This is a genomic window from Archangium sp. (assembly GCF_036277355.1).
Lineage (GTDB): Bacteria > Myxococcota > Myxococcia > Myxococcales > Myxococcaceae > Archangium.
Genome location: NZ_DASUNC010000199.1, coordinates 1 through 57,671, shown reverse-complemented (window position 1 = coordinate 57,671; position 57,671 = coordinate 1). Strand labels below are relative to the sequence as shown.

The 57,671-nt window shown below is 68.6% G+C and carries 43 protein-coding genes (1 of these 43 running past the window's edge); 12 read left to right on the top strand and 31 right to left on the bottom strand.

Features of this window, described 5'->3' with window-relative positions; all coding sequences use genetic code 11:
• Positions 1-2,315, top strand: the 3' end of a protein-coding gene (locus tag VFZ09_RS49095) for a hypothetical protein (protein ID WP_329734781.1). Its footprint begins 2,575 nt before the window's first position; the window shows 2,315 of its 4,890 coding nt (coding positions 2,576-4,890); the start codon falls outside the window, past its left edge; its stop codon occupies positions 2,313-2,315.
• Positions 2,316-2,325: 10 nt separating this feature from the next.
• Positions 2,326-3,480 carry an oxygenase MpaB family protein gene (locus VFZ09_RS49090; RefSeq protein ID WP_329734812.1) on the top strand — a complete coding sequence of 385 codons (1,155 nt, stop codon included), beginning with the start codon at positions 2,326-2,328 and terminating at the stop codon, positions 3,478-3,480.
• Here the strand turns inward: VFZ09_RS49090 and VFZ09_RS49085 are convergent.
• From VFZ09_RS49085 to VFZ09_RS49035, 11 genes are all read right to left on the bottom strand, one after another.
• Complete coding sequence (locus VFZ09_RS49085; RefSeq protein WP_047856301.1) at positions 3,469-3,921, bottom strand: hypothetical protein; 453 nt, start codon at positions 3,919-3,921, stop codon at positions 3,469-3,471. The two genes, VFZ09_RS49090 and VFZ09_RS49085, sit on opposite strands and share 12 nt — an antisense overlap.
• 99 nt (positions 3,922-4,020) lie before the next feature.
• Positions 4,021-6,969, bottom strand: a complete 2,949-nt coding sequence (locus VFZ09_RS49080) for a DEAD/DEAH box helicase (protein ID WP_329734780.1) — start codon at positions 6,967-6,969, stop codon at positions 4,021-4,023.
• Positions 6,970-7,130: 161 nt separating this feature from the next.
• Complete coding sequence (locus tag VFZ09_RS49075) at positions 7,131-8,594, bottom strand: LamG-like jellyroll fold domain-containing protein (RefSeq protein ID WP_329734779.1); 1,464 nt, start codon at positions 8,592-8,594, stop codon at positions 7,131-7,133.
• Between the two features lie 126 nt (positions 8,595-8,720).
• Entirely contained in the window at positions 8,721-9,101 is a 381-nt protein-coding gene (locus tag VFZ09_RS49070; protein ID WP_329734778.1) for a response regulator, read from the bottom strand.
• A complete protein-coding gene (locus tag VFZ09_RS49065; RefSeq protein ID WP_329734777.1) occupies positions 9,098-9,277 on the bottom strand; it encodes a hypothetical protein in 180 nt (59 codons plus the stop codon). Before VFZ09_RS49065 ends, VFZ09_RS49070 begins: the two co-directional genes overlap by 4 nt.
• Before the next feature lie 2 nt (positions 9,278-9,279).
• The gene (gene hemN / locus VFZ09_RS49060; RefSeq protein WP_329734776.1) at positions 9,280-10,650 is read right to left on the bottom strand and encodes an oxygen-independent coproporphyrinogen III oxidase; all 1,371 of its coding nucleotides are present in this window, start codon (positions 10,648-10,650) and stop codon (positions 9,280-9,282) included.
• 229 nt (positions 10,651-10,879) lie between these two features.
• Complete coding sequence (locus tag VFZ09_RS49055; protein ID WP_329734775.1) at positions 10,880-13,192, bottom strand: PAS domain S-box protein; 2,313 nt, start codon at positions 13,190-13,192, stop codon at positions 10,880-10,882.
• Positions 13,189-14,610, bottom strand: coding sequence for an RAD55 family ATPase (locus VFZ09_RS49050; protein WP_329734774.1), 1,422 nt, complete (start codon positions 14,608-14,610; stop codon positions 13,189-13,191). The genes VFZ09_RS49055 and VFZ09_RS49050 overlap by 4 nt, the downstream gene beginning before the upstream one ends.
• A gap of 3 nt (positions 14,611-14,613) precedes the next feature.
• The gene (locus VFZ09_RS49045) at positions 14,614-15,021 is read right to left on the bottom strand and encodes a response regulator (RefSeq protein ID WP_329734773.1); all 408 of its coding nucleotides are present in this window, start codon (positions 15,019-15,021) and stop codon (positions 14,614-14,616) included.
• A 277-nt stretch (positions 15,022-15,298) separates the two neighbouring features.
• Entirely contained in the window at positions 15,299-16,570 is a 1,272-nt protein-coding gene (locus VFZ09_RS49040) for a PQQ-dependent sugar dehydrogenase (protein WP_329734772.1), read from the bottom strand.
• Positions 16,571-16,718: 148 nt separating this feature from the next.
• On the bottom strand, positions 16,719-17,333 hold the full coding sequence (locus tag VFZ09_RS49035) for a hypothetical protein (RefSeq protein WP_329734771.1): 615 nt from the start codon (positions 17,331-17,333) through the stop codon (positions 16,719-16,721).
• Between the two features lie 125 nt (positions 17,334-17,458).
• Between VFZ09_RS49035 and VFZ09_RS49030 the strand changes: the two genes are divergently transcribed.
• A complete protein-coding gene (locus tag VFZ09_RS49030; RefSeq protein ID WP_329734770.1) occupies positions 17,459-18,190 on the top strand; it encodes a hypothetical protein in 732 nt (243 codons plus the stop codon).
• Between the two features lie 41 nt (positions 18,191-18,231).
• Here VFZ09_RS49030 and VFZ09_RS49025 read toward each other — a convergent pair whose 3' ends face one another.
• The 9 genes from VFZ09_RS49025 to VFZ09_RS48985 all read right to left on the bottom strand — a co-directional run bounded on the left by VFZ09_RS49025 (position 18,232) and on the right by VFZ09_RS48985 (position 31,337).
• Positions 18,232-19,287 (bottom strand): hypothetical protein, encoded by a 1,056-nt coding sequence (locus VFZ09_RS49025; protein WP_329734769.1) that lies wholly within the window; start codon positions 19,285-19,287, stop codon positions 18,232-18,234.
• A 50-nt stretch (positions 19,288-19,337) separates the two neighbouring features.
• Positions 19,338-19,997 carry an SRPBCC family protein gene (locus tag VFZ09_RS49020; RefSeq protein WP_329734768.1) on the bottom strand — a complete coding sequence of 220 codons (660 nt, stop codon included), beginning with the start codon at positions 19,995-19,997 and terminating at the stop codon, positions 19,338-19,340.
• A gap of 152 nt (positions 19,998-20,149) precedes the next feature.
• Positions 20,150-24,070, bottom strand: a complete 3,921-nt coding sequence (locus VFZ09_RS49015; RefSeq protein WP_329734767.1) for a G8 domain-containing protein — start codon at positions 24,068-24,070, stop codon at positions 20,150-20,152.
• Between the two features lie 132 nt (positions 24,071-24,202).
• Complete coding sequence (gene ccoG / locus VFZ09_RS49010) at positions 24,203-25,618, bottom strand: cytochrome c oxidase accessory protein CcoG (protein WP_329734766.1); 1,416 nt, start codon at positions 25,616-25,618, stop codon at positions 24,203-24,205.
• 14 nt (positions 25,619-25,632) lie between these two features.
• On the bottom strand, positions 25,633-26,181 hold the full coding sequence (locus VFZ09_RS49005; RefSeq protein ID WP_329734765.1) for a cbb3-type cytochrome c oxidase N-terminal domain-containing protein: 549 nt from the start codon (positions 26,179-26,181) through the stop codon (positions 25,633-25,635).
• Positions 26,168-26,380: a cbb3-type cytochrome c oxidase subunit 3 gene (locus tag VFZ09_RS49000; RefSeq protein ID WP_329734764.1), complete on the bottom strand. Its 213-nt coding sequence runs from the start codon at positions 26,378-26,380 to the stop codon at positions 26,168-26,170. The genes VFZ09_RS49005 and VFZ09_RS49000 overlap by 14 nt, the downstream gene beginning before the upstream one ends.
• Positions 26,380-28,728 (bottom strand): cytochrome-c oxidase, cbb3-type subunit I, encoded by a 2,349-nt coding sequence (gene ccoN / locus VFZ09_RS48995; protein WP_329734763.1) that lies wholly within the window; start codon positions 28,726-28,728, stop codon positions 26,380-26,382. Before ccoN ends, VFZ09_RS49000 begins: the two co-directional genes overlap by 1 nt.
• Before the next feature lie 18 nt (positions 28,729-28,746).
• A complete protein-coding gene (locus VFZ09_RS48990) occupies positions 28,747-28,926 on the bottom strand; it encodes a cytochrome oxidase (RefSeq protein WP_329734762.1) in 180 nt (59 codons plus the stop codon).
• On the bottom strand, positions 28,923-31,337 hold the full coding sequence (locus VFZ09_RS48985) for a heavy metal translocating P-type ATPase (RefSeq protein WP_329734761.1): 2,415 nt from the start codon (positions 31,335-31,337) through the stop codon (positions 28,923-28,925). The genes VFZ09_RS48990 and VFZ09_RS48985 overlap by 4 nt, the downstream gene beginning before the upstream one ends.
• 48 nt (positions 31,338-31,385) lie before the next feature.
• On the opposite strand from VFZ09_RS48985, the gene VFZ09_RS48980 reads away from it, so the two are divergent.
• From VFZ09_RS48980 to VFZ09_RS48965, 4 genes are all read left to right on the top strand, one after another.
• Positions 31,386-32,075, top strand: coding sequence for a sulfite exporter TauE/SafE family protein (locus tag VFZ09_RS48980; protein ID WP_329734760.1), 690 nt, complete (start codon positions 31,386-31,388; stop codon positions 32,073-32,075).
• Positions 32,076-32,226: 151 nt separating this feature from the next.
• The gene (locus VFZ09_RS48975) at positions 32,227-34,848 is read left to right on the top strand and encodes a DEAD/DEAH box helicase family protein (RefSeq protein ID WP_329734759.1); all 2,622 of its coding nucleotides are present in this window, start codon (positions 32,227-32,229) and stop codon (positions 34,846-34,848) included.
• A 91-nt stretch (positions 34,849-34,939) separates the two neighbouring features.
• Positions 34,940-35,596, top strand: coding sequence for a hypothetical protein (locus VFZ09_RS48970; RefSeq protein WP_329734758.1), 657 nt, complete (start codon positions 34,940-34,942; stop codon positions 35,594-35,596).
• Positions 35,597-35,612: 16 nt separating this feature from the next.
• Entirely contained in the window at positions 35,613-36,089 is a 477-nt protein-coding gene (locus VFZ09_RS48965; RefSeq protein ID WP_329734757.1) for an SMI1/KNR4 family protein, read from the top strand.
• 56 nt (positions 36,090-36,145) lie between these two features.
• Here the strand turns inward: VFZ09_RS48965 and VFZ09_RS48960 are convergent, their stop codons facing one another.
• Positions 36,146-36,721, bottom strand: a complete 576-nt coding sequence (locus VFZ09_RS48960) for a hypothetical protein (protein ID WP_329734756.1) — start codon at positions 36,719-36,721, stop codon at positions 36,146-36,148.
• A gap of 182 nt (positions 36,722-36,903) precedes the next feature.
• Between VFZ09_RS48960 and VFZ09_RS48955 the strand changes: the two genes are divergently transcribed.
• A complete protein-coding gene (locus VFZ09_RS48955) occupies positions 36,904-38,562 on the top strand; it encodes a serine/threonine-protein kinase (protein WP_329734755.1) in 1,659 nt (552 codons plus the stop codon).
• A 30-nt stretch (positions 38,563-38,592) separates the two neighbouring features.
• Here the strand turns inward: VFZ09_RS48955 and VFZ09_RS48950 are convergent, their stop codons facing one another.
• Entirely contained in the window at positions 38,593-40,902 is a 2,310-nt protein-coding gene (locus tag VFZ09_RS48950; protein WP_329734754.1) for a hypothetical protein, read from the bottom strand.
• Positions 40,903-41,070: 168 nt separating this feature from the next.
• The gene (locus tag VFZ09_RS48945) at positions 41,071-43,734 is read right to left on the bottom strand and encodes a kelch repeat-containing protein (protein ID WP_329734753.1); all 2,664 of its coding nucleotides are present in this window, start codon (positions 43,732-43,734) and stop codon (positions 41,071-41,073) included.
• A gap of 317 nt (positions 43,735-44,051) precedes the next feature.
• Here VFZ09_RS48945 and VFZ09_RS48940 point away from each other — a divergent pair, with 317 nt between their 5' ends.
• Together VFZ09_RS48940 and VFZ09_RS48935 are read left to right on the top strand one after the other, a co-directional pair.
• On the top strand, positions 44,052-44,669 hold the full coding sequence (locus VFZ09_RS48940) for a TIGR02265 family protein (RefSeq protein ID WP_329734752.1): 618 nt from the start codon (positions 44,052-44,054) through the stop codon (positions 44,667-44,669).
• 92 nt (positions 44,670-44,761) lie between these two features.
• Positions 44,762-45,862 carry a sterol desaturase family protein gene (locus VFZ09_RS48935; RefSeq protein WP_329734751.1) on the top strand — a complete coding sequence of 367 codons (1,101 nt, stop codon included), beginning with the start codon at positions 44,762-44,764 and terminating at the stop codon, positions 45,860-45,862.
• 42 nt (positions 45,863-45,904) lie between these two features.
• On the opposite strand, the gene VFZ09_RS48930 is transcribed toward VFZ09_RS48935, so the two are convergent.
• The 8 genes from VFZ09_RS48930 to VFZ09_RS48895 are packed head-to-tail and all read right to left on the bottom strand — an operon-like array spanning position 45,905 to position 54,758.
• On the bottom strand, positions 45,905-47,071 hold the full coding sequence (locus VFZ09_RS48930) for a hypothetical protein (RefSeq protein ID WP_329734750.1): 1,167 nt from the start codon (positions 47,069-47,071) through the stop codon (positions 45,905-45,907).
• Positions 47,068-47,640: a cytochrome c gene (locus tag VFZ09_RS48925; RefSeq protein WP_329734749.1), complete on the bottom strand. Its 573-nt coding sequence runs from the start codon at positions 47,638-47,640 to the stop codon at positions 47,068-47,070. The genes VFZ09_RS48930 and VFZ09_RS48925 overlap by 4 nt, the downstream gene beginning before the upstream one ends.
• On the bottom strand, positions 47,637-48,155 hold the full coding sequence (locus VFZ09_RS48920) for a DUF3341 domain-containing protein (RefSeq protein WP_329734748.1): 519 nt from the start codon (positions 48,153-48,155) through the stop codon (positions 47,637-47,639). Before VFZ09_RS48920 ends, VFZ09_RS48925 begins: the two co-directional genes overlap by 4 nt.
• Positions 48,152-49,642 (bottom strand): NrfD/PsrC family molybdoenzyme membrane anchor subunit, encoded by a 1,491-nt coding sequence (gene nrfD / locus VFZ09_RS48915; RefSeq protein WP_329734747.1) that lies wholly within the window; start codon positions 49,640-49,642, stop codon positions 48,152-48,154. The genes VFZ09_RS48920 and nrfD overlap by 4 nt, the downstream gene beginning before the upstream one ends.
• Positions 49,639-52,617 carry a TAT-variant-translocated molybdopterin oxidoreductase gene (locus tag VFZ09_RS48910; RefSeq protein WP_329734746.1) on the bottom strand — a complete coding sequence of 993 codons (2,979 nt, stop codon included), beginning with the start codon at positions 52,615-52,617 and terminating at the stop codon, positions 49,639-49,641. Before VFZ09_RS48910 ends, nrfD begins: the two co-directional genes overlap by 4 nt.
• 12 nt (positions 52,618-52,629) lie before the next feature.
• Positions 52,630-53,256 carry a cytochrome c3 family protein gene (locus VFZ09_RS48905; RefSeq protein ID WP_329734745.1) on the bottom strand — a complete coding sequence of 209 codons (627 nt, stop codon included), beginning with the start codon at positions 53,254-53,256 and terminating at the stop codon, positions 52,630-52,632.
• Positions 53,257-53,269: 13 nt separating this feature from the next.
• Positions 53,270-53,908, bottom strand: coding sequence for a respiratory nitrate reductase subunit gamma (locus VFZ09_RS48900; protein WP_329734744.1), 639 nt, complete (start codon positions 53,906-53,908; stop codon positions 53,270-53,272).
• A gap of 16 nt (positions 53,909-53,924) precedes the next feature.
• On the bottom strand, positions 53,925-54,758 hold the full coding sequence (locus VFZ09_RS48895) for a cytochrome c (protein ID WP_329734743.1): 834 nt from the start codon (positions 54,756-54,758) through the stop codon (positions 53,925-53,927).
• A 304-nt stretch (positions 54,759-55,062) separates the two neighbouring features.
• Between VFZ09_RS48895 and VFZ09_RS48890 the strand changes: the two genes are divergently transcribed.
• Together VFZ09_RS48890 and VFZ09_RS48885 are read left to right on the top strand one after the other, a co-directional pair.
• Entirely contained in the window at positions 55,063-56,961 is a 1,899-nt protein-coding gene (locus VFZ09_RS48890) for a pyridoxal phosphate-dependent decarboxylase family protein (RefSeq protein WP_329734742.1), read from the top strand.
• A 121-nt stretch (positions 56,962-57,082) separates the two neighbouring features.
• On the top strand, positions 57,083-57,671 hold a 589-nt coding region (locus VFZ09_RS48885), incomplete at its 3' end, for a hypothetical protein (protein ID WP_329734741.1).

Here is a 57,671-nt window from a genome sequence, read left to right as displayed (position 1 = left end):
CGCTCGCCACGCGGCGTTTCGGGCCGTGGCTCGGGCGCCTCCTGGAGAACGAGCGCCACGGCCGCGTCTACCACCTCGTCCCGCACGCCGGAGTGGCCGCGCTGGCCGTGGTGCTCTCGGTGGGTGCGTGGAGCGCCGGTGGGCCCCTGCTCTCCCGCGCGTTGACGGTGGTGCCTCCGCTCATGCCGCTGGGCGCCGGACTCCTGGCGATGCTGCTCGCCTTCTCCTTCCGGGCTCCGGCGCTCGCCAACCTGGGACTGCTCCTGGCACTGCCGGGGGCCGCGCTGTGGGCCGTCCATCGCGCCGTGCTCGGACATGAACTGGTGGCCACGTTGCCTCCGGGGAGTCAGTGGGTTCGCGCCGAGTACCTGGAGGCCGCCCGGAGCACGCACTGGCTCGCATCCGAGGCATGGCTGGCCTCCGGCGAGACGGTGGAGCAGCTCTGGTACCGGGCCTTCCTGGGCCTCGCCGCCGCGGGGCTCGCGTATGCCGGCGCGGGGCTGGCGCTCACCCTGTTGGGAGTCCGCGTCCGCCTCGTGCAGCACCTCCTGTTCGGGGAGTCCGGCTCCGACTCCTTCGGCCCTCGGCTCATGCGGGCGCTGCACGGCTGGTCGGGCACCGCCGCGGGGCTCGTCTTCGCGGCGGCGTTCTTCCAGCCCGGGCTGGAGGCGGCCGTGCTCATCCTCGGCGCCGGGCTGCTGCTGCTCGCGAGCCGGGCGCGGCCCCAGGGACGGCTGGTGCCAGGGCTGGGCCTGCTCCTGGTCATCCACGCCGTGGCGCATCTCGAGCCCACCGTGGGCGCATGGCCGGGCCCCGTGCTCGCCCTGGTGGGGCTGGGCGTGGTGGCGCTGAGCCCGTGGGTGGCCCGAAGGCTGGGGCGTGACGAGGGCCAGGCGCGTGCGCGGGCCCAACTGGGTGCCCTCTTCTATGCGCTCAACGCGACGGTGTACGCGCTGGCCAGTGGAGGCAGGACGGATCCGCTGATGGCCGTTCCCCGGCTCCTGCTCTCGGACGTGTACGGCCTGGGTGGAGACTGGATGCGGTCCGTGTCCCTCCCCCTCACCCTGGCGATCCTGGCCACCACGCTGTACATCGGCGCGGCCCAGTGGAAGGGCGCGCTGGCGCGGCTGGGCGCGGGCTGGGCCACGGCGCTGGCGGGGCTCGCCGCGCTGACGGGCCTCTCGGTGGCGCTCGACACACGCAGCCTCGCGCCGCACCTTCCGGCCCTGGCGCTCTGCGTGGCGGCGGTGGCGGCGCTCGCGCACATGGCCAACCGGCGGCTGCGTGAAGGACGCGAGGACCTGGCCCGGGGGCTCGCCTGGGGCCGGGACCTGTGGCTCATCGCCATGGGTGGGCTGCTCGCGCTGGTGGCAGCGCAGGGGAGCACACCGGACGAGCGGGTGCTCCCGCTGGCGGGCTCGGCCATCGCGCTGGCGGTGGGGGTGTCGCTGCACGCCGCGTGGCGCGAGCGGACGGGCCGGCACGTGTACTTCGTGCAGGTGGCGGTGGTGGGCGTGTACGCGCTCGTGAGGGCGCTCCATGCCCGGGACCTGCGCCCCGAGCACGATGCGCTCTTCGCCCTGGCGCTGGGCTTCGTGCTGGTGGGGGTGACGGTGCTGGCGCGGCGGGCGGGGGTGGCACCGGTGGAGCGGGCGACCCGCCGGTTCGCGGCGCTGCTGCCGGTGGGCATGGCGCTGGTGCTCCCCAGCGAGGCCACGCGGGAGGCCGCGCTGCTGGCGGGTGGCTCGGGCCTCCTGTACGCGGCGCTGGGAGCGGTGGAGCGCAGCCGGCTGTTCGGCTCGCTGGCGGCCACGGCCTGCAACGCGGCGCTGCTCATCGCCGCGCTCTCCCTGGACATGGAGGGCATCGAAATCTACCTGGCGCCGCTCGGCCTGCTGCTGTTGATGCTGGGCCAGCTCTTCACGGGCAGCCTGCCGCGCGCGGCGAGGAACGCGGTGCGCATCCTGGGCGGCATGCTGCTGTACGTGCCCGCGGCGGCGAAGGTGGCGCTGCAGATCGGCCAGGCGGCGGACGGCACCTATGCCTTCGTGTTCGGCGCGGCCTGCCTGCTGGGCGTGGCGGCCGGCATGGCGCTGCACATCCGCGCCTACCTGGCCCTGGGGACGCTGTTCCTCACGCTGGACGTGGCGGCCACGCTGGTGCACGCCGGGTTGAGGGACCATCGCATCGGCTTCGTGGTGATGACGCTCACCGGCCTCTCCATCGTGGGCGGCCGGGTCTTCGCCACGCTGCGCCGTCAGGAACTCGACCGGTGGCTCCGGGGAATGCGCGTCGCGCTCCGGGGTTGGGACTAAGGTGAAGCGGATGTTTCCCGAGCGCTACGTCCACCTGGAGCAGGCCCGCCGTCAGTTCGGAAACCGCGTGGAGCGCCTCGGCGCCATGCTCGGCGAGGGAGATCCCCTGGCCGACGAGGCCGCCGCGGTCCTCTCCACGCTCCCGCCCCCTCGGCGCCAGGAGATGCTGCGCCAGCTGACGGCGGGGGTCCTTCCCTCTTCCGCACCGGAGCCGCTGCTCCGTCTCTCCGAGCACATCCACCATGTCCCCTTCTGGGTGGACGAGGCGCGCTGTGACCGGGGCGGCACGGCCTTCCTGCGCACGGGCATCTTCGGCGGCTTCGTGCTCGCGTTCCGCTCGCTCGTGATGGGCTACTGCTCGCCCGCGGGCAACAAGCCGCTCGCCTTCTCGGGCCGGCTCAAGACGGCGGCCCCGCGCCGGCTCTCCGAGACGAGCCACTTCGTGGAGGCGGTGTGCCTGCCAGGAGGAATGCGGCCGGGCGCGCAGGGCTTCGCGGCGGCGGTGCGGGTGCGGCTGATGCACGCCCAGGTGCGGCGCCTGCTCGAGGGCTCGCCCCGGTGGAACGCGCGGGCCTGGGGCACGCCCATCAACCAGCTCGACATGGCGGGCACGGTGATGCTCTTCAGCCTCGAGGTGGTGGATGGGCTGCGGCGCCTCGGGGTGGAGCTGACGCCAGACGAGGTGGAGGAGCTGCTGCACCTGTGGCGCTACACCGGCTACGTGCTCGGCGTGCGCGAGGAGCTGCTCCCCGCCACTGAGGCCGAGGCCCGTACGCTCTGGGGGTTGATCACCCGCACGCAGGAGCTCCCGGACGAGGACGCGAGGGCCCTGGCCGACGCGCTCCTGCAGAGCCCCCTGCTGCAAGCGCACACCCCGGAGGAGCGCTCGCGAGCGGAGCGGGCCGTGGAGATCGGCTACGCCATCTCACGCCGCCTCATCGGAGACACGTACGCGGACGCGCTCGGCTACCCGCGAAATGCCTGGGGCCTGGTGGTGCCGCTGCTGCGGGTGGTGGTGTCGAACACCCACTCGGTGCTGCGGCGGGTGCCGGGGGTGGACATGCTGGCGCTGAACGCCGGGATGGCCTACTGGCGCAACGCCGTGTCCATGGGGCTGGCCGGGACCGACGCCACCTACGACATGCCCGAGCACCTACCGGGGTGAGAAGTCCCCGAGGACGACGCGGGAGCGGCCCTCCATGGGGAGCTCCTGCTCCTCCACGTGGGGGAAGCCGAGCTCGCGCGCCAGGTCCGCCAGGTACCGCCGCCACGGGTTGTACGGCATGCTGTTGTCCGAGCAGCACGGCACCACGGCGAAGGGCAGCCGGTGCTTCGCCGCGTACTCGATGATGATGCGCGTGGCGCCGTCCGGGTGCATGCCCACGAGCAGGTCGCACTCGCAGGGCTCCTCCAGGGTGAACATGCGCTGCTCGTAGCGGACGGGCAGGTGCTTGTGGCGCAGGTCGAAGGTGGTGACCGTGCGGCCCAATCTGGACAGGGCCTCGTTGAGCCGGCCCTGCCCGCCCGCGATGTCATAGATGCGCGGAGCGGGGAAGCGCTCGGTGAGGAACTGGGCGAAGAGGTCGAAGCGACGCTTGTCGGCCATGACCCCTCTCTACACCAGGTTCGGCGTCCTTGATTCCCGCAGGAGGGCCTCCCCCCGGGTGGAGGCCACTCGGGCAGCGTGCAACCGGGCCCGGCCCGCTCAGGAGAACAGCTCGAGCAGGTCCTCGCGGGTGATGGCCGTGGCGCCCGCGGCCTCGCTCAGGGCCGCCTCGAAGAGGGCGCGCTTCTTCTCCTGGAGCCCCAGGATGCGCTCCTCCACCGTGCCCTGCGACACCAGCCGGTACACCATCACCGGACGCTCCTGGCCGATGCGGTGGGCCCGGTCCGCCGCCTGCGCCTCGGCCGCCGGGTTCCACCACGGGTCCATGAGGAACACGTGGTCCGCCGCGGTGAGGTTCAAGCCCGTACCACCGGCCTTGAGCGACATGAGCAGCACCGGCGCGCCCTCGGGCGTCTGGAAGCGCGCGGTGATGTCCCCGCGGTTCGTCGTCGTGCCGTCCAGGCGATCGAAGCCGATCCCCGCCGACTCGAGGTGCGGCTCGATGAGATCCAACAGCGAGGTCCACTGCGAGAACACGAGCGCCTTGTGCCCATCCGACACCGCGGTGCCGAGCGCCTCCACGAGCGTCTGCACCTTCGAGGACGAGCTGGCCTGCTGGCCCGGGACGAGCGCCGGATGACAGGCCGCCTGACGCAGCCGGAGCAGGGCCTCCAGGGCCTTCAGCACGCTGCCGCCCTCGTTGAGCAGGGCGACCACCTCCGCGCGCGTGGCCGCCATCACCGCGTCGTAGACGGAGCGCTCCTTCTCATCCAACGACACGTGCATCACGGACTCGGTGCGCGGCGGCAGCTCGGGCGCCACGTCCCGCTTGAGCCTGCGCAGCACGAAGGGCCGGATGCGCTTGCGCAGCGACTGCGCCGCCTCGGCGCTCCCATCCGAGATGGGCCGGGCCACCTTGTCCTCGAACTGCCGGCGCCCCCCGAGCAGGCCCGGGTTGGTGAAGTGCATCAGGCTCCACAGCTCCTCCAGCCGGTTCTCCAGCGGCGTACCGCTGAGCGCCAGCCGGAACTGGGCCTGGAGCCCGAAGGCCGCACGCGCCACCTGGCTCTCCGGGTTCTTGATGGCCTGCGCCTCGTCCAGCACGACGGCGTCCCAGGTGCGCCCGCCGAGCACCGCCGCGTCCAGGCGGAGGATGGCGTACGTGGTGAGGGTGACATCGGCGGCCTCGTCCAGGGCGCGGCCGGGGCCGTGGTACACGCACACCTTGAGCGACGGACGGAAACGCTTCAGCTCCGCGGCCCAGTTGGGCAGCACGCTGGTGGGGCACACGACGAGCGTGCGAGGCCCCAGCACGCAGATGGTCTGGAGCGTCTTTCCGAGGCCCATGTCGTCGGCGAGGATGCCGCCGAGCCCGGCGCTCTTGAGGAAGCCGAGCCAGCTCACGCCCTGCTGCTGGTAGTGGCGCAGCGTGGCGGTGAGGTCCTCCGGCAGCGTGGGCGCGGGGAGCTTCTCGAAGCCCTCGACCAGCGGCGCCAGCCTGTCGAGCCCCGGCGGAGGCGGCTGCTCGAGCGTCTCGCACAGCGCGCTCAGCTCGGGCAGGGCGTGGTTGGAGACCTTGCCATCCGCCTGACGCGCGGCCAGGAGGTCCGCGACGCGCTGCCCATTCTTGTCCAACCAGGCGCGGGGCAGCGGCGCCCAGCCACCGCCCTCCAGGGGCACGAGCCCCAGGCCCTCGTTCCACGCGCGGATGACCGCCGCCGCGTCCACGGTGTGCGTCGGGCCCTTGTCCCCTTCCACCTGGAACTCGAGCGTGAAGCGCACGTCGGGAATCCCGGCCGCGGTGGCGCCGGACCGCACCTCGAGCTTCGGGCGGAGCCGGACGTTCGGGCTCACGATGCCCGCCGCGTCGCCGGAGAGGTCTCCGCGCCAGCGGCGGATCTTGTCCGCGAAGCGCACCATCTCCTGGCCCTGCACCGTCAGCCGCCGGCCGGGCACCAGGTTCAGCTCGTCCCGGAGCGAATGGAGGAGCCGCTGCTCGACCGCCTCGTCGCGCAGGGGTACGGCGCCGCGCAGGTACACCATGCGGCCGTTGTCGATCCGCACCGACGGCGGCGCCCCGTAGACGAGCGTGGGCAGCACGGACAGCCCGGACTCGAGCTGATTGAGCTCCAGCAGGATGCGCGGCTTCAGGTCACGGTCGATGGAGGGCAGGCGCTTGCTGCGGACCTCGACCGGCATGCGGCGGCCCAGCTCCGGGAGCACCTTGGAGGTGATCTCCCCCATCTGCTCGGGCGCGAAGGTGCGGACCACCGGGAGGTTCTGGAGCCACGGTCCCGTCATCGCCGTCTCACCCATGCGTGCCAGGGCGTCTCCGAGCAGCGCGACGCCCGGGCTCACCACGTCGACGACACGGGGATCCTTCGCCACCGTCACCACCAACTGCCCGCCCCGGTCCTCGACCACGGCCCGCGGAAGGACGACCTCCTCCGAGACGGCCACGGGCCGCCCGTCGAGCAGCACGTTGCGCGCGGACTGGAGCACCTGGAGCAGCGCGTCCAGCCGCTCGGGAGGGAGCGCGCCGCGGATGCGTTTCTCCAGGAGCCGATCCGCGAGGAGATCCGACTGCTCCACCTGGAGGGTGGCGGCCTTCGCGGGCCTGGCCATCAGGGAGGCGAGGCTGTCCTCGAGGGGCTCCTCCTTCCCCTCCGGGTGCGCGAGCGTGCGGTGGAGCTCCAGCCCGCCGGAGACCCGGGTGAAGTGGTAGACGACGCGGGTCCACTTCTTCGCGACCGTCTCCAGCGGGGTGTCCTGCTTCTCCGCCTGCTGGACGAAGATGGCCGCCGCCACCACGTGCTCGCACGGGTCCACGCGGCCGGGGCAGTCACACTCCCAGACGGCGTCATTCGGATAGAGGGTGACCGTGAGGGCGACCGGGCGGCCCGGCGCCTTGACCCTCAGCTCCAGCTCGGTGGGCTTCTGGGACTGGAGCGAGACGGCCCCGTTACGGGAGAGGGTCACCCCGGTGGTCCAGATACCGGGGCGGGCTTCCTTTCGAACGGCTTCGAGCAGTTGGGCGGTCGCGGACATGGGAGATGGGACTCCCTACGCTCCGAGGCGGCGCCGCGCAACGCCGATGTGCCCGGCGAGGTACCTGGGAAACAAGAGCACGCCCTCAGCGGCCCTGGAGGGAGTCGCGCGGCGCGGCCTCGGACGCCAGCGACTGCTGGAGCGTGCGCGGGCACGAGACCTCACGGCAGTGCGTACCTGCCACGAAGGTAGCTGCTCACCGCGCCGAGCTCGCTGTCCGACAAGGCCCGGTCATACGCGATGATCTCCGCGATATCTCCCTCCAGGAAGTACTGCCCGAACCAGGCCCCCACCTGGTTGAGGTCCCACGTCGCCGAGCTCGTGGAGGCATGGGTGGACTTCAGCACGCCATCGCGGAAGACCTTCCAGGCCGAGCCGTCATAGCGCACCGCGAGCGTGTGGTAGACGCGGTTGCTGCCCACCGTGGAGGTGTAGACGCCGGGGGTGACCAGCAGCACCTGGCTGCCATTCTCGAAGCGCAGTTGATGGTTGGCCGAGCTGCCGGCCGGCCCCAGAATCATGTGGAAGGATTCAGTGCTCTTGTTGTTCCTGGCCACCACGAACACCGTGGGGCGGCTCAACTGCATCAGGCTGCTGAAGACGAGCGACTGGGCCCCGGCGAAACGGAGCACGGGCTTGCCGTTGAGGGCCGGGTTGATGAGGTAGGGCTGGCGCGCCGCGTCCGACATGGTGGCGTCGCGCCGGTTGCCGCTGTGGTCCGTCCAGGCGGACACACGCCCCCCACTGGACGTCACCCCCGCGGACCCGCTCAGCCAGAGCTTGAGTCCCGTGGCGGAAATGGGGAACACGTTGACCTGGAAGGTGCCGCACGCCGCGCCATAGCCATCCACTGACAACTCCAGCCTCTGGCCGGCGCTGACGGTCACCGTCACCGAGGATTGCAGCGTGCCATTGGAGTCGTCGTTGCAGCCGAGCGTCGCGCCCGTCGCCGCGTTGGAGATCTGCAGCACCGTGTCATACGAGGCGCCCACCGTGCTGAACGTGAAGGTGCCGGAGTACGGCGCCGTCCACGCGTAGATGCGCTCCGGAGCGGAGGAGTTGCTCACGCAACCCGGACTCCGGGTGTTGGCCGCTCCGCACGTGCTCGCCGAGACGACCTTCGCCCCCAGCGCCGAGCCGAGATCGCCGGAGAGCTGACACGCCTCGGTGTAGCTCTGGGAGATCGTCTTGCTGGGCGTGGGGCCGCACACGTCACGGCCCGTGCTGCTGAGGACCACGGGCCAGGCCCTCACCTCGAGGGTGTGCGAGCCGCAAGGAATCCCCTGCTGACTGAAGTGCCAACTGCCCTCCCGGTTGTCGACGGGCTCCTCGGGCGTACGATCCGCATAGGCGTACCGGACGCCATCGAGGTAGTACTCCAGGAACACCGCGTTGGCGGGGTACACCACCTTCCAGTTCCCCATGCCAATCACCTCTCCCTGGTACGAGGAGAGGGCCGAAAAGGTGAGGCTGGAGACGCTCGCCCCGGAGCACATCGCGGACTGCCGGGTGCCCACTTCCAGCTCCTCGGGCGGAGCCTCCTCGCTCTCGGGAACACCACAGGCGAGCAGCATCAGCCCGGAAAGCAGGGCGCACAGGGGCGTGCGAATCAGGGCTCGTCGCATCGGGCATTCCTCCAGGCTCGGACGTCCAGTCCCACTGCAATATTACTGAATCCTCCTCTTTGTGAATTTGAGAATCAAGGAATATCGGCTCAGCCGGACTTGATGAGATTCCCCGGGCCCTGGCCCTCAGCGGCTCTGGATGGAGTCGCGCAGCGCGGAGATGAGCGTCTCGTAGCGCAGGGGTTTGCCGAGCACGCGCCGGACGCCCAGGGAGCGGGCGGCCTCGGTGGCCAGCGAGTTCACCTGCCCCGTCACCACCAGCACCGGCGAGCCCGGCCGGAGCTCCCGGGCCGTGCGCACCACGTCCAGCCCGTGCCCTCCGGGCAGCACCACGTCCGTGATGACGGCATCGAAGGGCTCGCTGCGCAGACGCCGGACGGCCTCGTCCGGCTCGCACAGGCCCACCGTGGCGTAGCCGTCCATGGACAGGAGATCACACAGCGCGCCCATGGCCACGGGCTCGCCCTCCACCACCAGGATGCGCCTCACGGCGCTCGCGGCGCTCATCGCCCGACCCACGGTTGGGGCCACCCCCGCGAGGTGATGGCCTGGAAGACCTCGTCCTCCTTGGCGTCGTGGCTGCCGTCCACGAAGGTGACGAGGAAGTGCGCGGCGCGCTCGAGCACGTCCATGACGCGCTCGATGTGGCGGTGTTCATTCACGAGGATATCGATGGCGTCCATGCTCAGACCGTCCGGGAGAAGCGGGGCCGCTCGGCCCGGCGCAGGTAGGCGTCGAACACCATCGCCACGTTGCGCACGAACAGCCGCCCCAGGGGGGTTACCTCGAGCTGGCTCCCCTCCCGCCTGACCAGCCCATCGTCTTCCAGCGGCCGCAGCCGCTCCAATTCCAGCGCGAAGCCGCTCGTGCCGTGCTCGCCCAGGTCCACCCAGAAGTTGCACATGAGCTGGGTGATGATGGCGCGGCGGCGCCGATCGTCCTCGGTGAGCTGGATGCCGCGCTCGGTGGCGAAGCGGCCCTCGCGCACGCGCTCGTAGTAGTACGGCAGGGCGCGGACGTTCTGCGCGTAGGCCCCGCCCACGTCACTGATGCCGGTGGAGCCGAGCGCCACCACGTCCCGCGCGGCCTTCACCGTGTAGCCCTGGAAGTTGCGCCCGAGGGCGCGCCGCTGCTGGGCCAGGGCCAGCTCGTCCTCGGGGACGGCGAAGTGGTCCATGCCGATGGGCAGGTAGCCCGCGTCCACGAAGGCGGCCCAGGCGGCGCGGAACAGCCCCTGCTTGGTGTGCGCGTCGGGCAGGGCCTCGGCCGGCATGCGCTTCTGGTGCTTGAGCACGTCCGGGATGAAGGCGAACGAGTACACGGCGAGCCTGTCCGGCCGCAGCTCGAGGATCTGATGGAGCGTGCGCGCCCAGCTCTCCGGGTTCTGGTACGGCAGCCCGTAGATGAGATCGAAGTTCACGCCGGAGAAGCCGAGGCCGCGCGCGTGGTCCAGCAGGGACCGCGTCCGCGAGAAGGGCTGGTGGCGGTGGGTGACCTCCTGCACCTTCGGATCGAAGTCCTGCAGCCCCATGGAGACGCGGTTGAAGCCGAGCTCCCGCAGCAGGGAGAGCTGTCCCGGCGAGGTGATGGCGGGGTGGACCTCGACGGCCACCTCGGCGTCCGGCAGCGGCGAGAGGTGGCGGGTGATGCCACTCCACAGACGCTCCAGCTGGCGCTCGTTGAGGAAGGTGGGAGTACCCCCGCCCCAGTGCACCTGGGAGAGCGTGCGGCGGCGGCCCAGCCGCTCCACCACCCGCTCCAGCTCCAGGAGGACATGGTCGATGTAGACGTCCGCCGCGCGGCGATCCTGGGAGACGACGACGTTGCACCCGCAGTACCAGCAGAGGCTGCGGCAGAACGGCAGGTGGACGTACAGGGAGAGGGGCTCGCCGGCGCCCGAGCTGCCCGCCACGTCGAGCCGCTCGGCGTAGCGCTCCGTGCCGAAGTCCTGCTTCCACTCGGGCACGGTGGGGTAGCTGGTGTAGCGGGGGCCGGCGACGTCATAGCGCCGCATCAGCTCTTCGGACGGAGTGGGGATGTGCGGGGACGAGACCATCGGTCCCCTCCCCCATTCCAAGCACCGTGCCAACGCCGCGCCCTCGGACCCCCCGTCCCGACAGGGCTTCCGGGTGCAAGGGCTGCGTCCAGGCGCAAGGGTTGCGCTCCGAACCCCCCCGGGGCCGCGCCCCCTGTCCCGGCGGTCCCAGGAAGAGCGCCCACAGCCAGCCCGCCTGCCCGGGCACCGGGCAGACACCGCCCTCCTGCTTCGGGGGCCGGAGAAACGTTCAGTGGGACTGCTGCTCGGGCCCGGCGAGCTGCTCGGCGGGCCGTGCCAACGGCAGGGTGAAGCGGAACGTCATCGCTCCCTCGGGGACGCGCTCCGCGACAATCCGCCCGTGGTGGGCCTCGATCAGCGCCCGCGTGATGTAGAGCCCGAGCCCGAGCCCCTTCGCGCCCCGGCGCTCCACGTCCCGGGCGCGCTGGAACCGCCCGAACAGGTACGGCATTTGTTCCGGGGGGATGCCCGGTCCCTGATTCGTCACCGACACACTGACCTGGCCGGCGCCCACCTCGACCGCGACGCGGATGGGCGTCCCCGGGTCGCCGTACTTGATGGCGTTGGTCAGCAGGTTCTCCATCACCTGCGCGATGCGGTCGGCGTCGGCGTCCACCCGGGCGGGCGCGCCGTGCACCCGCAGCTGGAGCGGCCGTTCGGGCACCTCCAACTCCATCCGCTCCATCGCCTGTTCAATCAGCTGCACGAGCTCCACGGGCTGGCGGTTGAGCGAGAGCTGCCGCGCCTCCAGCCGCGTGAAATCGACCAGGTCCTGGACCATCCGGTTGAGCCGGCGCACCAGGCCGCTGATCTGCTGGGCCCTGTGCCGCAGCGCTGGCTCCGCGGCGACCTGGCGGGCGATGAGCCGTGCGTACATCTCGATGCTGCTCAGGGGCTGGCGCAGGTCATGCGCGACCACCGCGCTCCACTCGATTCGAAGCCGTTCCAGGTCCTTGATCGCCGAGATGTCCTCGAAGATGACGACGGCGCCCGGCGGTGTCCCCCCGGCGCCCGGGATGAGCGCCGAGCTCACCAGCAGCGGCACCAGGCGGCCGTCGGGCCGCCGCAGGCGCATCTCCACGCCTTCGAGCTGATCCCCGCGCAGCGCCCGCACGACGGGGAGCTCCTCGAAGGCCAGCGGCTTCTCCTCGGCGTCCAACCACTCGCCGGCATATCGCGAGACGTCGACGGAGAGGCCGGCAGGGTGCCCCAACAGTTGCCGCGCCCGGACGTTTCCGTCCCAGTGCCGCTCATCGGCGGCGAGCACGATTCCCACGGGCGACAGATCGATGATGACCCGCAGCCGCCGGTAGGCCTCTTCGCGCTCGCGCTCGGCGACCTTGCGCTCGGCGAGGTCCCTCACGATGACGATGATTCCCAGTTGCTCCTCGAAGTGGACCTGGAGCGCCGTCGTCTCGACGTCGCGGACCGAGCCGTCACGGTGGAGCATGCGCAGCTCCCGCGGCGGCGACGCGAGCCCGCTGCGCAGCGCACCGGCCCGCTCCAGGACGGCCGCCAGGTCGTCCGGAGGGTACAGCTCCGAGATGGCTCTGCCGGTGAGCGCCGCCGGATCGCCGTATCCCAGCAACGACGACAGCGCCCGGTTGGCGTAGGCGACGCGCTCACCGCGATGGATGAAGACACCGTCGGGCAGCCCTTCCATGAGTCCGCGGAACTGTGCCTCGGAGCGGCGCAGCTCCTCTTCCATCCGCTTGCGCTCCGTGACGTCTTCAATCTGACTGACGTAGTAGAGCGGAGCCCCATCGGGGGCGCGCACGAGCGCGACGCTCAGCAGGGTGTCGACGACGGCGCCGTCCTTTCGCAGGTAGCGCTTGCCGAGCTGATAGCGGGGAATCTCTCCGCGTGCGAGCTTGCGCGCGAGCGCGACGTCGGTATCCACGTCGTCGGGATGGGTGATGGCCGGGAACGTCAGGCCGGTGAGCTCCTCGCGCGAGTAGCCGACCATTTCGCACAGCACGTTGTTGACGCGCAGGAACCGGCCGTCGAGCCCCACGAGCGCGACGCCGATCGGCGCCTCGTCGAACGCCAGCCGGAAGCGTGTTTCGCTCTCCTGCAGCGCCTGCGTCTGGGTCTGGAGCTGCCGGTAGATGCGCGCGTTCTCCAGCGCCACCGCCGCCTGGTCCGCCAGCACCGACAACAGCTCCTCGTCCTCGGCCGTCCCCGTCCCGGTATCGCGGCGGAAGACGGCGAGGATGCCGATCGTCTCCGCGCGCAGCACCAGCGGCACGCCGACGCACCCCTCCAGCCCGGCGGCCCGCCCGATGTCGCGGATGCGCTCCATCACGCCGGGCCCCAATGGCACCTCGAGCTCCCGCGCGTCGCCCGGCACGTGGTGGGTCGCCGCTCCCCTCAGCGTCTCCTCTTCCCGCAGGAGCAGCGCGGCCGCTTCCGCGCGCAGCAGCGTGGCCGCGTACCGGGTCACGGTGGCGAGGACGACGCCGCTCTCGAGGGACGAGGTGATCAGCCGGTTGATGTCGAGGAGCTCGCGATAATTGCGGGCCGTGTCCGCTGGAGAAATCATCCACCGGCCCCCGGCGGTGCACCGGCGACCTCCACGCCGTGCCTTCCGATGGTCATCTGCCGGAGGTGGTCGTCGTGCGCGCTGCCCCGGCACTTCACCACCGCCAGCACACGGCTGATACGCCCGCCGGGGTGCACGTCGCCATCGACGCAGTAGCGCAGCGCGACGACGTTGTCGCTGATGTAGGAAGCGCCCATGCGCGTGAAGGACGCGAAGTCCGGGTCCACGAGCGCTTCGTAGGTGGCGTAGGCCGTCACGCCGCGCACCGCGAAGAGCTGCATCAACGAATAGATGTAGCCGCGGAACCGCTGCGGGTCCGACGAGGCCGCTTCCAGGTCTCCCATGCTGTCGATGACCACGCGGCGGATCGGCCTGGAATCCAGGACGGCCGTCATCTGCTGCACGATGTCGTCGATGTTCATCTCCACGGGAGAGACGTAGAGGGAGGTCAGGTGGCCGCGCTCGCCGAGCTCCTCGACGTTCCAGCCGAAGCCCGAGATGAGGTGGCGCAAGAGCGTGGGGTTCTCCTGGAAGCTGACCAGCAGTCCGTGCTCGCCCGCGGCGGCCCCCGCGAACAGGAAGTGCATCCCGAGCAGCGTCTTTCCGCTGCCCGCGGCGCCGACCACCAGCGTCGAAGAGCCTCGCCGGAGGCCGCCATCGAACATCCGGTCCAGGCCGGCCACGCCGGTGGAGACATGCTCCGGCGAAGCGCAGTAGCCGATGGGCCGCTCCGGCGTGACCAGGCGCGGAAAGGGCACGAGCCCCCGCTCGGTGATGCGGAACGCGTGCTCGCCCGCGCGGTAGCTGCTGCCGCGCAGCTTGCGCACCCGCAGGTACCGCTCCTCCCGGGTGCCGTACGCCCTGGTAACGAGCTGGAGGATGCCGTCGGCGATGGCGAACTCGGCCAGCTGCTCCACCTCCTCGTCCCGGTACTCGCCGACGAGCAGCGTGGTGCAGGCGCGCGCGGCCAGGTTGCCCGCGATATCGAACATGACGCGGCGGATGTCGGGGCCGGTGGACTCGAGCTCCCGCAGCGCCTTGAACGAGTCGATCACCAGGTACGACGGCCGATGCTCGTTCATCAACGCCATGATGGTGTCCGGCAGTGTCAACAGCCCCTTGGCGCGAATCACTTCCGCGATGTCGCGATAGAAGATGGAAGGACGGTCACCGAGCAGCTTGTCTTCGTCGAAGAACGAGAACTGCTGCAGGTAGCGCAGCACCTTGGTGACGGGCTCCGAGAGCGTCGTCAGGTAGAGCGCCGGTGCGTCGAGGCGCGCGTTGGCGAAGATGAACTGCTGCGCGAGAATCGTCTTGCCCGTGCCCGGCGTGCCCGCGATGACGTTCAACGAATTCAGGGGCAGGCCTCCGCCGAGGATGATGTCGAGCCCGCCAATCCCAGTGGTGATCCGTTCCATGTTTCACCCCTGTCCCTCGCGGCCGGGCGCTTGCTCCAGCAGGCGCTGGACCTCGCCGAGGAACCGCCGCTCGTCGATGGGCTTGTGCAGGAAGGCCTCGGCGCCCGCTTCGCGCGCACGCCGCTCGGCCAGGAGCTCGCTGAAGATGAGTACCTGGATGTGGCTCGTCGCCGGCTCCTGCTTGAGCAGCTTGCAGACGCGCAGGCCGTCGATCTTCGGAACGAGGATGTCGGCGATCAGCATTTTCGGGTGCAACCGCCGTGCGGCTTCGAGCGCGGCCGCTCCATCCTGGACGAAGTGGACGGTGTAGCGCTCGCCGAGGAGCGCCTGCTGGAGTGCCCGGATATACGGGTCCGACTCCATGACGAGGATGAGCACGCTCCCCTTGTCCACGTCCGCCGGGTCTTTCATCGCTCCCGCCACCTCTCCTGCCAGGCCGCCGGCCCAGTCCTCGCGGCCCTGTATCGAATGTAGTTGCTCGCTCCTGGGGCGCCATCCCAGCACGTGCGGGGCCCTCCCCCCTCGTCCAGGAGGCCCAGCAGCGTGGGCATCATGCGGAAGAAGGCCTGCACGCCCTCCACGGAAGAACTGCCCTGTGTCCCGGGCCGCTTCTTCAGCCTGCCCATTCGAAGGTTCTCACCTCCACGGGCAACCCGTCGCTCCTCGCGAATCCACGAAAGGGGCCGGCTCAGCGCGGGGTGAGCTTGAGCAGCTTGCCGTTGCTGTCGTCGGTGAGCAGGTAGAGCGCGCCCTCGGGGCCCTGCACCACCTCGCGGATGCGCGCGCGCAGGTCCGTGAGCAGCCGCTCCTCGCCCACCACCCGGTCATTCCTCACCATCAGCCGCACCAGCGCCTGGCTGGACAGGCCTCCGATGAAGACGTTGTCGCGCCACTCGGGGAACAGCTCCCCGGTGTAGAAGGTCATCCCCGAGGGGGAGATCACCGGATCCCAGTAGTACACGGGCTGCTCCATGCCGGGGCCCTGCGGGCTCGCGTGGATGGGCGAGCCCGAGTACTCCTCGCCATAGCCGATGGTGGGCCAGCCGTAGTCCTTGCCCGCCTCGGGACGGTTGAGCTCGTCTCCCCCGCGCGGCCCCATCTCCACCGTCCACAGCCGCTGCTGGCGGTCGAGCGCCGCCGACAGGATGTTGCGGTGCCCCACCGACCAGATCTCCGGTCTGGCGCCCTCGGTGTTCACGAAGGGGTTGTCCAGGGGCACCGAGCCGTCGGGGTGGATGCGGACCACCTTGCCGAAGTGGCTCCGCACATCACGCGCCTGCACCCGGCCCTCGAGGATGGAGCGCTCGCCGAGCGTGACGAACAGCTTGCCATCGGGAGTGAACACCAGCCGGCCTCCCGCGTGCAGGGTCGACTCGAGCGTGGGCATCATGCGGAAGATGACCTGTACTCCCTCCACGCGCGGCTGCGCACCGTCGACGAGCTTCGCGCGTGCCACCGCCAGACCATTGCCGCCCGAGCGCGGCTCGTAATAGGTCCAGTAGATGAGGCCGCTCTGGGCGTAGTCGGGGCCCACCTCCACGTCGAGCAGCCCGCCCTGTCCCCGGCCGTCCACGCGCGGCAGACCCGCGACAGCGGGAGACTTCGCGCCCTGGGGCGTGACGATGTAGAGCGAGCCGGTGGGCTTCTCCGTCACCAGCATGCGCTGGTCGGGGAGGAAGGCGATGGCCCAGGGATTCCTGAAGCCCGAGGCGATCTCGGTGACCTGCAAGGCCGTCTTCGTCTGGATGGCCGGAGCGCGCGTCTGACCGGGGAAGGCCGGTTGGAACTCGGGCACGTTGGGAGGGCCCGTCGGGACGGGAGGGCCGCTGGGAAGGGGCTCCTCGGGAGGCGGCTCCGTTTCCCCGGGGGTTTGCGGCGTGCCGCCCGGGGGGTTGGGGGTCTTGCCGCTGCAGCCCGACAGGAGGGCCGCGAGGAGCAGGGTCATCGACAAGGTGCGCATGGAACTCTCTCCAGGAGACAGGGGCGGGAAGGGCTACTTCCTTGGAGGTCGAATAACCAGGCCCGGCGAGGTGCGCCACCTACGCCGGATGACTCTATCGCCTTGTTCACGGGTCGGTGTTTTCAGGAACCTTTGGACACGTTGGAGGTCAGCGCTTCCACGCTCCGCCGGTCAGTTCCATCCGCCGTCCGTGACAGTCGTCCTCGAGGGCCTTGAAGCGCAGCTCGTTCGCGCTCCGGCTGACCTCATACCTGCCGCGGATGCCCTGGCAGAGCCCGGACTTGTACTCGATTTCGAACTGGTTGCCCGATTGGCTGTAGGTGCACTCCTGTTCGAGTGAGCCGATCGGCTTGCCCGTGGCGCGGTCGGTTGCCCGGGACCTGCAACGCCCCGCGCCGGAGAGCTCCAGTGCGGCGTCCACCTTCGCGTTGCCAGCGTTGCGGCGCCAGGTGCCGGTGAGGTCCGGGGCCGCCGTGGACGTCTTCCCCTGGCCGCGTTGCTTCGCGGTGGGAGCCGGTGCCGGGCCATCGACTGCGCTGCAGCGGTCGGCGTCATCGCAGTTCTTCGCCCTGGCCAGACAAGCCCGCTCCGCGGGAGAGACGCCCGAACAGATGAACCCGCAGCCCGTGGCGGCGAGGGGACAGACGTCGCCGAGGTGCTGGCAGACCTCGGGACAAGCCGGGGCGTCGCCCGCATCCGCGGGGAGTGCCAGGGTGAGAGCCAGGGAGAGGAGGGCGGCGGGAAGCGTCTGGATGAATCGCATGGGGGCGTCCTTGTCGGGGCTGGCCGCTCTGGACGAATCCCCACCCACTGTATTCAGGGCACCCGGCGCCAGCGGGGGGAAGTGGATGAATTTTCGGGGCGCTCGCTGCGTCCAGGGCGTTCACCATGAACAGGTTCGCCTCGATCTTCTGCTCGCTGCTGCTGTCCTGTACGAAGCCCATCCCGGCTCCCGAGTCCCCGGTGAATGCCGGCGCGCCCGCCACCGCACCCCAGACCGGGGACGCTGCCCGTGACACGGGCGCCTCCGCCCCGGCGCCGGTGGATGCCGGTGCGCCCGAGACCTCGCCGGACGCGGGAGCCATCGCTCCAGACGCGGGAGCCGCCACGACCGCGCAGGCGGATGCGGGAAGCACTGGAGCGGCCGGCGCGCGCTGCTCGGCGAGCACCCTCAGCCCCGAGCCGAAGCCGGCCCAGCCGCCCCTCCCCCCCGCGGTGGAGTCGATGCGCCGCCGCATCATCGCCGCGGCCGTGGCCTGTGACTACGAGAGGTTGGAGGCCCTCACCCACGAGACGGGGCAGGGATTCACCGCCAGCTTCGGCGATGACCGGGTGAACGTGGCCGAATACTGGCGCAAGAGCGAGACGCGCGACGGAGACCCGGTGCTCGCGCGAATCGTGAAACTGCTCAACCTCCCTCATGCGAAGAGCGGCGGCCTCTACGTCTGGCCGTCCGCGTACGGCGAACACCCGAAACCCAAGGACTGGAAGGCTCTCGAGTCGGTGTACACGCCCGAGCAGCTCGCCCAGATGCGCAGCGTCACGGGCGGTGGCTACGTCGGCTTCCGCCTCGGCATCCATTCCAACGGGGACTGGGACTTCGCCATCGGCGGAGACTGAGCCTTTCCGCCCCACGGGTAGCACGCGAACCCCACCCTGGCTCAGGGCGGGCTCGGAACGAAGCCGAGCAGGGTCCCGGGAAACTTGTCGGTCACGAGCAGGAAGCCCCGCCCGTCCAGCCGCACCACTCCCTCCCAGTTGCGGGGTGCCTCATCGGAGAGCCGCAGCTGGAGAGGAGGCCGATCCGTGAGCACGATGCCAGTGGGCCGCACCTGGAGCTCGATGAGCCGCTCCACCTGGGGCTTCTTCGCATGGGCCGGTCCGGTGCCGTACCGGGCCATGAGCGGATCCGGCGCCGGATCATAGGCCCGAGAGGTCCCTGGAAAGCTGTAGTTCATCACCCAGAACCGGCCCTCCGGGTCCAGGGAGGTGGCATCGGTGACGCGGTATTCGATCGACGGGAGCGAGAGCCTGCCGGCGGAGGTGAGCGATCGATCGAAGCTCTCGGCGGCGGGGGCCGGGTTCACGCGAACCCCGTTGGCCTCGTACAGGGCCAGCAAGCGATCCCCTCCCACCACCAGGGTCTCGAAGCCCGCGTTGGCCACCTGGGCGGGCAGGGAAAGGACGGCCTGGGGTGCAGCCTCGAGCTTCAGCACGCTCAAGTCGGGCGCGATGCGGCCGGTCACCAGGAAGCCCTTCCCCGTGCTCTGGCGGGCCTCCACGGACAGATATGCTTGTTCCCCCACGAACCCGATGGCCTCATAGCCTTCGAAGCCGGGGATGCGCTTCTCAAGGCCACCGCTGTCGAACGGAATGCAGCGGGGCTCGAGAGGCCCGGACGCCGTGTTGTCGAGCCGCGCGAGGACGTCTGCCTTCGAGACGGTGTAGAGACAGGAAGTGCCGTCGTTCCGCCAGCCGGGATACTGCGGCAGCATGACGAGGTGCTCCCCGTACCAGGCGAGGCCGGAGAGCTCGGCGTTCTCGCTCTGAAGAGGACCACCGAGCGGCAGGAGGGTGACGGCCTGCTCCGGCGCGGTCCCCTGTAACGCCAGGGGCACGTTCGCCGCCGGAGCCTGCTTCGAAGCACACCCGGCCAGCACCAGCGGCAGCAGGAGGGCTCGGACCCTCCAACCCACCCGCCTGTTGTCTCCCCGCATGTCCCGCTCCTCTCGTGGTTGCACGGCGGGCGGGAGCATAGCGGGCTCCCTCAGGGGATGGCGCGGGTCTCCTTCGCCTGCGCCCGAGCCGCGGCCAGCTTGAGCGCGCGCTTCTCCACCCCGCGCACCGTGGCCACCACGGCGTCCTTCTGGCCCACGCCGGCCAGGAAGCCCGGGATGGAACCGCCCGGCTCCACGATGAAGCGGTAGACGAAGTGCACCCCGCCCTCGGAGCGCGGGGTGAAGTACCAGCTGCCCTGGTTGTGACGCAGCCGCACCACGCCCGCGCGCTCCGGCAGCATGCTGTTGTCCGGCATCCACTTCTGGTGGAACGCCACCTGTCTGCCTTCCGCGTCCAGCACCGGCTCGTCCAGCACCCGGAGCACGTAGTCGCGATCCGAGATGAGGGGGAAGTCCAGCCGCGTATACGTCAGGCGGGCGCCGTCCGCGCCTCGCGCCAGCAGCCGCGACTCCGTCACGTACGGCATGAAGTTCCGGAAGTTGTCGTGGTCCATGAGGGCCGTCTGCACGTCCTGGAGGCTCACCGGCAGCACCCCCTCGGCCCACACCTCCCGGCCTCCCGTCACGGCCGTGTAGGGCCGGGCCTTGATGGAGATGTCACCGTCGGACACCTTCTCCCAGTCCTCGGCCCCGGCGCCACCCGCCACCACCGCACACAGCAGTACCGCCACACCCGTCACGCTCCGCATGTTCGACTCCTTCGCTCTCGCCGGATGGGGGGCCCGGATCGCCAGAAGGATCGATTCTTAGCACTGGTCGGGGCACGAAGGGGAGGGACCCTCCGCCCGAGCGTGGACTGTGCTGCACAGGCCCGGGCGGAGGAGTTGCTGGAATGTGACGTCTACAGCCCCGGTCCGCGGATCCAGTCGATGTCGAACTGGATGCCCACGCCCGACACCGGATCGAGCCGGAGATCGGTGATCGTCCCCGTCCAATCGAACTGGCCCGCCATGTCGAAGGTGAGCGTCTGCCAGGCGCCGTTGCCAGAATAGGTCGCGCTGGCCACGCGCGTGCCCGAGAAACCCGGCTGGGTGCTGGTGGCGAAGAACATCTGCACGCCGGTGTTCTGGGTGGCGCGCATGCGGACCTGGAGCAGCGCCACGCGGCTGGCGCTGAACTGGTAGGCGCTGTTCACGATCTGCGCGTCACCGTTGTCGGAGGAGATGCCGGTCAGCACGCCGCCGGACACCGCCTGCCCGGTGATGTTGCCGAACCCCGTCCAGCCCTCGAAGCCTCCGGCCGTGAGGAACTCGGCACCGAGGTCGGCGGCGTCGAAGGGATGCCGTGACGCGTTGATCTCCGCGGAGTCCGTCACCTGGTCTCCATCCGTGTCGAGCGGCGCCACCGCGAAGTCCGTGCTCCAGGCGATGGTGAAGGACTGGTTCCTACCGGTGGCGACGGCCTTGATGGAGAGGTCCCCGCCCGGCTGCAGGTAGTAGCCCGAGGTGGTGGAGCCGCGCAGGCTGGCGAGCGAGGAGTGGGCGGTGAAGCTGCCCTGGCTCGAGGAGAGCGAGACGCCGCCCAGCTTCCCGAAGTCCTTGAAGTGGGCGATGTAGTTGTCACCCGCGGTGGCGTCCTCCATGTTCATCGACACCACCTTCACGGCGGGGAGGGACTGGTAGGCATAGGTGTATTCGAAGCCCTCGTTGACGATGAACGGGAGCTGGTGCCACTCGTGGTAGCCGTTGTCGTCGATGTAGAAGACGCTGGCGGGGGCCGTGCCCGCCTTCTCGCGCGTGCAGGTGATGTTGGGCGTCTGCTCGAACGGCACGTTGTAGGAGAGCCGCGACAGGGCGAAGCGGTGATCGCTCCGGTACGCGCGCTCCCAGTTCGGCGGGCGGTACTCGTCACCCACCCGCATGAACGGGTGGTTGGAGATGATGGACGTATTGGCCTTGCCGCTGATGCCGCCGTTGACGTCACGCAACACGATGGACCAGTAGCGCGGGTGCCCGGGGTGGTTGGCGTGGGCGCCCGACACGGGGCGGATGTCGAAGTCCTCCAGCACGGTGCGCGGCGGGCTGGCGGGAGACATCGTGTTGCCGGTGAACTGGTGATTGGGGTGCTTGATGGCCGCGCCCGTGTTCATCAGGAAGTTGGCGTTGGCGGCATCCCACCCGATGAAGTGCGAGTCCCGGACCTGGCCCGCGCCGTCGTACACGCGGTAGGCGTAGCGTTGGCCGGAGAGGAGGTTCTCACCGGAGTTGGCCACGAAGAGGCTCTGGTCGACGAAGCTGTAGCTGGCCAGCATGGTGCCGACCGCGTTCTCCACCAGGACGTTGTTGCGGAAGATGAGGTTCTCGGACGGACCGCCGACGCCGATGCCCGTGTAGATGGCCAGGTCGTTCGCGTACCACGTGCTGTTCTCGATGAGGTGGGGGGCGGTGTCGGACCAGCCGGCGTTCGGGAGGATGGAGTGGTTGGCATCCAGCCCGTCGAAGATGTCGAACCCGCTCATGGTGCTGTGGGCGCTGTTGCCCTTGAAGGAGATCATCGGGAGCGCGTTGGGGCGCATCGACGAGAAGCGCGAGTCGTTCGCGGACAGGCCCATGGGACGGGAAGGAAGCGCGAACCAGAAGCCGGTGCCCTCGGTGCCCGCGGCGACGTTGTCCTCGAAGGTGTTCTGGGGATTGGTGATCCAATAGCTGGCCGGGCTGCGGTTCTGGACCTCGTTGAACTGGTTGTCGGAGGGCGTGAGCTGCTCGCCGGGCGCGGGGCGCCGCGTGAGCAGGGTCACGTTCTTCTTGATGACGTTGAAGCGCTCGCTGCCGTCCTCGAGGAACACGCCATGGCCGATGTGGTCATAGAAGAAGTTGTTCTCGACGAGCGTGCTCTCGGTGCCGTGGATGGTGATGGCCCGGTTGTAGGAGTGGTGGACGCTGGAGTTCTTGAAGTACTGGCCCGAGCCCACGCTGCCCAGCATGTGCCAGTGGAAGGGGTAGCGCCCGAGGCGCGCCTTCTGGCCCATGTTGTAGAGCTCGACGCCGCTGACGTACGCCGCCGAGTTGTCCATGATCATCACGTGTCCGCCGAAGCCACCGGAGGACGCGGACGCCGCATCACCCTGCACCAGGATGTTGTGCGTGAGCAGACCCACCTGGGCGCGCAGGTCCGCGGTCCAGGTGCGCGAGCCGTTGGAGTAGCTCTTCACCACGCCGGTGTGGGAGTACGCGAGGGGGCTGTCGAGCGTGAGGGCCGTGTTCCCCGAGAAGACGGACGTGACGGTGCGCTGCTCGGCCTCGTTCCAGTCGCGATGGCTGGAGACGATGACGATCTTGTCACCCGGCCGCCAGTCCACGGCCTCCTTGAGGACCACGGTGGAGCTCCCCGCGTTCACGTTCGCGCCGAGCTGCGACCAGCTCACGCGGTTCAGGCCGTGGAGGCGGAGGGTGGCGGAGCCCATGGCGCCGATGAACTTGTTGCCCATGCCCATGACCTCGGGATCCGCGGGCGTGGCGTTGAGGGTGAAGGTGGCCGAGCCCGGATAGGGCGTCAGCTCCTGTCCCAGCTCGAGCAGGGAGCCGCTGCCCATCACCATCACGTACTTCGTGGTGACGGCCACGTTGCGGTTCTGGGCACCGACCAGCTCGCCGCTCACGGTGAGGGTCCTCGGGGCGAGGGTGCCCTGCAGACAGACGGCGCTGCCGGCGCTCACGGTGGCGTCGTCGCTGGCACCGGGCACCGCGCCGCCCCAGACGTACGGATCCTGCCAGTCGTGGAGCATCTCCATCCGGAGGTCATCCACCAGCCCGGTGTGGTCTCCGGCCGCCGTGTCCACGCCGATCAGGCTCACCGTGTTGACGCCCGCGTCCAGGTAGAGCGCGGCGGAGATGTGCTCGGCGTACTGGGTGCTGGCGAGACGGAACTCGCCCACCTGGGTGCCGCCGAGGGTGATGCGGATGTTCTTGGCCGGCGGCTGGACCGGGTTGTTGGCGCGGAGGGCGGCCCTGAGGCGGAACCGGTAATAGCCCCCGCGCGGAATGCTGATGGAAGTGGAGGCGGAGGAGGCGCCCTGGAGGAAGAGCACCTGGCCGCCCTCGGGCGCGGCGGGGTTGGAGGCGGTGAACCCGCTGGCGTTGCGGCTGAGGCCACTGAGCCCGTTGAAGGTCCACGGCCCGCCCGCCGGAGCGTAGGCATAGCCGGGAGAGGTGGGCAGCACCGGAGACTCGAAGCCGCTGAGGCCGATGTCCCGGATGCGCGTGGCCCGGAGGTCATCCACGAACGCGGTGTTGTCGCCGCCCTGGGGGTTGAGCCCGCGCAGCTCGATGGAGTGGGGGCCGGAGGACAGCAGCACCGCGCCCGAGCTGAAGGCCTGGTAGGTGGTTCCGGCGGGCGTGAAGCCCTGGACGGCGGCCCCGTCGATCCGCAGCTCGACGCGCTGGGTGTTGACGGGGTTGCCGCGCTGCGCGGCGAAGAAGCTGAAGACGTAGTAGCCCGCCGGGAAGTTCAGGGTCCTCGAAGCCGAGGCGCCCCCGCCCTGGAGGAAGAGCACCTGGGCTCCTTCGGGAGCGCTCGGGTTGGCCGAGGTGAACGCGGTGGCGTTCCGGGTGAAGCCCGCGCCGTTGACGAGCGTCCATCCACTTCCCGCGGGGGCGTACTCGTACCCGGGTGACGCCGGGAGGGCGGGCGTCTCGAACGTCCCGTTGGGAACGGTGAAGGCGGTGGAGGACGCGGAGCTCAGGCTGGCGGCGGCCGCGCCGTCCGCGAACGACACGGCGGTCAGGGAAAGCAGGAAGGCCCATCTACTCTGGAAACGCGTCATAAACGGGTTTATGACGCTCACCCTGGGAATCGTCAACTGGATTGCATCTTCCGGCCGGGCCACCCAGCACGAAGGAAGGGGTGCGGTCGTACAACCCCTCTATCCGCCTGGAGGGCTCGCTGCTGGCTCCTCCTACCGGCTCGCCCCCGGGGGGCCCAGGAAGCGGGCCTCCAACCGTCTCACCTGACCGGAGACCTGGTCGGTGACCTCGACCTTGAAGACGAAGGGCACGCGAGGGCCCCGCTCCACGGTGACGAAGAGGGGCAGCCGGAAGCTCTCCAGCGAGCCCAGCGTCACCTGCTGCTGCGGCACCACCACGTTGGCGGGCACCGGGCTGTCCACCCGCACGGTGAAGGTGGACTCCACCGGGTTCTTGTTCACCAGGTGCAGCTCGAACTGGTTGCGCACCGTGGTGCCCTCCAGGAAGTAGGGCAGGCCCTGGAAGCGCAGCAGGTTGGCCTCGAAGGGCGTGCGGCCCACCAGGCTCACCGTGAGCGCGAGGGCGGAGACGAGCAAGAAGCCCCCGTAGAGGAGCAGGCGCGGCCGGACCACGCGGCGGGGCTGGCCCTCCAGCCCGTTGAGCGAGTCGTAACGGATGAGGCCCCTGGGGCGCCCCACCTTGTCCATCACCTCGTCACAGGCATCCACACACTGCGCGCAGGCGATGCAGTCCATCTGCAAGCCATTGCGGATGTCGATGCCCGTGGGACAGGCGGTGACACACTTGCGGCAATCCACGCAGTCGCCCTGACGGGGAGCCTCCGCGAGCGCCAGCTTCGCCTTCACCAGACGGCCGCGCGGCTCGCCCCGGGCGATGTCATAACCGATGAGGAGCGAGTCCCGGTCCTGCATGGCCGACTGGAGACGCCCATAGGGGCAGAGCACCACGCACAGCTGCTCGCGGAACCAGGCGAAGTTGAAATACAGCGCGCCGGTGACGGCCATGGCCCAGGCGAAGGGCACGGCATGCCCGCCCGGCCCGTCCAGCACCATGGTGCCCAGGCCCTTCACGGAGACGAAGAAGGCCAGGGCCACGTGGGCCAGCAACCACGACACGGCGAGGAACGCCCCGTGCTTCGTCACCGCGCGCAGCACGCGCTCCGGCGTCCAGGGGCCGGCGGCCAGCTTCAGCCGGCGCTCGCGGGGGCCGTCGATCCACCGTTCGATGCGCCGGTAGACGCCCTCGAGGAACACCGTCTGCGGGCAGGCCCAGCCACACCACACGCGTCCGAGCCACGCGGTGGCGAAGAGCAGCGAGAAGCCCGTGGTGGTGAGCAGGAAGAGGACGATCCAGAAGTCCTGCGCGTTGAAGGTGCTGCCGAAGAGGTAGAAGCGGCGAGCCGCCACGTCCAGGTGGATGGCGGGGTGGCCGCCCATCCGGATGAATGGAGTCACGGCGTAGATGGCGATCAGCACCGCGAAGACGATGCGCCGCCAGGTGATGAAGCGGCCGTGCACGTCCGAGGGATGGATGCCCAGCCGGGAGCCATCCGGACGGATGGAGGAGAGGTGCCCGGTGCCCGGTCCGGATGCTCGAGGCTGTGCCATCTGAATACCCTCCCCTACTCCGCCAGCTCGCCCTGGGGGGCCTTGCCGGGCACGTTCGTGTTCTTGAGCGTCAACACGTAGGCGGCGATGGAGCGCACGCGCTCGGCGCCCAGCGTCCGCTCCCAGGCGGGCATGCCCTTGGCTACCACGCCCTCGGACACCGTCTTGTGGATGGCCATGGGCGTGCCGCCGTGCAGCCAGAACTTGTCCGTGAGGTTCGGACCGATGAGTCCCTCGCCCTTCTGGCCATGGCAGGCGGCGCACTGCTGCGTGAACTGCGCCTTGCCCTGCTCCACCGACTGCGAGTCCAGCATCAGCGCGAGCAGCGTCTCGTCGGACACGGGCTGGTTGGAGGCGGCGTTGCGCGCGGCCTCGGCGGCCTCGGCCTTGTACACCGCCATGGAGCCGGGGCCGACACCACTCACCTGATAGTAGAACCAATAACCAAAACCGAAGAGGACGGTGCTCCAGAGGAGGAACAGCCACCAGTTGGGCAGGTGGTTGTCCATCTCCTCGATGCCGTCATAGACGTGGAGAATGCCCGGCTTGTCATTCGCGCTCATGGTGGGCCCTCGCGCCGCGGGAATCGGAAGTCACCGCGCCCGTCTCGGCCAGCGGCAGCCGGGAGATCGCGTCGTAGTCCTGGCCGCGCCGCGCGAGGAACACCCACGCGGTGACACCGGTGAAGACCACGATGAAGAGAATCAGCGTGAAGAGCGGCAGATGGACCAGGTCCATGCCCGCGTAGAATTGGCGCCACATCAGGGAGTCCCTCCCGTCGTCGAGGCCGTCTGGATTCCGCCCGGCACGGCCGGAACCACGTCCTGGGGCCCGCGCCCGAGCCGCTGCAGATAGGAGATGAGGGCCACCATCTCCGAGTCCCACGCCACCTGGACGCCCTGGCTGGCCAGGTCCGCGGTGATGGTCTGGGCCTGGGCCTTCTGGCGCGCCTCGGCACCGTCCACGTCGGCGTTGGTGTAGGGCACGCCGAGCTTCTGCATCAGCGACAGCTTCTTGGGCGCCAGCTTGACGTCGATCTTGTTGTCCGCGAGCCACGGGTACGGCGGCATGTTGGAGCCGGGGCTGGTGGCGCGCGGATCCATCATGTGCGTGTAGTGCCAGAGGTTCGGGTACTTGCCGCCCACGCGGTGCAGGTCCGGACCGGTGCGCTTGCTGCCCCACTGGAACGGGTGATCGTAGATGAACTCCTCGGCCCGGGACACGTCGCCGTAGCGCTGCGTCTCCGCGAGGAAGGGACGGATCATCTGCGAATGGCAGACATAGCAGCCCTCGCGCACGTACAGGTCGCGGCCCTGCAATTCCAGCGGGGAGTACGGCTGCTGGGCCTCGCCGTGGTGCGGCACCGCCTGCTTGATGAGGATGGTGGGCAGCAACTCCGCCACGCCGCCAATGAGGATGGCGAGCAGCGTGAGCACGGTGAAGGCCAGCGGGCGGCCCTCGATGATGGCGAACCAGGAGGGCCCACCGGTCTCGCGGTTGCGCCGGGCGACGATCCACGCGAACTCACCCAGGGCCAGCATGGCGCCCATGATGGCGATGGCGCGCACGGGGCTGGACCAGCCCAGGAAGAAGCTGAGGCCGATGATGGCCAGCGCGAACAGGAGCGGCCAACCGGTGACGATGGCCACCCACGCGGGCCTGCCCACCCCCACGGACTCGGGAGCCTTCTCCTCCACCACCACGGTGGTCTCTCCATCCACCGCCTGGCCGGAGCGGGCCGTCTTCCAGAGGTTCCACACCATCAACAGGAAGCCCATGAGGTACAACGAGCCGCCGATCAGACGGACGATGTACATGGGCCGGATGGCGATGAGCGTCTCCACGAAGTTCGGGTAGAGCAGCGTCCCGTCCGGGTTGGTGGCGCGCCACATGAGGCCCTGGTTGATGCCCGAGGCCCACATCGCGAGCATGTAGAGCAGGATGCCCACCGTGCTCGTCCAGAAGTGCAGGTCCGCCGCCTTCACCGAGTGCAGCTTCGTGCCGTACAGCCTGGGCACCAGCCAGTAGAACATGCCGGCCGCCATGAGGCCGTTCCAGCCCAGGGCGCCCCCATGCACGTGGCCGATGATCCAGTCCGTGTAGTGCCCGAGCGCGCTCACCGACTTGATGGAGAGCAGCGGGCCCTCGAAGGTAGCCATGCCGTAGAAGGTGACACCGGCGATGAGGAACTTGATGACCGGGTCCTCGCGCAGCTTGTGCCAGGCGCCGCGCAGGGTGAGCAGGCCATTGAGCATGCCGCCCCAGGACGGGGCCCACAGCGCCACGCTGAACACCATGCCGAGCGACTGCGCCCAGTCCGGCAGCGCGGTGTAGAGCAGGTGGTGCGGACCGGCCCAGATGTACATGAACACCAGGGCCCAGAAGTGGATGATGGAGAGCCGGTAGGAATAGACCGGGCGCTCGGCCGCCTTGGGCAGGAAGTAATACATGATGCCCAGGATGGGCGTGGTGAGGAAGAAGGCGACGGCGTTGTGGCCGTACCACCACTGCACCAGCGCGTCCTGTACGCCGGAGAAGACGGAGTAGCTCTTCAGCGGGCCGAGCGGCAATGCCAGGCTGTTGACGATGTGCAGCACCGCCACGGTGATGATGGTGGCGATGTAGAACCAGATGGCGACGTAGAGGTTCTTCTCGTGGCGCTTCGCCAGCGTCCAGAAGAAGTTGATGGCGAAGACCACCCAGACGAGCGCGATGGCGATGTCGATGGGCCACTCGAGCTCGGCGTACTCCTTGGCGGTGGAGATGCCGAGCGGCAGCGTCACGGCCGCCGAGACGATGATGGCCTGCCATCCCCAGAAATGGATTTTGGAGAGCAGGTCGGACGCCATGCGCGTCTTCAGCAGACGCTGGGTGGAGTAGTAGACGCCCGCGAACATCATGTTGCCCACGAACGCGAAGATGACCGCGTTGGTGTGCAGCGGGCGCAGGCGGGAGAAGGTCAGATAGGGCACGCCGAAGTTGAGCTGCCACCAGGCGAGCTGGGCGGCGACGATGCAGCCCACCAACAGGCCCACCACGCCGAACAGCACTGAGGCGAAGATGAACCGCCGTGTGATGGCGTCGTCGTAGACGATGCGTTGCTGTTGCACGAGATCACCTCGGGAGAGTCATTGCTGCGGCCTGGTTTCGGAGGACGGGGCCGGCCTGGCGGTGTCGTCCTCGAGCGGAATGAGGGACAGGCGGTCGGCGTGCTCGTAGTCGCGGTGCCGCACGCTGAAGGCGTAGAGCAGCACCGAGCCCACCACGAGCATCAGGCTGACGAAGACCTGGAGGACGATGACGTTCATGCGGGCACCTCTTTCAAGGCCCGTGCCGGCGCTCCCGCCGCGGGCGTGCGGCGCGCGGAGAGGCTCACGAGGGTGAAGAGGATGAGGGACAGGGAGCTGAGCGGCATGACCACGGCCGCGCGCAGCGGCGTCATCAGCCCGGCGAGGCTCACCGCCACCGTCACCATGTTGTAGGCGAGCGAGATGCCAATCACCTGGCGCACCACCCGGCGCAGGCGGCCGGAGAGCTCCAGGGCCTCGCGGATGGCCGAGAGGCCCTCGCCCATGAGGAAGAAGTCGGACTTGCCCGGCAGCACCGGCCGATCGATGGCGGGCGTACCCGCGCAGAAGGCGCGCTCGAAGGCGAGGCTGTCATTGACGCCGTCGCCCAGGAAGAGCGTGTCCGCCTGGTCGATGCGCGCCACCGCCTCGGCCTTGTCCTCGGGCCGCTGGCCGCCGAGCGCATGCGCCACGGGTACGTCCAGGGCCTCGGCCATGGCACGCACCCGCGCGGGCGCGTCGCCGGAGATGAGCCACACCTCGTGGCCGGCCTCGCGCAGCGCCTGGATTTCCCGGCGCGCATCGGCACGCACGGACTCGCGCAGGGCGAAGGTGGCCAGGGGCTGGCCGTTGCGGGCGAGGACGGTCCCTCCCGGTCCCGTGGCGCCAGGTGCCGCCCATTCCAGGGCACCCAGCCGCCACATCCCGTCCTCTCGGAGCAATTCCAGGCCCAGCCCGGGGTGCTCCGTGACTCGTGCGCCAGCGGTGAAGCGTGCGCCAGCGCGAGAAAGTGCCGCGGCGAGGCATCGGCTCACCGGGTGGTTGCTGCGCGCGGCCAGGTCGAAGGCCACATCGCGCAACTCGGGCGCGAGCGCGTCCACGGCCTCGCGGTCCACCAATTCCAGACGGCCGAGCGTCAGCGTGCCCGTCTTGTCGAAGAGCACCTTGCGCACGCGGGGCAGCCGATCCAGCAGGTCCTGGCTGCGAACGAAGAGGCCGAGCCGGCGCAGGCGCGTCTGGGTGAGCTCGTAGGCGAGCGGCACGGCGATGCCGATGGCGCAGGGGCACGTCACCACGAGCAGGGCCACGGCCACCTGCAGCGCCTTGTCCTGGCCCTGGGGCAGCCAGAGGGCGAGCCCCAGTCCGGAGACGAGCAGCACGGAGACGACCCAGCGGCGGGACACGGCGTTCCAGAAGCGCGCGTGGGCGGGCACGCGGCCGGGCGCGGAGGGCGTCTGGCGCAGCAGGGCCACCAGCGGCGAGTCCTGGAAGTCCGTCCGGGCGCGCAGGTGGGCGGCGGCGCGGGCGGCGTTGAAGGCCCCGGCGGGCACCTCTCCGCCCTGCTCCACCGCGCGCACGTCCGGCTCGCCCGTCACCCAGTCGGTGGAGAAGCTGGCGCTCGCGTCGAGCAGCTCGGCATCCACGGGCACCAGCTCCCCCGGGGCGATGACGAGCACGTCGCCCGCGCGCAGCTCGGCGGCACGCACGGTGACGAGCCGGTCTCCCTCCTGACGCCGGGCGAAGAGGCCGTCCGCGCCATCATCCTCCAGGAGGAAGCGCCGGTTGCGCTCGAGGACGCGCTGCTGCAACCAGCGGCCCACCAGCATCAGGGTGACGAAGGTGTTGAGCGTGTCGAAGTAGGCCAGGTCTCCCCGGCCGTCGCGCGCCTCGAGCAGCGAGGTGGAGAAGACGAGGAGGATGCCCAGGGCGATGGGCAGGTCCAGGTGGAGGACGCCGCTGCGCAGGCCGCGCCACGCCGAGCGGAAGAAGGGCCAGCCGCCCACCAGCACCACGCCGGTGGAGAGCCACACGCTGAGCTGGCTGAAGAGGGAGAAGACGTCGCCATCGGCCGGGGTGAGCCCCACGTAGAAGCTCACCGAGAAGAGCATCACGTTCATCGTGATGGCGGCGCAGATGCCGAGCCGGATGGGCAGATCGAGCGAGGCGGACTCGGGACGCTTGCGGCTGGGGCCGAAGAGGTAGCCGAAGCCCTCGACGGAGCGGAGGAAGGCGGCCACGTCGAAGGCGCCCTTGCTCCAGGCGAGCCGCACCTTGCCGAGCGCGGGATTGACGGTGAGCGAGGCCCCGCCGGACTGGCGGCGGAACAGCTCGTTCATCAGCCAGACGCATGCGGCGCAGTGGATGCCCTGCACATCCAGCTCGAGCGTACACACGGAGCTGGTGGAGGACTCGGCGCGGGCCACGAGCGGCTCCAGCCAGGCGAAGCCACGGTCCTGCCGGGGCTCGGGGGCGGGGGCCGTCTTGCCGTCGGCCAGCGCGTAGTAGCGGGTGAGGCCCTGGTCCACGAGGAGGTGGTGGACGGCCTCGCAGCCGGCGCAGCAGAAGCCCCGGAGTGGCGAGCCCTGGGGAACGGGGCTGCCACAGTGGAGGCACGAGGCCGAGGCATGCTCGATTGGCTGGGAGACCGGCATCGAAGCGGGCCCCTTGCGAACGGCATGCCCATTGCGATGGACGGGGGCATGACCACGGCATTTCCCGTTCTCGAGAACCTCTGGGTGGGCGCGTTGGGGGCGTTGATGGTGGGCGTCACCGGAAGCGTGCACTGCCTCCTGATGTGCGGGCCGCTGGCGTGCGCGGGACTGCCGGGGGTGAAGGGCCCGGAGCGATGGCGCGCGGTGCTCGCGTATCAGAGCGCGCGCGTGGGCTCGTACGCACTCGTGGGAGGGCTGCTGGGGGCGCTGGGCGGAGGGGTGTCGCGGGCGCTGGCGGTCTCGGCGCGGCCCTGGCTGCCGTGGGTGATGGCGGCGGCGCTGGTGGCCTCGGCGCTGGAGTTGGGAAAGCGGCTGAGGCCATTGCCAGGGCTGAGCCACGTGGCGGTGGCCGTCACCCGGGTGGGCGCAAAGTTTTCGCTTTTGAGCAAAGCGGGCGCAATGGGTGCGGTGACGCCGCTGCTGCCCTGCGGCCTGCTCTACGGGGTGTACGCGGCGGCGCTGGCGAGCAGCTCCTTGGGGGGTGGAGCGCTGCTGATGGGGGCCTTCGCCCTGGGCGGGCTCCCGGCGCTGCTGGGGGCACAGGTGCAAACGGGCTTATGGGCGCGGCAACCGCGCATGGCGACCTTCGTGCTCAAACGAGCGGTGCCGTTGCTGGCCGCGGCGGTGCTCATCTACCGCGCGGTGGGTGTCAGCACAGGTCAGCCGAGCTGTCACTGAGTGCATTGCCCCATCATCCAATGTCCGACGGATTCGAGTCCCGTCGGAGACACACACCGCACAAGTCGAATCCGGAAAGCAGAGGCATTGGCGATTTTGCTGGCACAGCGTATGCTCGCAACTTCTCCGCGAACTGTTGGGAGGTTCAACGATGGTTGATTTCTCTAAGTACACCGACGACGAGACGCCTATTGACGTCTCCGATCCGCTTGCACTTTTTGATTCCCTTGACAGAAAGACCTCGCACGTCGGGCTGCGAGCGCCGCAGAAAGAAGCGCTGGTGTCACTTGCAGCCAAGCGGGGAACGCGTGACCTAGTGCTCAAAATGAGCACAGGCTTCGGCAAAACCACCGTAGCCCTAGTGCATCTCTATTCCTACATGGCGGAGACGCGCCGCCCTGTGGTGTACCTCTGCCCTACTACACAACTTGTTGAGCAGGTTTTACAGGAAGCCGAAAATCTTGGCATAAGTGCCGTTTATTATCGACATGGCGAAAAACACCCCCCAGCCACAGCAATTGCAGGGCAAGCGATCATCGTTTGCACTTATGACAAACTTTTCAATGCACGTTCCACTTTCGACCGTGATGATGTCGATCTCATACCGCACGCAATTGTTCTGGATGATGCGCACTCAGGTATCCAAGAAATAAGGGATAGCTTCACCATTCGTATTGAGAAAGGCGAAATCGAACCACTCTTCGAAGGATTACTTGAGCTTCTACGCGCTCCATGCAAAGACTACAACCCTGGTGTTTGGATGGGAGTCGAGCGCGGAGATGACGCAGCCGCTTTCGAAGTCCCTTTCTGGATTTGGGCTCCACTTATCGATCAATTGCGCTCGACACTAGATGTTTATGCCGAAGGCAAAGGTCTTCTGTTCGTATGGGGCTACCTCAAAAACAATCTCAGATGGTGCCGATGCATAGTGTCAGGAAAAGTCATTGAGATTTTTCCTGATATCCCAGCCGTGCAGTTGGCGCGCCCTTACAATGAAGCCAAGCACAGGCTTTTTATGTCGGCCACATTGTCCGACGACTCGGCCCTTGTCCGTGAACTCGGCTGCGAGCCTGATGCCGCGCGAAATCCCATTGTCCCACCTTCTGACGGAGGAGTTGGAGAGCGCATGGTGCTTGCTCCTTCGCTGATCGATCCAACACTAGATCGCGATTGGGTAATGAAATGGTGTCGCAAATTGTCCAAGCGATTCCGGGTAGTTGTCCTAACACCAAGCGAAAAGGCAGCAAGACAATGGGAGGCAGTGGGGGCCACTGTGGAAGTCGGCGACAGAGTGAAAGAGACAGTCGAAGGACTAAAGAAGGGAACACTCTCGTTTGTCGCCTTCGCTCAGCGATATGACGGTGTGGACTTGCCAGACGATTCTTGTCGCGTTCTTGTGATCGATGGCATGCCTGTTGGCCAAGGGCTTGGTGATGACTATGATCGAAAAGTCCCGGGTCGCCCTGGTGGCGCGTATCGGAGATGGATCTATCGCGTCGAGCAAGGGATGGGACGCGCGGTTCGGTCACAAGCAGATTACGCTGTTGTAGTATTGACCGGGCCAGATTTGGTGAATTTCCTAGCCAAACGGGATGTGGTGGAATTGATGGGAGCAACAACGCGGGCACAACTCCAGCTTTCGGAAGACCTAACAAAGATTGCATTGAACCAAGGCGGCGCACTAACGAATGCCGTAGAGGACATGGCAAACAAGTGCCTAACGCGCGATGCCGGATGGAAGTCCTTCTACGACAGTAGGGTAAAGAAAAAACTAAAAGGGCTGACAGACAAGCCTGAAGAACTTCAAATTCTCTTAACCGAGGCTGAACACCAGGCTCAGCGTGCCGCATTCGCACACAATCCTCAGAAAGCGGCTGATATCATTCAAGACGTGCTTCACAAAGTAAAGCCACAAAAAGAACAGCCAACCAAGCAGGCAAAAGAAAAATCAGCACAAGCAAAAGCAAAGCCCGCTAAGGGTACAGCCTCTTCACGAGAAAAGGAAGCAATCGCGCCACCCTCAGAGGAGCAAATCGGCTGGCTGCTACAGCGTAAGGCCAATTATATATACGAGGTCGATGAACCAGCGGGTCTTCAGACACAAAAGGCTGCACACGAGAAGAATAGTTACATGTGCACACCGCCCAACAGCATCGTATCCCGGTACTCGAAGCCAACGGCAGCCGCAGCAACAGTGGTGCTGTCCTGGTACGCCGGCTTTTCCAATCCGAACGGCGCGCTTGCTGAATTGGCGACACTCAAAACAAAGCTATCTTTTGACGCTAAACCAGAGATTCTAGAACAGGGCCTAATGGATATTGCTGTAACCTTTGGGGCTATAGGGCTACGTCCGGAAAAGCAGTTCCTGCGCGGTCCGGACAACCTGTGGGAGTGGCCAGAGTTCTCGTGGGTCATTGAGGCCAAGAACGAACGGGCAAAGGATTTGCCAAAGAGTGATGGTGAGCAACTCCTTGCTGCAATGGAGTGGTTCAGGCACAGAGATCCCGAGAGGGAGGGAATCCCTGTTGTAGTGGCACGCTCAACCACCCCGAGGCATGATGCCTTCTTTCCTGAGGGCACCAGGGTGTTAACACCAGATGGACTGGAGAAGCTTCTAAAGAATATTGAACAATTCCTAGGTGCTTTGGTGAAACAACCACCTCTTTTTTGGAAACCCGAGCCGATCAGCAAACTGCTTGAAGAATACAAGCTCACGACAAAACAATTCGCGCTGCATTACACCAAGCCGCTCTCCAAATCCAAGGCGCCCTAATATTGGCTGAAGGTACGAGCACTGCCACTACCAAGAGCAATCGAGCCTCGGCCCAGTCCAACCCATGCGCGGTCCCGCCAATAGAATCTCCATGAAGCAGACCGCGACCTCGGTGCTGTTGATGCTCTTCGTTGGATGCGTGACGCCCCACGGTACAGGCGGCTCTGGTCCTTCGCCCTCGCCAGCGCTCACGCCCGCGACGAAAAAGGAACTCCCCTGGCTGAACGTGCCGGGCGGGCGGATGAGGACAACTCTCTTCTATGGTCCCTGGCAATGCAGGCAGGAGTTCTGGTCAATCTGCCAGAAAGAGTGCGCCAGTGGGAGTTACCTGCTCATGGGCTGCATGTGGCTGACGGACATCAAATTGGACTGGGAGGGAAGTCTCGTCGTCCTGCCCCTCCCCGTCAAAGCGGGTAGCCGCTACGGCATCTGGCACTGCTGCTGCAACTACGCCCAGTTGAATCCAGCAGGAACCGCCGTCCTACGTGAGCAGTGGGACAGCGTGAGGAGCGCGTTTCGCCGGGAATGGAGCGAGAAGTTCGGACTGTGGCCTACCACTGGCGGCAGGTTCTGGCCGGGCCACCACATTCGTGATCTCGCCCACGGGGGAGACCCGGTGGACCCCAACAACATCATTCCCGCAGAGCCCAACGTTCACGATGTACTCAATGAGCAGTACCCAGCCTGTTACGACGGCAAAGCGCCCTGGAATACGGTGGGTCCAAACCTGCCCTACACGGACAACTGAAGATATGGCCATGCTCATGAGCCACCTGCTCGAAGAGGTCTCACGTGACCACTTCCCCTATCCACCTGCCAGGCCGGAGGAAATCGATGAGTTCGAACAGCGAGTAGGCTGGCGACTGGATCCGGAACTGCGAGCCTTCTATCTGCATTGCAATGGAGCGGAGTTGTTCGAGCGCCTACCGGAAGCCCCCTACCTGCTCCTGCCGCTGTCCCAGATTGTCCGGGCGCGGGTGGCAATTCTCGGCAAGCGCAACGATGATGACGAACACGGCCCCGCCTCAATGTATGCCATCTGCGATGTGCAGGACAGCAACTATGTCCTGGTGGACGTGAGCCACCAGGAAAACGGCCGTTATCCCATCGTAGATGGCTACCACGAGATGTTCCCAAATCCAGACTACTGCAAGCAGATCGCCAGTTCCTTCTCCGAGTTCCTGGCGGGTGCATTGCGAAGCACGGGACGCCAGTTCTGGTTGAAGCAGTACACGAAGTGAGCACCCCGGCCCTCCTCGGCCGGGGCAGTGCGGTCCTCCACGGCCAGCCGTGGAGGCTAGCGCGGAGTGCCGTGCTCGTCCCGATCCGGCAGTCCGAGCTCCCGCGCGGCCTCCTTCATCATGCGCTGCCGCTCCGCTTCCGGGAGGCTGTCCTCGCTCCGGTGCGGGTTGGCGCCCACGTCCTCGGCCAGACCGCTCCCGCGCCAGCTCTCGGCGGGGGCGCTGCTCCCGATGTCCATCCCGAGCGGCGGCGTCACGTGCCCCGCATGGAGCCGGGGCGAGCGCAACGTCTCCACGGCGGCGAACACGTCCACGAGCGTCACCCCGGTGACCGCGGCGGTGATGGCGCCCAGCCAGCCCTTGTTCGAGAGCGGGAGCCGGAAGGCCACGCCCAGGAGCGAGAGGTCGAGGGCATCACCCGCGATGCGGGCCCAGACCCATTCCCGCCGATGCGGCTGGAGCAGCAATCCCAATCCGCTGGCGATCTTCCGGAGTCCGAACACCCGCATCAGCCCGGCGTGGCGCTTCGAGACACCCATGAGGCGACAGAGGCCCTTCGGGAATGTCAGCTCCGTCAGTCCGATTCCCAGGCTCACCCATCCGAGAGTCCACGGCAGCCGCTCACTCTTCATCGAGGACGTCCTCCCTCGACCAAGGTGAGCCCCCTCGCGCGGCCGGAACAGCCCCGGGGGCTGGCGCTCGTGCCCACCCGTACCCCGGGCAGGCGAGCTGACGCCTTGTCGGGCACATGACGAGCGGCCGGGTGGAGGACCGCGCCCTTCATGTAGACTCGGCGGCCCTGAGGGTCCCGCACATGGGCGAAGACAACAGCCTGCTCGAGCCCGGGGGGCTCCTGGACAACCGGTACGAGGTGGTGCGCAAGCTCGCCGCGGGCGGCATGGCCACCATCTACCTGGTGCGCCACCTGGGGCTGCACAGCCTGCATGCGCTCAAGGTGCCGGATCCCCGCATCTTCCACAGCGCCGACGCGCGCCACCGCTTCACCACCGAGGGCCGCATCCAGGCGCTCCTGCGCCATCCGCACATCGCCCAGGTGACGGACATCGTCATCAGCCCGGTGCCGGGCCTGGTGATGGAGTACGTGGAGGGTGGCACGCTGGAGGATCTGCTCGGCCAGAGCCCGGGCGGAAGGCTCGGCCTGCCCGCGCTGCGGCAGATCTTCCTGCCGGTGCTGGACGCGATGCAGGAGGCACATGGCCACCGGGTGGTGCACCGCGACCTGACACCCAGCAACATCCTGCTGGCGCAGGGGCATCAGGGGCGGATGCATCCCAAGGTGACGGACTTCGGCATCGCCAAGGTGACGCAGGACGAGCCGGGCGAGAAGTACCGCACCCGGACCGGGGTGCTCCTGGGGACGCGGCCGTACATGAGCCCGGAGCAGATCGGCGGAGCATCCGACGTGGATGCACGCACGGACATCTTCGCCCTGGGCGCCATCCTCTACGAGGCGGCCACCGGGCGAGTGGCCTTCGACGCGGGCAGCGACTTCGAGATGATGAAGCGCATCACCGAGGGCAACTTCACCCCGCCCGAGCAGGTGGTGCCCGAGCTGCCCGAACGCCTCTGCCAGTGCATCCGCGAGGCCATGGCGGTGGATCCGTCCGCGAGGTTCCAGGACTGCGCGGCCTTCCGAGCGGCCCTCGAGCAGGCGCTGGAAGAGCCGGTGCCCAAGCCAATCCCCCAGGAGACGGTGGCGCCCGCTCCCGCCCCCGCTCCGGTCCCGGCGCCAACCGCTCGCAGCCGGGGGCGCACGGTGGGGCTGCTCGTGCTGGGCGGCCTGTCGCTCCTACTGCTCGCGGGTCTGGCCTCCACGCTTCGCAACCTGCACGACCTGCGCGGGGACAACGCGCGCCTCCAGTCGCGCTACCAGACGGAGCAGCAGGACACCCGGCGCCTCAAACAGGAGCTGGACATCGCGAGGAGCCAGGCCCGGAGCTCCGAGGCGCAAGCACGGGATCTCCAGGCGAGGAATCAAGGCGCCCTGCAGCAGCTCCAGCAGAACGAGCAGCTCAAGGACGAGCTCCAGAAGTTCCAGCAGCAGGCATTGAAGTTCCTGGAGATGACCCTGCTGGACACCGCCGTCAGCAACACCCTGCGCGTCTCCCGGGTCGTCAGGACCTGCAACAAGACGGGCATGGTCTTCTCGTATCAGTACATGGACGATGCGGGGAATTGGTCCGAGACGCTGGTCCTCGAACCGAGGCAATGCCTCTCCCACTGGTTGCCGGGCTACCATGCGCAGGTCCCGGTGAGGCTCACCTCCCTGAGGGACAACCTCACCGTGGAGGACAAGGCGCTGGCTGGCATGGTCGTCGGACGGATGCCCGATACGGATGCGGACTGGAAACCCTGGGAGAACCAGCTCGTTCTCGACCAGGACCATGGCCTTCAACTGAGGCCCGTCTTCCTCGAGACCGGGCTTCTGGGAGGAGCCTCTCCTGACGAATGACCTCCAGGCCGGGCGTCCCGGCTTCCCGGTCTATTTGTCTCCGAGCAAGGCCTGGGCCCGCTGGAGCAGGCCGCGATAACCCAGCCGGTTCGCTTCCTTCTGGAGGGACAGCGATTCCTTGCGCACCGTGGCGGCCTTCGTCTCACGCTGGAGTTCCAGCCGGAGGACTCGCGCCTCGAGCGCCACACGCTTCATGCCGTCGCGAGCCGCCCGCGTCGCGAGCGCCTGCATCTGCCGCGCCGTCTCTTCCCGTTCCGAGGGCCCGCCGTCCCGCCGCACCAGGGCCGCGCCGGTGAGCTGCACCTCGGCCGCGATGAACACATCCTCGCTGCCGCCCGCGAGGGTCCGGGCACGCTCCAGGGCCTCACGCGCCGCCGAGGATTTCCCCAGGGCCATCAACGCCCGGGCCTTCACCGTGTTCGCGAGGCCTTCCCCATCCAGGCTCTTCAGCGCCGCGTAGGCCGACAGCGCGGACTCCGCCACCGCAAGCGCCTCCTGTGCCCTCCCCTCCTCCAGGGACAGACACGCCAGGCCCAGCTCGGTCTCGGCCACGAAGGCGCCCAGGCCCCGCGCCCGCCGCAACGCCAGCGCGCGCTCCAACTGCTGCCGTGACTGCGCCAGCTCGCCCAGGTCCATCAGCAGACAGCCCAGCTCGTAGCGGCCCCAGGCCTCGGCATAGCCGTCCTCGAAGAGCACCTGGGCCGCATGGCTCCCCTCCTCGAGCAGACGCTTCCCCTCGTCCAGCCCGCCCATGAGCCGCCGCACCATGCCCTTCAGGATGGTGCTGGTGTTCATGTCGGAGAGCCGCCCGCGCTGCCGGAAGAGCTCCACGGCCCGGCTGGCCCGCTTCAACCCCTCGGAGAGCTGACCCAACCGGCAGCTCAGTCCCCCCGCGCACAGGAGGGCCTCGGCCTCCAGCGAGATGCCCTTGATCTCCCGGGCCGCCTCGATGGCGGAGACGAACACGCGCTCGGCCTCCAGCAGCCGGCCCGTGTCGATGAGCGCCATGGCGTGCACGAGCATCGAGCGCGCCGCGCCGCCCCGGTCCCCTCCCGCCAGGAACAGCCGCTCGGACTCCTCCAGCAGCTCCACGGCACGCAGGGGCTCCCCGAGGTTGCGCGCCGCATAGGCCTCCATGATAAGCGCGGAGGCGGCGAGCTGGCCCTGGCTGGACTGCTGCGAGCGGGACACCGCCGCCTCGGCATGCCGCCGGGAGGCGATGAAGTCCGCGGTCGCGCTCGTGGCCACCGCCGCGGCCAGCTCGATGCGCGCGTCCTCGCTCAAGGGAGGTGGGAGCCGGCGCAGCGCCTCCAGGGTGGACTGGGCCTCCCGGTTCTGCCCCGCGGACACCTGCGCGAACACCAGCGCGGTGCCGTACTCCACGTTGTCCGGGAAGAACTCGAAGAGCGTCCGGTAGGCCTCGATGGCCTGGGGCCACTCGGCCTGGGCCTCGTGGTGGCGGGCCGAGACCAGGAGGCGCTCCTCGCGCGAGAGGCTCGAGGACAGCTCGAAGGCCCGGCGCGCGGCCTCCTTCGCGGCCTCCTCCTGGTAGAGGTACTGGAGGGCGGCGGCCAGCGCCGAGTGGGCGGGGGCGAAAGACGGCTCGTGCTTCACCACGCGCTCGAAGCGCTCCACGGCGGTGGCCGCGTCATGGTTTCGCAGGGCCGCGAGCCCCTCGGCGTAGAGCCGGGCCGCCTCGGGCTCCGCGGGCATCGCGCTGCGCACGCCGTGGGCCTGCTCGGTGGTCAGCGGCGCCAGCCCCAGGCGCTTGCGCAGGGCGGTGCCCACGCGCGAGACGAGCTCCAGCAGCTCCCCCTCCGCGCCCACCTCCGTCAGGTGGGCCAGCGTCTCGCCGGTGGTGGCCTCCTGCAGACGGAGGTTGAGCCGCAGCCGCGCGGACTCCTCTTTCCCCTGCACGAGGTACGCCCCGGTGAGCACCAGGTCCACGCCCGAGTGCGCGCGGATGCGCTGCAGCGTGGCCGCCGCGAAACCCTCCTCGTCCGGCAGGAGGAGATCCCTCCGCATCTGCACCACGCCTTCCCCGGGGAGCAGGCGGAGCTGTTCCCCCATGGCCAGCTCGGCGGAGAGCAGCTCCGCCAGGGCGGTGGACAGCCAGGACAGCTCGGCCCTGGCCACGAGGTTGCGGGGGGCGAGCACCGCCACCACCCGCCGTGCCAATCGCTGACTGCCCGTGCTGCTCGGCTCCGGGGAAGGCGTCGGGGGAGGCCGTTTCCTCGCCGCGGTGGGCTTCTTCACGAGGGCCGGGGTGGGCTCGGCCGCGACACCGCCACGCGACAGGGTGGCCGTGCTCCGCGGCACCTTGGGGGACTTCCGATCCATGGCTCGGCGAATGCTCCCGTCACAACGGACGGCGGCACACTAGCATGTGACCCCGAGTCCCGTGACGCTCACCCGCTCGCGGGTGCCTCCCCTCCAGAAAAGGGCGAGGCCCCGGGCGCGGTGGACGTTCCACCGGACCGGGGCCTCGCTTGCGACGTGGGAGCGCGGTTACTTGCCGCCCACGCTGAACACCTCGACGGAGGCCTGGTCGGTGTTGCTGACGCCCGCGGTGGCGAGCACGCGGCCATCCTCGAGCAGCGTGGCCGTGTGGCGGTAGCGGTCCACCTCGAGGCTGCCCGCGGGGCACCAGGTCCCGGTGGCCGGGTTGTACACCTCGGCGCCCTTCTGGATGCCGGTGGCCTGGTGGTAGCCGGCGATGGCCAGCACCTTGCCATTGGGGAGCAGCGTGGCCGAGTGGAAGCGGCGCGGCGTGCTCATGCTGCCGGTGGCCGACCAGGTGCCCCGGGCCGGGTCATACAGCTCGGCCGAGGAGCTGCTGGCGATGTCCCAGCTGCCACCGCCCGCCACCAGCACCTTGCCGTTGGGCAGCAGCGAGGCCGAGTGGAAGCTGCGCGGCGTGCCCATGCCGCCCACGGACGTCCAGGCGCCGGTGGCCGGGTCGTACAGCTCCGCCGAGGCCAGGGTCTCGTAGGAGTCGTTGCCACCGCCCGCGATCAGCACCTTGCCGTTGGGGAGCATCGTGGCCGTGTGGTCGCGGCGGGCCGTGCCCATGTTGCCGGCGAGCGAGAAGGTGCCCGTGGCCGGGTCATACAGCTCCACCGAGCTCAGCGCGGCGCCGGAGGTGTCCTCGCCACCGGCGATCAGCACCTTGCCATTGGGCAGCAGGGTGGCCGTGTGGTGGGTGCGGAAGACGACCAGGCTGCCGGTGGGCTTCCAGCGGCCCAGGGCCGGGTAATACACCTCGGCGGTGGCGAGCGTGACGGGGCACGTCCCACCTCCGGCGATGAGCACGCGCCCATCCAGCAGCCGCGTCATCGTGTGGTAGTGGTGCGTGGCCAGCGTGTCGCCGGTGCGCTTCCAGGTGCCCGTGGCGGCGTCATACAGCTCGGAGGTGGTGTTGAAGCCACCCGCCACCAGCACGCGGCCGTCCTCGAGGAGCGCGGCGGTGTGCAGGATGCGAGGCAGCGCCAGACTGCCGGTCTTCTCCCAGGAGCCCGTCACGCGGCAGACGGCGGCGGCGCCCGGAGCGTTGGAGCGGAAGTTGTTGAGGCCCGGGGTGAGCCAGTTGGCCACCGGGCGCGCCGGGATGGTGCCGTCGTCGTTGACGTTGGTGACGGAGTAGGCGTGCTGGTTCCAGATGCCGCGCGTGCCCACCCAGGCATTGTCACGGTCGCCGTACACGCGGATGCCGTTGAAGCCCGGGGCCGCGTGGTTGTTCTCCACCACGATGATCTCCGCGCTGCCGTCGGCGTCCACATCCACCACGAGGGGCAGCTCGTGCGTGGTGCCGGAGCTGTGACGGGTCTGCCAGCGCAGCGCGCCGGTGGCACCGTCGAAGACGCGCAGGTAGAGCTCGTCGGCGTAGATGACCTCGGTCGCGCCATCCGCCTCGAAGTCGAAGGTGGTGGAGGTCGTCTTGCCGGAGCTGTACTCCTGGATGGTGTGGGTCCACTTCACGGCGCCATTGGCCCCGTAGACGGTGTAGTTCCAGTCACCCGCGAGGCCGATCTCCAGCTTCCCGTCGCCATCGAAGTCCGCGATGTTGGGCGGGCCACCGTGGCCGGGCTGCGTGGGGAAGGGCTGCCCCGGATCGGTGTAGTGGACCGAGCGGGTCCACAGCAGCTTGCAGTCGTCGTCGAGCAGGCTCACCTTGCCGTAGCCCGCCACGGCGATCTCCGCCGCCGGATCCTCGTCGAAGTTGGCCACACCGGCGAAGCCCTGGGGAATCTCCGTGTTGGCGCACTTGAGGCGGCCATCGGCGCGGTAGACGGCGCGGCCGTTGATGACCTCCTGGATGCCATCCTGGTCGATGTCCGCCGCGAAGGAGACGGGGCCGGTGTACAGCGCGCCGCCCATGCCATCCGAGCCCACCCACTTCAGCGCGCCCGTGTGGCTGTAGACGCGGTTGCCGTCGAGGATCTCCACGGTGCCGTCGCCCTCGAGGTCCGCGAGCGAGGGGCCACCCCACTCGTTGTAGTCGTAGGCGTCCGGAGCCGAGCGGAACTTGAAGGTACCGTCGTTCTCGAAGCAGATGATGCCGCGGCCGTTCTCGGGGATGCCGCAGATCTCCACCTTGCCATCGGCGTCGATGTCACCAGCGGCGATGCTGGCGGCGGGCTTCACGCGGGCGGAGGCATCCACCGCGGTCCACAGCTCGCGCCCATCCTTGCCACTGATGGCCCGGAGCACGCCATTGCTGTTGCCGTTGCCGCCGTTCTCGTTGGTCCGGTTGTAGTAGTCGCCGTCGAAGGTGCTGAAGACGATGTCCGGGACGCGGTCGCCGTTCACGTCCACCACCACGGGCGTCATCATCACCTGCTTGTGCGCCGGGAGCACCGTGCTGCCCTTCCACTCGAACTGCAGCTCCGCCGCGAGGCTGGCGGCGCTGGGAGTGCTGGCCGGGGCGGGGGTGCTGGGGGTGACACCGTCCGAGGGAATCCCGGTGACGGTGCCGGTGGTGGTGCTGGGGGTGGACGACGGCAGCGCCTCGGGCGGTGCCGCCTGGGCGAGCTGCTGGCCCGTGGGTGCCTGTCCTGACTGTTGCTCGTCGAGCACGCCACTGCACGCCGACAACGCCAGTACCGCCGAGCCCATCAGCGCGCATCGGGCGCCAGCGGATCTCCACGTCCAGCCGGGGGTCCTCATCTTCATGTACGTCCCTCTTTCTCGATCGGCCAGGGGTCTGCGCTCCACACGCAGGAAGGCCGGGCGCAAGCATGTAAGAAGAGACACGTCCCTTTCCACGTCAAAACCCGAAAACTAGACGTGATCCCATGGATGTCTTTGTGTGCCTGGACACCCACACGCGCTCTCGGCGGCCCGAAGATTTCTCGAAACCTGTGAGCCGATTCACAGCCTCACGCGCCGAGGCCTCCTAGAAATGAGGACGTGATGGGCACGGTGGGGGGACCCGGGACACACCGGGAAGCCGAATGTGCGCCGTTGTCACCCATCCATGGGAGGGAGATATGCAAAGCGCGCAAGTCTCGTGGAACCAGGCTCCGATCGACTGGCAGCACGACTGCGGAATGCGGATGTCGCACTGCACGCCGCAGGACACCGCTCGCGGGCTGTTCCTCAATGGAATGCTGAAGTCCATCCGCGCGCTGGCCGGGGACGCCGTGGCCAAGCAGTGCCTGGAGGCCAGCGGGCACGAGCAGCTCGTGGACGTCTTCAACTACCCCGCCACGCTGCAGCTGCAGTTCCTGTCCATCGCGATGCCCGCGCTGCTCGCCCGGAGCGCGAGCCACGAGCAGGCGATGCGGAAGCTGGGCCGAGATGCGGTCATGGACTTCCTGGGGACCACGGCGGGCCGGATGCTGCTGACGCTGTCGGGGAAGGAGCCGAAGCGGCTGGTGGAGAGCCTGCCCTCGGCGCACAAGGCGTCCGTGAGCTTCGGGACGCAGGTGGTGGAGTGGATCGGCCCGAAGCAGGGCCGCGTCATCCTCAAGCGCGAGCTGATGCCGCATGCGTACTCCGCGGGCATCGTGGAGATGCTGCTCGAGCTCGGAGGCGCGACGCGGGTGGCGGTGAGGAGCCGGCAGGTGGGGCGGCTCGACAGCGAGGTCACCTTCACCTGGGACTGAGTCCCGGCGGTACCCGCTGAAGCAGTGCGGACGGTGGCGGCTGGAGCGCTCCCGGGCGAGTCGTGCGAGACTCGCCCCGAGGAGCGCTCGCCATGAATCTCATCACCCTGTCCATCCCCCTCTTCTTCCTGTTGATGGGCGTCGAGTGGTTGTGCGGACGCCTCCAGGGCCGGCGCGTGTTCCGGGGGCCGGATGTGTTCGCGAACCTCTCGCTGGGGTCCGCGCAGACGGTCTTCACCACGGTGGCGGTGGGCCTGCTGGCGGGGGCGTACCTGGCCGTCTACCAGCACCGGCTCCTCGACATCTCCGCGTCCTCGGCGCTGGCGTGGTTCGTCCTGATGTTGGGCGTCGACTTCGCCTACTACTGGTTCCACCGCGCCTCGCACCGGATGAACCTGGCCTGGGCGGCCCACGCTCCGCACCACCAGAGCGAGGACTACAATCTGGCCGTGGCGCTGCGGCAGGGGCCATTCCAGCCGCTCGTCTCGCGCTTCTTCTATCTGCCGCTCGCGTGGATCGGCTTTCCCCCGGCCATGTTCGCCACGGCGGCGGCGCTCAACACGCTCTACCAGTTCTGGGTGCACACGGAGCTGATCGGCAGGCTCGGGCCGCTCGAGTGGGTGCTCGTCACGCCCTCGCACCACCGCGTGCACCATGCCTGCAACGGCCGCTACCTGGACAAGAACCATGGCGGCATCCTCATCCTCTGGGACCGGCTGTTCGGCACCTTCGAGCGCGAGGAGGAGCGGACCACCTACGGCACGGTGAAGCCGGTCCGCACGTTCAACCCGCTGGTGGCCGCCCTGGAGCCCTTCGGTGAGCTCGTGGCCCGCGCCAGGAAGGCCCCGCGTGCGCTGGACAAGCTCAAGGTGTGGTTCATGCCGCCCGAGTGGACTCCGCCAGGAGTGGAGGCTCCGGCCGCGGAGTCCGTTGCGGGCCGGCCCCGGTTCGAGGTGAGCACCTCACGCAAGGTGGCGATCTACGTGGGCGTGGTGGGCGTGCTGACGCTGGCCGTCACGGTGCTGTTCCTCGTCCGGAGCCGTTCGCTGTCCCAGCCGGAGCGGCTCGCCTTCGCGGCCTGGTTCCTCGCGTCGCTGGGAGGGCTGGGCGGAGTGCTGGAGGGCAAGCGCTGGGGCCCGGTGGTCGAGGCGGTGCGGCTCGCGGCGGCACCGCTCGTGGTGGCCGTGCTCTGAAAAAACAACGGCCGAGTCCACTGGAGGAGCAGTGACGAGGGCCTACGTGTGATGATGCAGACTCTCCACGAGGTACGGATCATGGCGCGCGATGAGCGGCACCGAGCCCATCGTCCGCGTCACCGTCAACACGAACAGCGCCCCGAGCCCCAGCAGCCCCGCCGCGTCCCACACGCCGACACCCGCGGACTCGGGCATGTTGGCGGGGGAGATCATCAGGTGCAGATCCAACCACCGGCCCGCCAGCATGATGCCGGCGACGAAGCACAGGTGTATCGGGTTGCGCTTGGCGGGCTTCGGCAACAGCAGCACGAAGGGCAGCGCCCAGTTGAGCGCCAGGTTCAGGTAGAACAGCGGCCCCCAGCCCCCGTGCATCCGGTGGATGAAGTAGACGGTCTCCTCCGGGATGTTCGAGTACCAGATGAGCAGGAATTGCGAGAACCAGAGGTAGGCCCACAGGGTGGCGAAGCCGAACATCAGCTTGCCCAGGTCGTGCAGGTGGCTGGTGTTGATCTCCTTCATCAGCCCCGAGCTCTTCATCAGCACCACGGCCAGGGTGATCGCCGCCACGCTCGACTCCAGCATGCCGGCGATGTTGTAGAGCCCGTAGATGGTGCTGAACCAGTGCGGCTCCAGGCTCATCAGCCAGTCGAAGCTGGCCAGGCAGAAGGTGATGGCGAACACCACCAGGAACACCGCCGAGGTGGCCACGTTCCGCCGCGTGGGCCTGGGTGAGGCCTCGGAGTCCTGGGCCAGGGAGTTGCGCCGCAGCCGCCAGGTGAAGAAGGCCCAGATGGCCAGCATGACGGCCATGCGGATGGCGAAGCCCGGCGCGTTGAGGAAGGCGGCCTTCTGGTGCAGCAGGTGGTCCGTCTCCATGACGCCAGGGCGGGCCCACAGGTACAGCGAGGGCAGCCCCGCGAGCACCACCAGCAGGCTCGCCCCACCCACGGGCACGTAGGAGGCGAAGGCCTCGGGGATGCGCTTGAAGACGGTGTACCAGCCCGCGTTGGCCACGGAGTTGAGCGCGAGGAACACCGCGCCGCCCAGCGCGAGCGTGAGGAAGAAGAAGCCGTTGATCAACAGGCTGGAGAAGCCACGGGTGGGCGAGAGGGCCAGGCCCGCGCCCAGTGCGGACAGGCCGAGCGCCGCCACACCCATGCACACCCTGCGGACGTTGGGGCCGACGACGATTCCCGAGGAGCTCATGGCGTGTCCTTCCGCGCGGTCCGCGCCGGAGACTGCAGCGAGCGCAGGTAGTGGACGATCTTCCAGCGATCCTCCGGCGACACCTGGGAGCCATGGGCCGGCATCAGCCCCTGTCCCTGGGTGATGATGTGGAAGATCTGCCCGTCGGCGAGGCCGCGGGCGTGCTCGGCCAGCAGCGACGGAGGCCGGGGGAAGCGCGCGGCCACCAGGCCGTCCCCGAGCCCGCCCGAGCCGTGGCAGTGCGAGCAGTAACGGTTGAAGGCCACCTTGCCGCGCGCCAGCACTGGCTCCGAGGACTCGAAGGGATTCTTCAGGTCCGTGGCGGCGCGGGTGGCCTCCTGGGGGCCCGGGCCGTAGTGCAGCGGCGAGAAACCCCGGGGAATGCTGCCCGGCGCGGGCGCCATCAACGTCTTGCCATCGCGCGTGTTGGGGTTGGGCGCGTAGCTGTCGTACGGCACGGAGCTGTACATGTCCGGCGCGTACTCGAGGTTGGGCTGGGAGACGTCCCGCTCGCAGCCCACCTGCAGGGCCGCGGCGAGCACGCCGGTACCAATGAGAAGCCGCTTCACGACGCCACCTCCATCTGCTCCACCTCCAGCGCTCCGTGGCGCTCGAGGAGGGCCTTCACCTTCGCGTCCGACTCGTCCGCGCGCAGGGCCAGCACGAAGCGGTCATCCGTCACCCGGGGCAGCGCCTCCCGCTTGCTGCCGGGGAAGGACTTCGAGCGCAGCAGGAAGGCCGCCACGGTGAAGAGGCCCGCGAACAGCACGGTGAGCTCGAACGTCACGGGGATGAACGCCGGGAATGAGTTGAATGGCTTGCCACCCACGTTGAGCGGCCAGCTCACCACCGACGTGTAGTACTGGAGCGACAGCGCGGACGTGGCGCCCAGCAGCCCCGCCCCGAAGCACACCCAGGTGAGGCGCGAGGACTTCAGCCCCATGGCCTCGTCCATGCCGTGGATGGCGTAGGGCGTGTAGACATCATGCACCGCGTACCCGGCCTCGCGGGCGGCCCGGGTGGCCTCGAGGACGTGCTCCTCGCTGTCGAAGTAGCTGAGCAGGACGGACTGGGACGGGCTCATACCGGCATGTCCTTTCGCACCGCCACGGCCGCCAGGGCCGGGGTGGGCAGGGGCTCCGGCGCCTCGGCCGGGTGCTCGTGCGGAGTCTCGGAGCCGTGGGCCGGGTGGGAAGCATGCTCCGGGGCGTGCGAGCCCCGGGCGAAGGCCGCCACGCTCTTCACCTCGCCAATGGAGATGATGGGCAGCACCTGGGTGAACAGCAGGAACAGCGTGAAGAAGAGGCCGAACGTGCCCACGAAGGTGCCCACCTCCACCACCGTGGGCGTGTACATGGACCAGCTCGAGGGCAGGAAGTCCCGGTGCAGCGACGTCACGATGATGACGAAGCGCTCGAACCACATGCCCACGTTGATGACCAGCGACAGCACGAAGATGGCCGCGGGCGACGTGCGCACCTTCTTGAACCAGAACAGGTGCGGCGACACCACGTTGCACGTCACCATCGTCCAGTACGCCCACGCGTACGGACCGAAAGCGCGGTTCATGAACGTGAACTTCTCGTACGGGTTGCCCGAGTACCAGGCGATGAAGAACTCCGTCCCGTAGGCCAGCGACACGATGCCACCCGTGACGATGATGACCTTCGTCATGTTCTCCAGGTGGCGGAGGGTGATGAGGTGCTCGAAGCCCAGCACCACGCGGGTGATGATCATCAGCGTCAGCACCATGGCGAAGCCGCTGAACACCGCGCCGGCCACGAAGTACGGCGGGAAGATGGTGGTGTGCCAGCCGGGGATGACCGAGGTGGCGAAGTCGAACGACACGATGGTGTGCACGCTGATCACCAGCGGCGTCGCCAGGCCGGCCAGCAGCAGGTACACCGTCTCGTAGCGGTGCCACGTGCGCGACGAGCCGTTCCACCCGAACGACAGCACCTTGAAGACGGCCTTCTTCAGCCCGCCCTTCACCCTGTCTCGCACCGTGGCCAGGTCGGGGATGAGGCCGAAGTACCAGAACACCGCCGAGATGGTGAAGTACGTGCTGATGGCGAACACGTCCCACAACAGGGGCGAGCGGAAGTTCACCCACAGGGAGCCGCGGCTGTTGGGGTACGGCAGCACCCAGAAGGCGTTCCACGGCCGGCCCATGTGGATGACCGGGAAGATGGCCGCGCACATGACGGCGAAGAGCGTCATGGCCTCGGCGGCGCGGTTGATGCTCGTGCGCCACTTCTGCCGGAAGAGGAAGAGGATGGCGGAGATGAGCGTGCCCGCGTGGCCGATGCCCACCCAGAACACGAAGTTGGTGATGTCGAAGGCCCAGCCGATGGTCTTGTTCAGGCCCCACACACCGATACCGGTGGAGACCTCGTAGGTGACCATGCCCACGCCCACCGCGAGCGTGGCCACCGCCAGGGCGAAGGCCACCCACCACATACGGGAGGGCTTGCGCTCCATGGGGGCGCAGATCTCCTCGGTGAGCTGGCCGAGGGTGCGCTCCTCACTGACGAGCGGCACCCGGAGGGTGGAAGTGTGCTGGTTGCTCATTCCGCGCTCCCGTTTCCGGTGTTGCGAATCTTCGTGAGGTACGTCACGGCCGGCCCGATGTTGATCTCCTCCAGCAGCCGGTAGGCGCGCCCGCTCTTCGCCAGCTTCGCCACGTCGCTGTCCGGGTCGTTGATGTCGCCGAAGTGGATGGCCCGCGCCGGGCAGCTCTGCTGGCACGCGGTGCGGATGTCTCCGCCCCGCAGCTCGCGGCCCTCGCGCTTCGCCTCGGCCTTGCCCTCCTGGATGCGCTGCACGCACATGGAGCACTTCTCCATCACGCCACGCGTGCGCACCACCACGTCCGGGTTGAGCACCAGGCGCTCCAGCGGCTCGTCGTGCTTGTAGTCGAACCAGTTGAAGCGGCGGACCTTCGTGGGGCAGTTGTTGGCGCAGTAGCGGGTACCCACGCAGCGGTTGTAGACCTGCTGGTTGAGCCCCTCCGTCGAGTGCACCGTGGCGAGCACCGGGCACACCGTCTCGCACGGAGCGTTCTCGCAGTGCTGGCACATCATCGGCTGGTGCACCACGCGGGGCGCATCCGGCTCGCCCTCGTAGTACCGGTCGATGCGCATCCAGTGCATCTCGCGCTGCCGGAGCGCCTCGTCCTCACCCACGATGGGGATGTTGTTCTCCGCCTGGCAGGACACCACGCACGCCGAGCAGCCCGTGCACGCGCTCAGGTCCACCGCCAGCGCCCACTTGTGGCCCTTGTACTCGTGGCCGGACCAGATGGAGAGCGGGTGGCCACCGCCGTGCCCCCCCTCCTCCTCGTTGCCCGCGCGCGGGTTGGCGAGGAACTCCGCCAGCTCCGCCTCGCGCACCAGCCCGCGCCCCTCCATCGAGGCATGCGTCTGTGAGAGGGCGAGCGGCTTCTTCTCGGGCGTCACCTCCAACTTCACCCCGAGCGCCGCGCGGCGCACCTTCCCGTTCGTAAAAGAGGCCAGGACGAAGGCGTTTTCCCCCACTGCGTTCCCGATACGTCCCACCTTCGTCCGGCCGTAACCCATGGCGAGGCCCAGCGCCCGCGGATGCGTGCCCGGCTGCACCAGCGCCGGTACCGCGAGCGTCTTCCCTCCCGTGCTCACCCGCACCACCTGGCCGTCGCTGATGCCCAGCTTCGCGGCCGTGGCGGGCGCCACACAGAGGTAGTTGCCCCAGGTGGCCTTGGAAATCGGATCCGGCATCTCCTGCAGCCAGCCGTTGTTGGCCAGCGCGCCGTCCCTCAAGCCCACCTTTTGATACAGAACCAGTTCGAGCCCCTCGTCCGCCGCCGCCGTGCCCGCCAGCGCCTCCGCCACGCTCTCGGGGCGGAACGCGGGGCTCTCGGTGGTGGCCGGCTGCGGCAGCACCACCGCCACGCCCTGGCGCACCGCCTCGTCCCAGAAGGCCTGGAAGCCCGTGGCCACGTTCGCGCGCGGGAAGATCTCCGCCTCCCAGCGGGCGCGCAGGAAGTCGTGGTGCGACTGCTCCACCCCGGCCCACTTCAGCAGGGACTCCACCGTGCCGCGCGTCTCGTGCAGCGGCGACACCACCGGCTGGCGCAGGCTCAGCACCCCACGCCGGGGCTCGGCATCGCCCCAGGACTCCAGCGGCGTGTGGTCCGGCGCGTGGAAGCGCACCAGCGAGGCCGTCTCGTCGAGCCGGTCACTCGTGGCCACCGTCACCGCCACGTCCTTCAGCAGCGCCACCAGCGACTCGCCCCGGGGGTGCGTATAGGCCGGGTTGACGCCGTGGAAGAGGACGCCGCCCACCTGCTTCGCCTCCAGCTCCGCGAGCAGCTCGCCCAGGGTCATCGCCCCCGTGTCCAGGGTGATGCCGCCGGAGACGGAGACCGTGGTGCCGGCATTGCCGAGCAGCTCGTTGGCCTGGTTGGCCAGCACCTGCGCGGCGGGCTCGTCACCGCCGCACACCACCAGGGCCTTCTCCTTCGCGGACCACAGCTCGTCGGCCAGCGTGTCCAGCACGGCGGCGTCCACGCGCGGCGCGGGCACGCCCGACAGGCCATCCACCACACGCCCGGCCTTCTGGGCCAACCGCTTCACCAGCCCCGCCAGCGCGGGCACCAGGTCCGACGCGGCCACTGGCACGCGCTTGTCGGCACTCGCACCCGTCAGCGTCATCAGCGGCTCGAGCTGCCAGTGCCGAGACATCTCCCGCGAGCCAGCCGCGTCGCGCGCCGCGCTGTACTGGCGGGTGAAGGCCACCGGCGACACCCAGGTGCCGAGGAAGTCCGCGCCGAAGCTGGCGATGAGCTTCGCCTGATCGAAGCGGTAGTCCGGCACCACGCGCACACCGTGCGTGAGGCGGTGCGCCTCGGCGATGGCCTCCAGCTCACCGGTGGCGTCGTAGCGCACCGTGCGCGCCATGGGGAACGCGGCGAGGAAACGCGCCACGGCGGCCTCGGCGGTGGGCCCCATCACCCACGGGAGGACGAGCCGGATGGCCCTCCCCTCCTCCGCCACCTTGCGCAGCCCCTCCGTGACGGCCTGGTCCAGGCTCGCCCACGTGGACTTCGTGCCCCCCACGGACGGCCAGCGCGAGCGGTTGGCGTCATAGAGGGACAGCACGGACGCCTGGCCCACGGCGCACACGCCACCGCGAGACACCGGGTGCTCCGCGTTGCCCTCCACCTTGATGGGGCGGCCATCGCGCGTCTTCAGCAGCACGCCGCACTGGGCGCTGCACGCGCCGCACGTGGACGCGTACCAGAGGGACAGGCCGGGGGTGAGCTCGTCCGGCTTCGTGAGGAAGGGCACCGCCTTCTGCACGGGGGCGCGCTGGCAGGCCACCATGGCCGCCGCGGCGCTCAAGCCCATCACCTTGAAGAAGTCCCGGCGCGAGCTCGCGTCCGGAGGCTGGGCCGCCACGCCCACGGGCAGCTCCTCGGCGAACTCGTTGCGCGAGCGCTCGAGCACGGCCGGGTCTCCGGCCCGCGCGGCCAGGCTCTGCCAGTATTTGGGGGTCGTCTCGGACATGGTGCGCGTTCCTCAGCGGTGGCAGCCGGAGCAGTCGGTGGGAGGATTCAGGGTGCGGGACGCGGGGGTGGTGGGAGCCTTCACCGTGGGCACCCCGGACGCGGAGGCCATAAGCACACCGGATGCCAACGGCGGCACCGGCGCCTTCGCCTGCGACTCCTGCGTCTGGCGGTGGCAGTCCAGGCACCAGCCCATGGTCATGGGCTCCGCCTGCTCCAGCCGCACCATCTCCTGCACCGGGCCGTGGCACTTCTGGCACTCCAGCCCGGCGGTCACGTGGTTGGCGTGGTTGAAGTACGCGTGGTCCGGCAGCCGGTGCACCCTCACCCACTCGATGGGCTTGTTCAGCTTCACCGCCTGGGTGAGCTTCTGGATCTCCGGCGAGTCCGTCTTCACCTGGGTATGGCAGTTCATGCACACCCCGGCGTGCGGGATGCCGGCGTGCCGGCTCTTCTCCGCGCCCACGTGGCAGTACTGGCAGTCGATCTCGTAATGGCCGGCGTGCACCGCGTGGGAGAACGCGATGGGCTGCTCGGGCATGTAGTTCTGGTTGTTGTTCACCGGCGTGGTGTCACAGCCGCCCATCGCGAGGGCGGCCAGCACTCCGGAGAGCAGCGTGGCTCGGGTCGGGTCGATCATGGGATGTCTCCGCCTAACCGGCGGTCTCCTCCCGGGCGGACACGAGGCCGGGCGCGGAGGATTCCGAGGCCAGCCAGCGCGTGAGGGGCCAGGCGAGCAGCAGCGCGAGCACCCCGAAGAGGTGCAACCGCACCGTCAGCGGCAACTGGGCGATGAGCGTCGCGTCCGGCTGCAGCGTCACCAGCGAGCGCAGGTACGGCACCACCACGCTCACGTACCAGGCCGAGGCCCAGCGGTACGCCACGGCGATGACGAGGCCATTGAGCACCTCGGCCAGCAGCAGCACCTGGAAGGGCAGCCACGCGCGGGCACCCGCGTCACGGCTCGACAGCCTGCGGGTGATGCTCGCCACCAGGCCCCAGGCCAACATCATCCCGCCGATGAGCCCCACCACCTCCAGCAGGAAGAGGCGCATGGGCGAGCGGATGAAGAGCTGCACCGGTTGCGGCAGGAGGAAACAGGCCGCGTGCCACAGCAGCATGATGGTGGCGCCCACCACCAGGGACACCGCCGCCGAGCCGGTGCCCTCGCGCTCCACCAGGCGCATCACCCAGGCGGAGAGCCGCTCACGGTGGCGCAGCCAGGTGGGAACGCCCACGGCGAGCACCAGCACCAGGTACGGCAGGGAATCGTAGAGGAACGTGTTGCTCACGGATCGCCTCGCTCTCTCAGTCCTTCGCGCGGCCACGGCCGCCCAGGACGATGCCGATGAATCCCAACGCGACGCCCATGCCCACGAAGCCCAGGTAGAAGAAGTCCCGGTCCTTCCGGGGCGGCGTGCCGTCGCGCGAGACGCTCGCCAGGTATGCCTTCACCTCGTACTGCTCCGCGTCCGTCAGCGGTGCCTTCCCGTAGAGCTCCTTCATCAACGGGAAGTCCATGTCCTTGAGCGCGGGCGTCATCTTGCGCTCGCCCAGCCGCGCGAAGGAGAAGGTCAGGTCGCGCGACAGCGTGCCGCCGCCCACCACGCCAATGTCACGCACGTTGTGGCAGCCGATGCACGGCGGGCCCCCGTTGGCCAGCGCCGCCCGGCCCTCGAAGAGCTGACGGCCGTGCTCGATCTGCTCGGGCGTGGCGTCCGAGGCCAGCTTCGGCCCGGTGTCCCCCGGCTGGCAGCTGCCCTTCTCGGCGCAGTCCCGGAAGAACGCGAACAGGCCCTTGCGCTCGTCGTCGGTGAGCTGCTGGTCCGGCATCCGGACGCCGTTGAACTTCTTGAGCAGCTCGTTGGCGATCGGGTCCCCCCCGTCGATCATCGCCCCCGGGCTCTTCAGGAAGGTGGTGACCCAGGACTCCTCGCGGCGTGTCAGCACGCCCATCAGGTCCGGGCCCACCCGGTCTCCCTGCCCCACCGAGTGACAGCTCGCGCAGCGCTGGTTGAAGAGCTGGGCCCCCTCGGGGACTCCCTGCGCCGCCGCGGGCAGCGCGGCGAGCAGCGCCAGCATCGGCAAGGCGGCGACGGCCAGTGCCCGCCCTCGGCGTCGGCTCAGGACGTGTGTATCCATCGCGGAGTGCCCCTCCTCATGAGAGTCCGGACACCTCGCCCGGCTCATCGCGCCGCTTTGCAACCGCAAGGCCAGCGGCCGGGCGGGCCTCACCCCGAGAGGGCACGTGCGTCCACGCGAAGTGTCAGGTGCGCAGCATTTGCGTCCGCGCATTTGCCGCGCGCAGCATTTGCCGCGCGTGCTCCCGGCGCCGTCTCTTCCGCGAGCCCGAGGCGTATCGCTTGCAGTGCTCCGGAGCACTTCCATGAGCACGCACCACCGCCCGGACCCGTCCCCCGCACGTCTTGATCTCGGCTCCCTCTTCTTGGGACCCAAAGGAGAGAACGCCGATACCTTCGAGCGCCTGTTGCTCGAGGCCTTCCGCGACCACGTCTTCTGGCGCCGCAACCTCCACCCCGAAGACGGCTTCTTGATTCAAGAAGCGGAGAAGCGCGCACCGGGCTACGAGGACTCCGTCTCCAGGCTCTCGCAGGAGCTGCTGGGGCTGCTGGGCCAGCTCAAGGGTGGCGTGCCCTCCTTCAGTCCCCGCTACATCGGGCACATGTGCTCGGACCTCACGATGGCGAGCCTCATCGGCTACTTCGCCACGATGCTCTACAACCCCAACAACGTGTCGGCGGAGGCCTCGCCAGTGACGACGCGGTTGGAGCTGGAGGTGGCCGGTCAGCTGGCGCGGATGGTGGGCTACGCGCCGGAGCGGTACTGGGGACACCTCACCTCGGGCGGCACGGTGGCCAACTTCGAGGCGCTGTGGGTCGCGCGCAACGTGAAGTACCTCCCGGTGGCGCTGCGGCACGCCGCGGAGGAGGCCGGCGTGAAGAAGCTGGAGGTGCGGCTGCCGGACGGCCGGGAGACGCGCCTGAGCGAGCTGAGCCTGTGGCAGCTCCTCAATGTGACGCCCGAGGCCGCGCTGGACGCGCTGGAGCGCTTCCGTGCGCTGATGGGAGACGCGGGCCGTGCGCTGGAGCTGGTGACACGCCATTCATTGGCGGGGCTGGGCTACCAGGAGTTCGGCCTCCGGCTGGCCTCCGAGTTCAAGGACGCGCTGCCTCCCGGCGTGGTGCTGGTGCCCTCCACGGCGCACTACTCGTGGGACAAGACGTGCCGGGCGCTGGGCATCGGCGCGCGGCAGCTCATCCACGTGCCGGTGGACACGAACTTCCGCATGTCGCCCTCGGCGCTGGAGGACACGCTGCGCACGCTGGCGGTGCGCCGGCAGCCGGTCATCGCCTGCGTGGCCGTCATGGGCTCCACGGAGGAGAGCGCGGTGGACCGGTTGGATCTGCTCGCGGACATGCGGGAGCGGCTGGGCCGGGAGCTGGGCATGGCGTTCCACCTGCACGCGGACGCGGCCTGGGGCGGCTACGCGGCCTCCATCACGCGGGGAGCGGATGGCGAGCGCCGCACCTACGAGGAGACGCTCGCGGACTACGCGCCGGAGGCCTGGCCCACGGAGGGCGTGTACCGGTCCCTGTGCGCGCTGGAGCGGACGGACTCGGTCACGATTGATCCGCACAAGCTGGGATACATGCCGTACCCGGCGGGCAGCATCACGTTCCGGGACAAGCGGGTGCGAGACCTGGTGTCGGTGGAGGCGCCGTACCTCTTCCACACCGGAGGCCACGAGAGCGCCTACCTGGGCCGCTCCATCTTCGAGGGCTCGAAGCCCGGCGCGGCGGCGGCCGGCGTGTGGATGAGCCACCAGGTGCTGCCGCTGAACGCCAGCGGTTACGGGCGGCTGGTGGGCGAGACGGCGAAGGGGGCCATGGCGCTCCACCGGCGCATCGCGGGCGGGGACTGGGCACCGTTCAAGCTGGTGCTGCTGCCGCCGTCGGACCTGAACATCGTCTGCTTCGCGGTGGGGCACCCGGCCCTGGAGACGCTGGAGCGGACCAATGACTTCGTGGACCGCATCTACCGGGCGCTGAGCGTGGGCCCGGACACGCTGAAGCGGCCGGACTACTACGTGACGAAGACGGAGCTGCGCGCCCATGAATACGGACGCGCGGCCCTGCCCACGGTGGAGCGGCTCGGATTCACCCACGCGGACTACGACCGGGCCGGAGGGGTGGCCGTGCTGCGCTGCACGGTGATGGACCCCTTCCTGGCCTCGCGCCGCGGCAAGGTGGACTACATCCGCGGCTTCATCCAGACGCTCGGAGAGGTGATGCGCGCGGAGCTGGAGGCCGCCCGGCGCCAATAAATCTGTCGAAACTGCTTCTACAATCAGATAAAAGAGGCCACTCACTAAATTCGCAAAACTCAAAAAGGACTTGATAGAATTGACAAGCAACGAAGGCGTCAGAACAAGGCCGGCTGTACTCGTGTTGGAAAACATCTGGTCGGACGATCTTGCAGACTCGACCAGTGTCCGCCCCTTCCTTGAGGGTTGGGCAGCATCGCTCGACGTCAGAGTAGGATTTCGCAGCTACCATGGCCGTGACGATCTTGTGCATTGGCTTAGTGAATTCTGGTCAGCAAAAAGCAATCCCTGGATCTGCTACATTGCTGGGCATACTAGCGGAAACCGCCTCTCTGGACTGACAAGCAATATCAATCTCACCCAAGCATTCTCTAGCGCAATCCCCAGAAAACCCGGCCCACAACTTGATGTTGGCCCCAACCCCAAGGGAGTGCTCCTTGGTACATGCGTAGTTGGGGGAAGAGCGAAACGCCTTGAATTACTGGAGTCGACAGCAAACTCCCTGCAGTGGGTCGCAGGCTACGAAAAAGTTGTTCCCTGGATGGAATCAACTCTCTGCGAACTGCTCTTCCTCACCCCGCCTTATTCACCAGAAGGGCTGGAGGGTGACCGGAAAAGAAGGGTGACGCGCCTGACCTCCCGAGTGGTAGAGGGGTGTTGTTCAGACAACCACCACCAAACGGCAGGAGGCGCGTCATGGGTGAAATCCT

Coding starts and splice junctions, on each gene's coding strand:
- VFZ09_RS49070 (WP_329734778.1), bottom strand. CDS start 9,101: ATGAGCGCCGCGAGCGCCGTGAGGCGCATCCTGGTGGTGGAGGGCGAG.
- VFZ09_RS48910 (WP_329734746.1), bottom strand. CDS start 52,617: ATGTCCGAGACGACCCCCAAATACTGGCAGAGCCTGGCCGCGCGGGCC.
- VFZ09_RS49085 (WP_047856301.1), bottom strand. CDS start 3,921: ATGGCCGACAAGCGTCGCTTCGACCTCTTCGCCCAGTTCCTCACCGAG.
- VFZ09_RS49015 (WP_329734767.1), bottom strand. CDS start 24,070: ATGACGCGTTTCCAGAGTAGATGGGCCTTCCTGCTTTCCCTGACCGCC.
- VFZ09_RS48970 (WP_329734758.1), top strand. CDS start 34,940: ATGAAGCAGACCGCGACCTCGGTGCTGTTGATGCTCTTCGTTGGATGC.
- VFZ09_RS49045 (WP_329734773.1), bottom strand. CDS start 15,021: ATGAAAGACCCGGCGGACGTGGACAAGGGGAGCGTGCTCATCCTCGTC.
- VFZ09_RS48945 (WP_329734753.1), bottom strand. CDS start 43,734: ATGAAGATGAGGACCCCCGGCTGGACGTGGAGATCCGCTGGCGCCCGA.
- VFZ09_RS49005 (WP_329734765.1), bottom strand. CDS start 26,181: ATGAGCGCGAATGACAAGCCGGGCATTCTCCACGTCTATGACGGCATC.
- VFZ09_RS49020 (WP_329734768.1), bottom strand. CDS start 19,997: ATGCGGAGCGTGACGGGTGTGGCGGTACTGCTGTGTGCGGTGGTGGCG.
- VFZ09_RS48975 (WP_329734759.1), top strand. CDS start 32,227: ATGGTTGATTTCTCTAAGTACACCGACGACGAGACGCCTATTGACGTC.
- VFZ09_RS48955 (WP_329734755.1), top strand. CDS start 36,904: ATGGGCGAAGACAACAGCCTGCTCGAGCCCGGGGGGCTCCTGGACAAC.
- VFZ09_RS49080 (WP_329734780.1), bottom strand. CDS start 6,969: ATGTCCGCGACCGCCCAACTGCTCGAAGCCGTTCGAAAGGAAGCCCGC.
- VFZ09_RS48940 (WP_329734752.1), top strand. CDS start 44,052: ATGCAAAGCGCGCAAGTCTCGTGGAACCAGGCTCCGATCGACTGGCAG.
- VFZ09_RS49055 (WP_329734775.1), bottom strand. CDS start 13,192: ATGATTTCTCCAGCGGACACGGCCCGCAATTATCGCGAGCTCCTCGAC.
- VFZ09_RS48930 (WP_329734750.1), bottom strand. CDS start 47,071: ATGAGCTCCTCGGGAATCGTCGTCGGCCCCAACGTCCGCAGGGTGTGC.
- VFZ09_RS48935 (WP_329734751.1), top strand. CDS start 44,762: ATGAATCTCATCACCCTGTCCATCCCCCTCTTCTTCCTGTTGATGGGC.
- VFZ09_RS48965 (WP_329734757.1), top strand. CDS start 35,613: ATGAGCCACCTGCTCGAAGAGGTCTCACGTGACCACTTCCCCTATCCA.
- VFZ09_RS48985 (WP_329734761.1), bottom strand. CDS start 31,337: ATGCCGGTCTCCCAGCCAATCGAGCATGCCTCGGCCTCGTGCCTCCAC.
- hemN (WP_329734776.1), bottom strand. CDS start 10,650: ATGGTCTCGTCCCCGCACATCCCCACTCCGTCCGAAGAGCTGATGCGG.
- VFZ09_RS49025 (WP_329734769.1), bottom strand. CDS start 19,287: ATGCGGGGAGACAACAGGCGGGTGGGTTGGAGGGTCCGAGCCCTCCTG.
- VFZ09_RS48895 (WP_329734743.1), bottom strand. CDS start 54,758: ATGGATACACACGTCCTGAGCCGACGCCGAGGGCGGGCACTGGCCGTC.
- VFZ09_RS49090 (WP_329734812.1), top strand. CDS start 2,326: ATGTTTCCCGAGCGCTACGTCCACCTGGAGCAGGCCCGCCGTCAGTTC.
- VFZ09_RS49035 (WP_329734771.1), bottom strand. CDS start 17,333: ATGCGATTCATCCAGACGCTTCCCGCCGCCCTCCTCTCCCTGGCTCTC.
- VFZ09_RS49040 (WP_329734772.1), bottom strand. CDS start 16,570: ATGCGCACCTTGTCGATGACCCTGCTCCTCGCGGCCCTCCTGTCGGGC.
- VFZ09_RS49000 (WP_329734764.1), bottom strand. CDS start 26,380: ATGTGGCGCCAATTCTACGCGGGCATGGACCTGGTCCATCTGCCGCTC.
- VFZ09_RS48920 (WP_329734748.1), bottom strand. CDS start 48,155: ATGAGCCCGTCCCAGTCCGTCCTGCTCAGCTACTTCGACAGCGAGGAG.
- ccoG (WP_329734766.1), bottom strand. CDS start 25,618: ATGGCACAGCCTCGAGCATCCGGACCGGGCACCGGGCACCTCTCCTCC.
- VFZ09_RS49075 (WP_329734779.1), bottom strand. CDS start 8,594: ATGCGACGAGCCCTGATTCGCACGCCCCTGTGCGCCCTGCTTTCCGGG.
- VFZ09_RS49050 (WP_329734774.1), bottom strand. CDS start 14,610: ATGGAACGGATCACCACTGGGATTGGCGGGCTCGACATCATCCTCGGC.
- VFZ09_RS48980 (WP_329734760.1), top strand. CDS start 31,386: ATGACCACGGCATTTCCCGTTCTCGAGAACCTCTGGGTGGGCGCGTTG.
- VFZ09_RS49030 (WP_329734770.1), top strand. CDS start 17,459: ATGAACAGGTTCGCCTCGATCTTCTGCTCGCTGCTGCTGTCCTGTACG.
- VFZ09_RS49065 (WP_329734777.1), bottom strand. CDS start 9,277: ATGGACGCCATCGATATCCTCGTGAATGAACACCGCCACATCGAGCGC.
- VFZ09_RS48960 (WP_329734756.1), bottom strand. CDS start 36,721: ATGAAGAGTGAGCGGCTGCCGTGGACTCTCGGATGGGTGAGCCTGGGA.
- VFZ09_RS48950 (WP_329734754.1), bottom strand. CDS start 40,902: ATGGATCGGAAGTCCCCCAAGGTGCCGCGGAGCACGGCCACCCTGTCG.
- VFZ09_RS48905 (WP_329734745.1), bottom strand. CDS start 53,256: ATGATCGACCCGACCCGAGCCACGCTGCTCTCCGGAGTGCTGGCCGCC.
- nrfD (WP_329734747.1), bottom strand. CDS start 49,642: ATGAGCAACCAGCACACTTCCACCCTCCGGGTGCCGCTCGTCAGTGAG.
- VFZ09_RS48990 (WP_329734762.1), bottom strand. CDS start 28,926: ATGAACGTCATCGTCCTCCAGGTCTTCGTCAGCCTGATGCTCGTGGTG.